The sequence below is a fragment of the Streptomyces sp. NBC_01257 genome, from assembly GCF_035917255.1.
Lineage (GTDB): Bacteria > Actinomycetota > Actinomycetes > Streptomycetales > Streptomycetaceae > Streptomyces.
In genome coordinates, this window is sequence record NZ_CP108472.1 from 3,250,033 (window position 1) to 3,307,703 (window position 57,671).

General features: G+C 71.8%; 44 protein-coding genes and 1 tRNA gene (2 of these 45 only partly in view). 19 read left to right on the forward strand and 26 right to left on the reverse strand.

Annotated features, from left to right (window positions below; translation table 11 throughout):
• Both OG408_RS13765 and OG408_RS13770 read right to left on the reverse strand, forming a co-directional pair.
• Positions 1 to 484, reverse strand: partial view of a GTPase gene (locus tag OG408_RS13765; RefSeq protein WP_326670080.1) — the beginning only. It extends 1,496 nt beyond the left edge of the window; the window shows 484 of its 1,980 coding nt (coding positions 1–484); it begins with the start codon at positions 482 to 484; its stop codon lies beyond the left edge, outside the window.
• Positions 481 to 2,133, reverse strand: coding sequence for a dynamin family protein (locus OG408_RS13770; RefSeq protein WP_285563792.1), 1,653 nt, complete (start codon positions 2,131 to 2,133; stop codon positions 481 to 483). The genes OG408_RS13765 and OG408_RS13770 overlap by 4 nt, the downstream gene beginning before the upstream one ends.
• 318 nt (positions 2,134 to 2,451) lie before the next feature.
• On the opposite strand from OG408_RS13770, the gene OG408_RS13775 reads away from it, so the two are divergent.
• The 3 genes from OG408_RS13775 (at position 2,452) to OG408_RS13785 (ending at position 5,727) form a co-directional block, all read left to right on the forward strand.
• Positions 2,452 to 2,524: transfer RNA gene (locus OG408_RS13775), tRNA-Arg, on the forward strand.
• Positions 2,525 to 3,001: 477 nt separating this feature from the next.
• Entirely contained in the window at positions 3,002 to 3,769 is a 768-nt protein-coding gene (locus tag OG408_RS13780) for an ABC transporter ATP-binding protein (RefSeq protein ID WP_266778900.1), read from the forward strand.
• Complete coding sequence (locus tag OG408_RS13785; RefSeq protein ID WP_326670082.1) at positions 3,769 to 5,727, forward strand: ABC transporter permease; 1,959 nt, start codon at positions 3,769 to 3,771, stop codon at positions 5,725 to 5,727. Before OG408_RS13780 ends, OG408_RS13785 begins: the two co-directional genes overlap by 1 nt.
• Positions 5,728 to 5,755: 28 nt before the next feature.
• On the opposite strand, the gene OG408_RS13790 is transcribed toward OG408_RS13785, so the two are convergent.
• Positions 5,756 to 7,711: an AfsR/SARP family transcriptional regulator gene (locus tag OG408_RS13790; RefSeq protein ID WP_326670084.1), complete on the reverse strand. Its 1,956-nt coding sequence runs from the start codon at positions 7,709 to 7,711 to the stop codon at positions 5,756 to 5,758.
• 325 nt (positions 7,712 to 8,036) lie between these two features.
• Between OG408_RS13790 and OG408_RS13795 the strand changes: the two genes are divergently transcribed.
• Entirely contained in the window at positions 8,037 to 11,027 is a 2,991-nt protein-coding gene (locus OG408_RS13795) for an AfsR/SARP family transcriptional regulator (RefSeq protein ID WP_326670086.1), read from the forward strand.
• 44 nt (positions 11,028 to 11,071) lie between these two features.
• On the opposite strand, the gene OG408_RS13800 is transcribed toward OG408_RS13795, so the two are convergent.
• The 4 genes from OG408_RS13800 to OG408_RS13815 form a co-directional block, all read right to left on the reverse strand.
• Positions 11,072 to 11,584, reverse strand: coding sequence for an anthrone oxygenase family protein (locus OG408_RS13800; protein ID WP_266778908.1), 513 nt, complete (start codon positions 11,582 to 11,584; stop codon positions 11,072 to 11,074).
• Between the two features lie 102 nt (positions 11,585 to 11,686).
• A complete protein-coding gene (locus OG408_RS13805; RefSeq protein WP_326670089.1) occupies positions 11,687 to 13,297 on the reverse strand; it encodes a vWA domain-containing protein in 1,611 nt (536 codons plus the stop codon).
• Between the two features lie 132 nt (positions 13,298 to 13,429).
• A complete protein-coding gene (locus OG408_RS13810) occupies positions 13,430 to 14,308 on the reverse strand; it encodes an ABC transporter permease (protein WP_266778912.1) in 879 nt (292 codons plus the stop codon).
• A complete protein-coding gene (locus tag OG408_RS13815) occupies positions 14,305 to 16,965 on the reverse strand; it encodes an alpha/beta fold hydrolase (RefSeq protein WP_326670091.1) in 2,661 nt (886 codons plus the stop codon). Before OG408_RS13815 ends, OG408_RS13810 begins: the two co-directional genes overlap by 4 nt.
• A 159-nt stretch (positions 16,966 to 17,124) precedes the next feature.
• On the opposite strand from OG408_RS13815, the gene OG408_RS13820 reads away from it, so the two are divergent.
• Complete coding sequence (locus tag OG408_RS13820) at positions 17,125 to 17,544, forward strand: GNAT family N-acetyltransferase (RefSeq protein WP_285563793.1); 420 nt, start codon at positions 17,125 to 17,127, stop codon at positions 17,542 to 17,544.
• Positions 17,545 to 17,554: 10 nt separating this feature from the next.
• On the opposite strand, the gene OG408_RS13825 is transcribed toward OG408_RS13820, so the two are convergent.
• From OG408_RS13825 to OG408_RS13835, 3 genes are all read right to left on the reverse strand, one after another.
• Positions 17,555 to 18,316 carry a hypothetical protein gene (locus OG408_RS13825; protein WP_285563642.1) on the reverse strand — a complete coding sequence of 254 codons (762 nt, stop codon included), beginning with the start codon at positions 18,314 to 18,316 and terminating at the stop codon, positions 17,555 to 17,557.
• Positions 18,317 to 18,482: 166 nt separating this feature from the next.
• The gene (locus OG408_RS13830; protein ID WP_326670093.1) at positions 18,483 to 20,054 is read right to left on the reverse strand and encodes an ABC transporter substrate-binding protein; all 1,572 of its coding nucleotides are present in this window, start codon (positions 20,052 to 20,054) and stop codon (positions 18,483 to 18,485) included.
• Positions 20,055 to 20,560: 506 nt separating this feature from the next.
• Entirely contained in the window at positions 20,561 to 21,157 is a 597-nt protein-coding gene (locus tag OG408_RS13835; RefSeq protein ID WP_285563643.1) for a DUF4291 domain-containing protein, read from the reverse strand.
• 240 nt (positions 21,158 to 21,397) lie between these two features.
• Between OG408_RS13835 and OG408_RS13840 the strand changes: the two genes are divergently transcribed.
• On the forward strand, positions 21,398 to 22,108 hold the full coding sequence (locus tag OG408_RS13840; RefSeq protein ID WP_326670095.1) for a VC0807 family protein: 711 nt from the start codon (positions 21,398 to 21,400) through the stop codon (positions 22,106 to 22,108).
• Between the two features lie 65 nt (positions 22,109 to 22,173).
• On the opposite strand, the gene OG408_RS13845 is transcribed toward OG408_RS13840, so the two are convergent.
• The 4 genes from OG408_RS13845 to iolC are packed head-to-tail and all read right to left on the reverse strand — an operon-like array spanning position 22,174 to position 27,493.
• Positions 22,174 to 23,673 (reverse strand): CoA-acylating methylmalonate-semialdehyde dehydrogenase, encoded by a 1,500-nt coding sequence (locus OG408_RS13845; RefSeq protein WP_266778922.1) that lies wholly within the window; start codon positions 23,671 to 23,673, stop codon positions 22,174 to 22,176.
• A gap of 12 nt (positions 23,674 to 23,685) precedes the next feature.
• Positions 23,686 to 25,575 (reverse strand): 3D-(3,5/4)-trihydroxycyclohexane-1,2-dione acylhydrolase (decyclizing), encoded by a 1,890-nt coding sequence (gene iolD, locus OG408_RS13850; protein ID WP_266778924.1) that lies wholly within the window; start codon positions 25,573 to 25,575, stop codon positions 23,686 to 23,688.
• The gene (gene iolB / locus OG408_RS13855) at positions 25,572 to 26,468 is read right to left on the reverse strand and encodes a 5-deoxy-glucuronate isomerase (protein ID WP_326670097.1); all 897 of its coding nucleotides are present in this window, start codon (positions 26,466 to 26,468) and stop codon (positions 25,572 to 25,574) included. Before iolB ends, iolD begins: the two co-directional genes overlap by 4 nt.
• The gene (iolC, locus tag OG408_RS13860; RefSeq protein WP_326670098.1) at positions 26,465 to 27,493 is read right to left on the reverse strand and encodes a 5-dehydro-2-deoxygluconokinase; all 1,029 of its coding nucleotides are present in this window, start codon (positions 27,491 to 27,493) and stop codon (positions 26,465 to 26,467) included. The genes iolB and iolC overlap by 4 nt, the downstream gene beginning before the upstream one ends.
• Positions 27,494 to 27,640: 147 nt before the next feature.
• On the opposite strand from iolC, the gene OG408_RS13865 reads away from it, so the two are divergent.
• The 5 genes from OG408_RS13865 to OG408_RS13885 all read left to right on the forward strand — a co-directional run bounded on the left by OG408_RS13865 (position 27,641) and on the right by OG408_RS13885 (position 32,455).
• Positions 27,641 to 28,570 carry a sugar phosphate isomerase/epimerase family protein gene (locus OG408_RS13865; protein ID WP_266778930.1) on the forward strand — a complete coding sequence of 310 codons (930 nt, stop codon included), beginning with the start codon at positions 27,641 to 27,643 and terminating at the stop codon, positions 28,568 to 28,570.
• A 42-nt stretch (positions 28,571 to 28,612) separates the two neighbouring features.
• Positions 28,613 to 29,059 (forward strand): peptidoglycan-binding domain-containing protein, encoded by a 447-nt coding sequence (locus OG408_RS13870; protein WP_285563648.1) that lies wholly within the window; start codon positions 28,613 to 28,615, stop codon positions 29,057 to 29,059.
• Positions 29,060 to 29,351: 292 nt separating this feature from the next.
• Positions 29,352 to 29,549, forward strand: a complete 198-nt coding sequence (locus OG408_RS13875; protein ID WP_266778934.1) for a helix-turn-helix transcriptional regulator — start codon at positions 29,352 to 29,354, stop codon at positions 29,547 to 29,549.
• A gap of 170 nt (positions 29,550 to 29,719) precedes the next feature.
• Positions 29,720 to 30,022: a heavy-metal-associated domain-containing protein gene (locus OG408_RS13880; protein ID WP_266778936.1), complete on the forward strand. Its 303-nt coding sequence runs from the start codon at positions 29,720 to 29,722 to the stop codon at positions 30,020 to 30,022.
• 105 nt (positions 30,023 to 30,127) lie between these two features.
• Complete coding sequence (locus tag OG408_RS13885; protein ID WP_326670101.1) at positions 30,128 to 32,455, forward strand: heavy metal translocating P-type ATPase; 2,328 nt, start codon at positions 30,128 to 30,130, stop codon at positions 32,453 to 32,455.
• A 602-nt stretch (positions 32,456 to 33,057) separates the two neighbouring features.
• On the opposite strand, the gene OG408_RS13890 is transcribed toward OG408_RS13885, so the two are convergent.
• Together OG408_RS13890 and recD2 are read right to left on the reverse strand one after the other, a co-directional pair.
• A complete protein-coding gene (locus OG408_RS13890) occupies positions 33,058 to 34,356 on the reverse strand; it encodes a citrate synthase (RefSeq protein ID WP_266778940.1) in 1,299 nt (432 codons plus the stop codon).
• Between the two features lie 129 nt (positions 34,357 to 34,485).
• Entirely contained in the window at positions 34,486 to 36,828 is a 2,343-nt protein-coding gene (gene recD2, locus OG408_RS13895) for an SF1B family DNA helicase RecD2 (RefSeq protein WP_326670102.1), read from the reverse strand.
• A gap of 102 nt (positions 36,829 to 36,930) precedes the next feature.
• Between recD2 and OG408_RS13900 the strand changes: the two genes are divergently transcribed.
• A complete protein-coding gene (locus tag OG408_RS13900; protein ID WP_266778944.1) occupies positions 36,931 to 37,209 on the forward strand; it encodes a type II toxin-antitoxin system Phd/YefM family antitoxin in 279 nt (92 codons plus the stop codon).
• Positions 37,206 to 37,463, forward strand: coding sequence for a Txe/YoeB family addiction module toxin (locus tag OG408_RS13905; RefSeq protein ID WP_266778946.1), 258 nt, complete (start codon positions 37,206 to 37,208; stop codon positions 37,461 to 37,463). The genes OG408_RS13900 and OG408_RS13905 overlap by 4 nt, the downstream gene beginning before the upstream one ends.
• 65 nt (positions 37,464 to 37,528) lie before the next feature.
• On the opposite strand, the gene OG408_RS13910 is transcribed toward OG408_RS13905, so the two are convergent.
• Entirely contained in the window at positions 37,529 to 38,179 is a 651-nt protein-coding gene (locus OG408_RS13910) for an NAD(P)-dependent oxidoreductase (protein WP_326670105.1), read from the reverse strand.
• Positions 38,180 to 38,304: 125 nt separating this feature from the next.
• Here OG408_RS13910 and OG408_RS13915 point away from each other — a divergent pair, with 125 nt between their 5' ends.
• Entirely contained in the window at positions 38,305 to 38,649 is a 345-nt protein-coding gene (locus tag OG408_RS13915) for a winged helix-turn-helix transcriptional regulator (protein WP_266786169.1), read from the forward strand.
• A 25-nt stretch (positions 38,650 to 38,674) separates the two neighbouring features.
• Here the strand turns inward: OG408_RS13915 and OG408_RS13920 are convergent, their stop codons facing one another.
• On the reverse strand, positions 38,675 to 40,567 hold the full coding sequence (locus tag OG408_RS13920) for a serine/threonine-protein kinase (RefSeq protein WP_326670109.1): 1,893 nt from the start codon (positions 40,565 to 40,567) through the stop codon (positions 38,675 to 38,677).
• A gap of 226 nt (positions 40,568 to 40,793) precedes the next feature.
• Between OG408_RS13920 and OG408_RS13925 the strand changes: the two genes are divergently transcribed.
• Complete coding sequence (locus tag OG408_RS13925) at positions 40,794 to 41,384, forward strand: TetR/AcrR family transcriptional regulator (protein WP_326670111.1); 591 nt, start codon at positions 40,794 to 40,796, stop codon at positions 41,382 to 41,384.
• A 208-nt stretch (positions 41,385 to 41,592) separates the two neighbouring features.
• Here OG408_RS13925 and OG408_RS13930 read toward each other — a convergent pair whose 3' ends face one another.
• The 3 genes from OG408_RS13930 to OG408_RS13940 form a co-directional block, all read right to left on the reverse strand.
• Positions 41,593 to 42,420, reverse strand: a complete 828-nt coding sequence (locus OG408_RS13930; protein WP_326670112.1) for a sugar phosphate isomerase/epimerase family protein — start codon at positions 42,418 to 42,420, stop codon at positions 41,593 to 41,595.
• A complete protein-coding gene (locus tag OG408_RS13935) occupies positions 42,417 to 43,562 on the reverse strand; it encodes a dihydrodipicolinate synthase family protein (RefSeq protein WP_266778956.1) in 1,146 nt (381 codons plus the stop codon). The genes OG408_RS13930 and OG408_RS13935 overlap by 4 nt, the downstream gene beginning before the upstream one ends.
• A 78-nt stretch (positions 43,563 to 43,640) precedes the next feature.
• On the reverse strand, positions 43,641 to 44,792 hold the full coding sequence (locus OG408_RS13940; protein ID WP_266778958.1) for a Gfo/Idh/MocA family protein: 1,152 nt from the start codon (positions 44,790 to 44,792) through the stop codon (positions 43,641 to 43,643).
• A gap of 192 nt (positions 44,793 to 44,984) precedes the next feature.
• Between OG408_RS13940 and OG408_RS13945 the strand changes: the two genes are divergently transcribed.
• A complete protein-coding gene (locus OG408_RS13945) occupies positions 44,985 to 46,049 on the forward strand; it encodes a LacI family DNA-binding transcriptional regulator (protein ID WP_326670115.1) in 1,065 nt (354 codons plus the stop codon).
• Between the two features lie 133 nt (positions 46,050 to 46,182).
• Entirely contained in the window at positions 46,183 to 46,971 is a 789-nt protein-coding gene (locus OG408_RS13950) for a sugar phosphate isomerase/epimerase family protein (protein WP_266778962.1), read from the forward strand.
• A gap of 20 nt (positions 46,972 to 46,991) precedes the next feature.
• On the opposite strand, the gene OG408_RS13955 is transcribed toward OG408_RS13950, so the two are convergent.
• Entirely contained in the window at positions 46,992 to 47,885 is an 894-nt protein-coding gene (locus tag OG408_RS13955; protein ID WP_285563657.1) for an EamA family transporter, read from the reverse strand.
• Positions 47,886 to 47,985: 100 nt separating this feature from the next.
• Here OG408_RS13955 and OG408_RS13960 point away from each other — a divergent pair, with 100 nt between their 5' ends.
• Together OG408_RS13960 and OG408_RS13965 are read left to right on the forward strand one after the other, a co-directional pair.
• On the forward strand, positions 47,986 to 48,894 hold the full coding sequence (locus OG408_RS13960; RefSeq protein WP_266778966.1) for a LysR family transcriptional regulator: 909 nt from the start codon (positions 47,986 to 47,988) through the stop codon (positions 48,892 to 48,894).
• A 134-nt stretch (positions 48,895 to 49,028) separates the two neighbouring features.
• Positions 49,029 to 50,879, forward strand: coding sequence for a glycoside hydrolase family 3 protein (locus OG408_RS13965; RefSeq protein WP_326670117.1), 1,851 nt, complete (start codon positions 49,029 to 49,031; stop codon positions 50,877 to 50,879).
• Positions 50,880 to 50,939: 60 nt separating this feature from the next.
• Here the strand turns inward: OG408_RS13965 and OG408_RS13970 are convergent, their stop codons facing one another.
• The 4 genes from OG408_RS13970 to OG408_RS13985 form a co-directional block, all read right to left on the reverse strand.
• Positions 50,940 to 52,415 carry a S28 family serine protease gene (locus OG408_RS13970; RefSeq protein WP_266778970.1) on the reverse strand — a complete coding sequence of 492 codons (1,476 nt, stop codon included), beginning with the start codon at positions 52,413 to 52,415 and terminating at the stop codon, positions 50,940 to 50,942.
• 97 nt (positions 52,416 to 52,512) lie between these two features.
• Positions 52,513 to 52,929 carry a hypothetical protein gene (locus OG408_RS13975; RefSeq protein ID WP_326670119.1) on the reverse strand — a complete coding sequence of 139 codons (417 nt, stop codon included), beginning with the start codon at positions 52,927 to 52,929 and terminating at the stop codon, positions 52,513 to 52,515.
• A 434-nt stretch (positions 52,930 to 53,363) separates the two neighbouring features.
• Positions 53,364 to 57,104 (reverse strand): ABC transporter ATP-binding protein, encoded by a 3,741-nt coding sequence (locus tag OG408_RS13980; RefSeq protein ID WP_326670120.1) that lies wholly within the window; start codon positions 57,102 to 57,104, stop codon positions 53,364 to 53,366.
• A gap of 206 nt (positions 57,105 to 57,310) precedes the next feature.
• On the reverse strand, positions 57,311 to 57,671 hold the end of the coding sequence (locus OG408_RS13985) for an MFS transporter (RefSeq protein ID WP_326670122.1). It continues 1,100 nt past the right edge of the window; only the last 361 of its 1,461 coding nucleotides appear in the window; its start codon lies off the right edge, out of view; its stop codon occupies positions 57,311 to 57,313.

A 57,671-nucleotide genomic window follows, 5' to 3' on the forward strand; every position in this document is an offset into this window, starting at 1 on the left:
GGGCGCCCGCGAGGGAGTTGAAGAGCGTCGACTTGCCGCTGCCGCTCGCCCCGGCGATGGCGACGACGGTGTGCCGGGAGGAGAGCCGCTGCCGGGCCGCCGCCTCGTCGAGGACCCGGCCCGCCTCGGCCAGGTCGGTCCTCTCCAGCCGGGCCCTGGACAGCCCGACGAGCTCGCGCAGGGCGTCCAGGCGGGGACTGAGCGGGCTGCCGGAGGGGACGTACGCCTCGACCTGAGGACGTACGTCGTCCTCCTGGTCCTCCGGGGGCGCCTCGTCCGGCGCGGCCGGTGCGGACTCCTCGGTGGCGGGGGTGGCGCGGCGGGCGATGAGCCCGTCGTCCCAGCCGCCGGGCGGCCGCTCCCGGTCGGTCCCGGGGCTCCCGGCGGAGGCGGAGGCCTCCGGGGCGGCTCCGGCCGCCGGTGCCTGGGCCCGGGGGGCCCGGCCCCCGCTCTGTCCCGGACCTTCGTCAGTGACGGCAGTCATCGCTGCCACCTCTCCTTCTGCAGTACGGACAGGGCGGCGATCAGTTCGGCCTGCGGCTCGGGGGCCACGTCGAGCGCGTCCAGCGGGGCGAGCCGGCGGTCGCGTTCGCCGCCGAGCACCTGGTCGAGGTAGGTGGTGAGCAGGGCCCCGCCCTTGTCACGGAGCCGCAGGGCGCCCTGGGCTCCGATGCGTTCGGCCAGTTGCTCCCCTGCGGTGCGGGCGCGGCGTCCGCCGAGGAGGGCCGCGGCGAGGAGGGTGGCGACGGTCTCGGTGTCGGGTGCGGTGTTGCGTTCCATGAGGCGCACCTCCTCCTCGGCCAGTTCCTCCAGGACCCGGCGCCAGCGGCGTACGGTCATGTCGATCCGGCCCCGGATGTCCTCGGCGGGCCCCCAGCCACCGGCCTCGCGGCCCGACGCCTCGAAGGCGAACGCGCCGGCGGCCGGCTCCCGCCGCCATGTCGTACGGATCTGTTCGTCGGCGGCGGCCACCGCGCACTCCAGGAGCGCGGCCAGGGACTCCACGAGCGCTTCGAGCACTTCCTCGGACGTGCTGTACAGCGGGTAGCCGCGCCACCGGGTCCGGGCGTCGCCGGCCAGCGCGCCGCCGTTCTGGAGCCGCCGCCGGACGCGTGCGCCTTCCGTCCGGTACGCCTCCTCGACCACACCGGTCAGCCGTACGGCGGCCGCGTACTGGGCCGCCACGGCTCCGGCGAGCGCCGGCATCCGGACGTCGAGGGAGTCGATGACGCCGGCCGCCGTCCGGCCGACCGCCTGCTGGCGGGCCGCCGGGTCCTGCGCGCGGTGGGTGAGCCAGGCGCGGAGCGGGGCTACGGCGGTGGTGGGCAGCAGCCCGCTGCCGCCGCCCGCCGACTCCGGCAGTTCGGGGATGGTGAAGCGGGGCACCTCGCCGAGCCCGGCCTTGGTGAGCAGCGCGCCGTACTGCCGCGACACCTCGGCGATGACCTGGTGCGGCACCCGGTCGAGGACGGTGACGAGGGAGGCGTCGTACTCCTTGGCGGTGCGCAGCAGGTGCCAGGGCACGGCGTCGGCGTAGCGGGAGGCGGTGGTCACCATGACCCAGATGTCCGCCGCGCAGATGAGTTCGGCGGCCAGCACACGGTTGCGTACGACGAGGGAGTCGATGTCGGGGGCGTCCAGCAGGGCGAGTCCGCGCGGAAGTCCGGGGGCGGTCTCGACGCGCAGCGCGGTCCCTTCCTCGGCCGCGCTCCCGTCGAGGCCGTCGAGGTCGTCGCACTGGCCGGGGTCGGCCGACTCCTCGGGCGGCAGCCAGACCCGGGTGAGCTGGGGCAGCACCCGGATCCCGGCGAACCAGTGCTGGTCGTCCGGGTGGCAGACGAGCACCGGTGTCCGCGTGGTCGGCCGCAGTACGCCGGCCTCGCTGACCCGGCGTCCGACGAGGGAGTTCACGAGCGTGGACTTGCCCGCGCCGGTGGATCCGCCGATGACCGCGAGGAGGGGTGCCTCGGGGTCCTTGAGCCTGGGCAGCAGGTAGTCGTCGAGCTGGGCGAGCAGTTCGATCCTGGTCTGCCGGGCGCGTGGAGCTCCTGGGAGCGGGAGTGGAAGACGCACGGCAGCGACACGGTCGCGCAGGGCGGAAAGTGCGTCGATGAGCTGAGGCCGTACGTCCAAGGTCACCACATGCGAAGAATGCCCAATTTTGGCGCCTTTTTGAAGCGTATAGCCACCTCTGCGCGCCGGTTCCCCCGTCCGGACAGACGGGACGAGTGGGGCGCAGGCATAACGAGTGCACAACACCCGGGGCGTGAGGCGCCAAAACCGGTGCAGGAATCGCACCTACCTGCGATTATCGTCTCGCTTCACCGAACCTCCACATCGTGCCACGCAGGTGAAGCAACCGGGACGAGTCAATCGGAGCCCTATCCTTGTCCCGGCAAGGTCACGGACCGCCCGGGTCCCAGGGGCTCCAGGCCACCGAGGCCACCACCGGCCCCCGTAGCTCAGTGGATAGAGCAGGCGCCTTCTAAGCGCTTGGCCGCAGGTTCGAGTCCTGCCGGGGGCGCACCGCCCGTACGTCGTCAGGCCCTCCTTCGGGAGGGCCTTTTTTGCAGGTCACAGCACGGTAGCGAGGTGCGTGTAGCGAGCGCGTAAGCGGCGGGCCGCGCCGCTGCCCGGCCCCGGCACGCGGATGTAGGGGCGTCATAGAAGGGCGGGGGAATCTGGCGGTACTGCCCGGGCAACCGCCTCAAGGGAGATTCGATGAAGTGCCCGCTCCGTCCCACGACCACGGTCAAGAACACGCCACTCGACACGGCCGCCACTCCGCCCGGCACAGACGGACGAGCTGCGCCCCCTCGGGGATGACAGCGAGGACTCCCCGCATTCCCCGGACACCCCGGACACCCCGCCGGGACGGCTGGATCCGTTCCCCGAAGCGGCCGGGCAGGATCTGCCGGACCGATGGGGCGGCTACTGAACCGGCTCCACGGGCACGGCGAGTTCATCGGACCAGCACGACATCACTTGAAGGCGTTGACGCATGACAGACATTCAGGCGGTCCGGCTCGAACAGGTCAGCAGGTGCTACGGGGCCGGCACCTCCGCGGCGGTGCGTGCCCTCGACGAGATCTCCGTGGGCTTCGAACGCACCACCTTCACCGCGATCATGGGGCCGTCCGGATCGGGGAAGAGCACGCTGCTGCAGTGTGCGGCCGGACTCGACCGGCCCGACTCGGGCCGGGTGGTCGTCGACGACGTCGATCTCGGAACGCTCGGCGAGAAGGCCCTGACCGAACTGCGCAGGGACCGGATCGGTTTCATCTTCCAGGCGTTCAACCTGCTCGGCGCGCTGAGCGCCGAGCAGAACGTGGGGCTCCCCCTGCGGCTCGCGGGCCGCAGGCCCGATTCCGCGGAGGTCCGGGCCGCCCTGGCCCAGGTGGGACTCGGCGAGCGCGCCAAGCGGCTGCCCTCGCAACTGTCCGGCGGCCAGCAGCAGCGGGTGGCCATCGCCCGCGCGCTGATCACGGCGCCCGCGGTCCTGTTCGCCGACGAGCCCACCGGTGCCCTGGACAGCAGCAGCAGCCGGACCGTGCTGAAGCTGCTGCGGTCCCTGGTGGACGACCAGGGGCAGACCACGATCATGGTGACGCACGACCCGGTCGCCGCCTCGTACGCGGACCGGGTGGTCTTCCTCGTCGACGGACGCATCACCGGTGAGATGCGGGAGCCGACCGCGCAGGGTGTCGCCGAGCACATGGCCCTGCTGGAAGCGGACACGGCGCCCGCACGTGTGGGCGGTGGCGAGTGATGGGGAAGTCCTCCCTCCTGGTTCCCGTCGCGGTGGCCACGCTGCGCAAACGGTGGACCGGCTTCGCCGGCTCGTTCGTCGCGCTCACCCTGGGCGTGGCGCTCATCGCCGCGTCGGGCCTGCTCGTCAGCACGTCGGCGGGGCTGGAGAACAACGACCCGACAGCGCCGTCCCTGAAGAAGCTCCTCACGTTCATGGCCGGGATGTCCGGCTTCGTGTCGCTGTTCGTCGTGGCGTCGACGTTCGCCTTCGCCGTCGCGGGCCGGCGCCGCGAGACGGCTCTGCTGCGGGCCGTCGGCGCCACCCCGCGGCAGATCAGGCTGCTGGTGATCGGCGAGTCGGTGGCGGTCTCGCTCGTCGCCGCGGTCGCCGGTTCGCTCCTGGGCCCGGTGCTCGCACCGCTCTTCGCCCGGTGGCTGGTCGCCCGCGGCGCCGCCCCGGAGGGCTTCACCGTGGAGTTCTCGGCCGGGCCGCTGCTGATCGCCTCGGCGGTCGAGGTGGGCGTGGCGGTGCTCGGCGCCTACGCGGCGGCCCGCCGCGCCGGCCGGGTACGCCCGGTCGAGGCGCTGAACGCGGCCGCGGTGGACGGCAGGGTGATGACGGCCGGCCGCTGGGTGTGGGCCGTCGCCTACCTGGCGCTCTTCGGCACGGTGGTGGCCCTGTTCGCCACCATGCCGCCCGGCATACAGCAGGACCCGCAGCTGCGTGACCCGCAGAACCTGCCGGTCTGGGCGCTGTTGATCGACGTCATGGCCATCATGGGGCTCGCGCTGTTCGCCCCGGTGCTCGTCCCGCCACTGGTCCGGCTGCTGACCCTGCCGGTGCCGCTGGCGGCGGGCGCGGTCGGGATGCTGGCGCGGCAGAACGCGCTGGCCGCGGTGCGCCGGACGGTCTCCACCGCGACCCCGGTCTTCCTGGTGATCGGCCTGACCGGCACGGTGGTGGGCTCCACGCTCGCCTTCGGCGAGGCCAGGGCCCAGCAGTCACGTGCGGCGCTCAGCGCGCAGTACGTGGTCGAACCGGAGGACGGGTCCAGGCTCTCCGCCGCCGCGGTGCGGCATCTGCGGGACCTGCCCGACGGCCGGACCACCACCGTCCGCCCCACGCTCGTCTCCGACCTGGGCGGCGGCATGACCGGCGGGACCGTCGCGGCCACCGCCATCGACGGCGACGCGGCCGCGGCCTGGAAGCTGAAGACGGAAGCGGGTTCGCTCGACGCGCTGAAGGGCGCGTCCGTCGCGGTCTCCAGCGACCTCGCCGCATCCCACGACTGGCGGGTCGGCGACCGCCTGGACGCCGCGCTCGCCGACGGCACCCCCCTCACCGTGAAGGTGGTCGCCCTCGTCGAGACGCCGCTCAGCCTCTCCGAAGTGCTGCTCCCGTACGCCTCGGTGGCGGCGCACCTGACGGGTGACAAGCAGCCCACCGCCGCGTTCGTCTCCACCGGCTCCGGCGCCGCACCGGCACTGGCCGCCGCCGACGGGGCGAAGGTCACTCCCGCCGCGGAGTGGGGCAGCGGCGACGACGACCCGCGGGCCCGCAGCGACTGGATCACCATGATCGCCATCCTGGGGCCGGCCCTGCTCTACGCGCTGATCGCCATCATCAACACGATGATGATGTCCACCGGCGACCGGCTGCGGGACTTCGCCACGCTCCGGCTGACCGGGGGCAACGACCGGCAGGTCCTGTCCATGGTCGGGGTGGAGGCGGTCCTGACCGCCGCGACCGCGACCGTGCTCGCCGTACTCGTCACCACCGGCACCCAGGCCGCGAGCCTGATGCTCATCAACCGCCGTGTCCTGGACGCCGGTTCGGCGCTCTCGCTGAGCCTGCCGTGGACGGCCATCGGTGCCAGCGCGCTGGCGGCGCTCGCCCTCGCGCTCGTCTCCAGCGTCCTCCCGGCCCGGCTGGCGCTACGCGCCCGCGCCCTGGACCTGGCCGGCGTCCGGCAGTAGCACCCGCCGCAGAGGTCCGCCGGCGGCGTCAGCTCGCCAGCGCGGCGGGGAAGGGCCGGTGCACGACGGGTGCCTGCGCGCACAGCAGGACGAGCCGGTGGAAGCGGTACTGCAGCGGGCCGGCGCCCGTGGCGTCGGTTCCTCTCGGCGGGCGGGCGGGCTCGATGAGGGAGCTGTCGGCCAGTTCCTCCAGCAGGTCCTCGGCACGCTGGTCCTGGAGGCCGAGGACGGTGGCCGCCGCGGCTGCGGAGAACGGTCGCTCGCCGAGGACGGACAGCTTCGACAGGACCGTGCGGCCGGCGCCGTCCGTGCGTCGGAGCCAGTCCCGCAGGGTCCGGTCGACGTCGAGGCCCCCGAAGCTCAGCTCGCTCAGCCGGGCCCCGGGGTCGGCGAGGCGCCGGGCGAGCCGGGCCGGCGACCAGTGCGGCCGGGAGACGAGCTTTGCCCCCGCGATCCGCAGGGCGAGTGGCAGCCCGGCGCAGTGGCCGACGAGCTGGGCGGCGGCCTCGGGGTCGGCGGCCACCCGTGCGGCACCGGCCAGGGCCGAGAGCAGCTCCAGCGCCGCGTCGTCGTCCATCGGCCCGACCGCGAGGGTGACAGGTCCGGTGGACACGACGAGGTGGCTGTTTCCGGTGACCAGGGTGGCGGAGTGGGCACTGGCGGGCAGCAGCGGGTCGAGCTGGTCGCTGTCCACCGCGCCGTCGAGGATGACCAGCAGCCGGCGGCCGGCCGTGCGGGTGCGGTAGATCCGGACGAGTTCGTCGAGGTCGTGGGAGACCCGCTCGGACACCTCGTGCCCGAGCGCCCGCAGCAGCCCGGCGAGAACCCGGCGCGGGTCCTCGGGTCTCCCGTCACGGCCGACGAGTTCGGCGTGGAGCTGCCCGTCGGGGAAGTGTTCCTGGGCCGCGTGGGCGGCGCGCACGGCGAGGGCGGTCTTGCCGACCCCGGCCATCCCGGTGATCAGGCAGCGCCGCGCCTGCGGAGCGTCCTGCGCGTCGCCCGGGGCGAGCAGGGCCCGCAGGACGGCCAGTTCGCGTTCCCGGCCGGTGAACGGGGCGATGTCCGGCGGCAGCATGGCGGGCGGACGGTCATCGGAGCCGGAGCGGACGACCGCGAGCCCGGCCGGAGCCGCGCCGAGCACGTGCCCAGCCGGAGCCGAGGCGAGCGCGCGTACGGCCCGTGCGACACCGACATCGGCACCGGTACCGACACCGGCACCGACACCGACGGCCGTCCCGGGCTCGGGCGCCCAGGCCAAGTTGCCGCACAGAATCCCCTGATGGGCCTCCCGCAGATCGTGGCCGGGGCCGACACCGAGTTCGTCAGCGAGCAACTCCCGGCCCTCGTCGAACACCTGGAACGCCTCGGACTGCCGGCCGCACCGGTACAGGGCCGTCATCAGCTGGGCCCGCATGCGCTCGCGCAACGGGAATTCGACGACCAGGCGGATGAGTTCGGCGGTGATCCGCTGGTGTCCGCCGAGTGCGAGATCGGCTTCCAGCCGGTTTTCCAGCGTGGCCGCGTACTCCTCCTGCCAGTGCGGAGCCTCTTCCTCCTCAAGGAATTCGGTGACATCCGCGAGGGCGGGGCCGCGCCAGAGTTCCAGCGCATTGCGCAGCAGGGTGCCGGCCGCGTCGTAACGCCCGTCCTGGAGCGCCTGCCGGCCGGACCGGTCCAGCCGTTCGTACTCCACCACGTCGAGCAGGCAGCCGGTCGTGACGATCACGTACCCCGGCGCCCGGCGCTCCAGGGACACCTCGGGTTCCAGGAGCTTGCGCAGCCGCGAGACGTACGTGTGGATCTGGGCGCTCATCGTGGCCGGTGGGTTCGCACCCCACAGCAGCGCGCTGAGCCGGGAATCCGGCACCACCCGGCCCCTGGCCAGCAGAAGCGCTGCCAGCACCGTGCGCATCTTCGTTCCCGGGACGGCGATACGCAGACCCTCACGTCTGGCCTCGACCGGCCCGAGCAAGTGGAATTCCATGGCTCCCCGTTCGGCGATGGTCGTGATCCGGCTGTGCCGGTCACCCTGCCGAACGGCTGTGTTGTCCCGATTTTGATGTGATTTCGATGCCGTGCTTGAGATATCAGTGCCCACAGACTTCGCGCAGGTCCTATGCCGGAGCCACGGCCGCTCTATACGGCACGCTCTTTCGTGCGTCGAAACCCGTTGCGCAGCCGGGACACTCGATGGCCGGATACCGTCGTCGTACGGCTATGTGAGAGGTGGCCCCGCGGCAGACGTCCGATGACAATGCAGGGAAAGGGAAGGTGCACCGGGGGGTGCAAGGTGAGCCAGGGGGCCGTAGATGCAGCAGATCGCCTTCCGGCTTCTGGGACCGTTGGACGTACGGTTCGGCGGCAGTTCACTCGCTCTCGGGGGGCCGAGGCAACGCACCGTCCTGACGATGCTTCTGCTCGCGCCGGGCCGGGTCGTCTCGGTGGACAGCCTCATCGACACCGTGTGGCCGAACGGCGCACCGGCCACCGCGCGCAACCAGATCGCCATCTGTGTGGCCGCGCTGCGCAAGGTCCTCAGAGCGGCGCCCGGCGGCAGCGACCTGATCGTGACCGCTCACCCCGGCTACACGCTCATCGCCCGCGCCCACCGCATCGACGTTGTCGACTTCGAGGAGCGGGTGGGCCGCGCCCGCGAGGCGGCCCGCGGCGGGCAGACCGCCGAGGCCTGCGACATCTTCGCGGAGGCGCTGTCCCTCTGGCGCGGCCGGGCGCTGGACGGTGTCACCGGTGTCCGGGTCGAGCAGGAGGCCGGCAGGCTGGAGGGGCTGCGACTGGACGTGCACGAGGAGTACGCCGGGCTGCGGCTCCAGCTGGGCCACCACCACGCCCTGGTTCCCGAGCTCTCCGCACTCGTCGCTGAGCACCCGCTGCGCGAACAGGCGAGGGCCCATCTGATCCTGGCCCAGTACCGTTCCGGGCGGCGGGCCGAGGCACTGGCCGCCTTCCGGGAGGGCCGGCGGTTCCTGGTGGAGGAGATGGGCATCGAGCCCGGACCGGTCCTCCAGGGGCTGCACGATCTCGTCCTGCGGGACTCGCCGGAGCTCACCCAGCCCCCGGCCGGCCCGGCTCCCGCGCCCGCGCCCGGCGTACCGTGCCAACTCCCTGTCGAGTCCGCCTCGTTCACCGGCCGGTCCCGGGAACTGGGCGCGCTGGAGCGGATGCTGGACGAACGGCTCGGCCGGTCGCCCCTGGCCATGGCGGCCATCAGCGGCATCAGTGGCGTCGGGAAGACCGCACTCGCCGTCCACTGGGCCAACCGGATCGCCGCGCGCTTCCCCGACGGGCAGCTCTTCACCGATCTGCGCGGGTACGACGAGCTGGACGATCCCGTCTCCCCCGCCACCACGCTCGACCGGTTCCTGCGCGCGCTGGGCGTGCCCGCGCCGCAGATCCCCGCCGACCCCGGCGAACGCGCCGCGCTCTACCGCAGCGTGCTGGGCGGCAAGCGGGTGCTGATCGTGCTCGACAACGCCCGTTCGCTCCAGCAGATCCGGCCGCTACTGCCGGGCAACGGCCGCTGCTGCGTGCTGATCACGGGCCGCGACCCGATGGACGAGCTGCTCGGTGACTACGCCGTGCTGCAGATCGGGCTCAACGCGATGGCCGCGGACGAGGCGACCGCGCTGCTCGCCGGGATCGCCGGCGGCAACCGGATCGGCGTCGACCCGGCCGCCACCGCACGTCTCGGCGAACTCTGCGACCGGCTGCCGCTGGCCCTGCGGATCGCCGGCGCCCGGCTGGCCGCCAAGCCGCACTGGTCGGTACGGACGCTGGTCAGCCGGCTGGAGGACCAGCGGCGGCGGCTGGACGAGCTGAGCCCCGGAGAAGGGGGCGTGCGCGCCGGGTTCCGGCTGAGCTACCGCGATCTGCCGCCCGCCGCGCGGAAGCTGTACCGGCGGCTCGGGCTGCTGACCGTGCCCGACTTCGCGGCCTGGGTCGGCGCGGCCCTCCTCGACACCGATCCGGTGGAGGCGGAGAACCTCATCGAGCAGTTCGTGGACGCGCAGCTTCTTGAGGTGGCGCACTCCTCCGGTCCCGGCATCCGCTACCGGTTCCAGGACCTGCTGCGGCTGTTCGCCTGGGAGCGCGCGCAGGACGAGGAGAGCGAGGAGGAACGTGGGGCCGCGCTGGAGCGGGCGTACGGCGGCTGGCTGACGCTCGCCGACTCGGCCCGCCAACGCGCCTACGGCGGCGGCCACTCGGTGGTTTACGGACCGGTGCGAAGACTTCCCCTGCCGACGGATCTGGTGGACGAGCTGCTGGACGATCCGATGATGTGGTTCGAGTCGGAGCGGACCGCGCTCGCACATGTCATCGGCCAGGCCTCCGGCACCGACCGCTCGGCGTACGCCTGGGGCCTGACCGTCAACAGCACGACGCTCTTCGAGGCGAAGAACTACCTGGAGGACTGGCGTTCCTGTGCCGAGAACGCGCTGGCCGCCGCGGAACGCACCGGGGACCGCCTCGGGGAGGCGACGATGCTGCGCTCACTGGGGACGCTGGCGATCTACCAGCGCCGGTACGAGGAGGCGAGGTCCTGGCTGCTGCGCTCCCTGACGCTCTTCGACGCGTGCGGCGAGGTCCACGGACGGGCGGTGACACTCCGCAACCTCGCGCTGTGCGCCCGCTTCTCCGGTGAGCTGGACGAGGCCGCGCGCGGCGCGCGGGAGTCCTTGGAGGGGTTCCGTCAGGCGGGCGACACCGCGGGTGAATCCCATGTCCTGGGGCTGCTGGCCCAGCTCGAACTGGAGCGCGGAAACGTCCGTGCGGGCATGGCGCTGTGCACGGAGGCGATCGCCAAGAGCCGGGAGGCCAGCTCCGTACGGGGCGAGACGCAGAACACCTACCGGATGGCGGAGGCCCTGCTGCGGCAGGGTGATCCGGCCCGTGCGCAGGAGTTCTGCTACAAGGTGCTGGAGCTCACCCGCGAGGACGGCGACCGGCTCGGCGAGGCCCACGCCCTGCGCGGCATCGGCGAGGCGAGCTGGCGGCAGGGCCGGACGGAGGCCGCGCAGACCGTGCTGCGGGAGGCCCTCGAAGCGGCCGAGGAGGTCGAGGACCGCTTCCTTCAGGCCCGGATCGAGGCGGACGTCGGCTTCGCCCTGGCCGTGCACGGCGCCTCCGACCCGGCGAGCCGGCTGCTCGCGGCCCGCGAGGTGTTCGACGCGCTGGGCGCGCGCATCTGGCGGGACCGGATGGACCGTGCGGTCGCCCTGGTCGGCGCGCCGGACTCCGGGCCGGTCGCGGCCGAGGAGCTGGCCCTGATCCTGGAGAGCTGAGCCGCCGCGGCTGCCACCCGCTCGTCCCCCCGCCGGGCGTCTCGTCAGCCCGCGAAGGCCAGCAGGACGAAGGCGGCCAGCGAGAGCGCGGTACGGAAGCGGTGCAGGGCATTCCAGCGGGCCTCGAAGGCGGTACGGGCGGCACTGTCGCCGCCGCCGTCCCCTGGCTCGGCGGCACTGTCGCCGCCACCGCCCCCTGGCTCACCGCCTCCTCCGGGCTCCCTCTCCGACTGCGCCAGGGCCTGGTTCAGCGGGATGTTCCCGGCGATCGTGACGAGGTGCGAGACCACGGCGCAGACCAGCGCCACGGCCACCAGCGGCCAGCCGTCCTCGCCGTACTCGGTGAAGGCCGCGACCGCCGGGAAGGCGATCACGCCGAGGAAGAGGACCAGGAAGGCGGGCCCGGGGACCTTCTCGTTGAAGCGGCGCATCGCCGCGGCGAAGGCCTCGTCGGGCAGGGCGGCAAGACCGGGCATGATCGCGACGAGGAACGTCAGCATGAAGCCGGCGTAGAGGCCGGTCGTGATCACGGCGAGAGTCAGGAACAGGGAGTCCATGGGCCCATCATGGCGTGGCGGGACCGGTCGCACCGCCCGAATCCGCAGGACTGTACGACCGGTTTCCGGTACCTGACGTGCGGTGGTGCGGCGCGGCGGCGCTCAGTCCATCTCGCCCTCTCCCGTGCCGCTTCCGGTGTCGGAGCGGCCGCCCTTGAGGCGGTCCGCCCGGCCGATCGCCGCGGCCAGCTTCGCCACCGAGTCGTCCTCCGTCGTCCGGGCCAGCTCACGTGCCCTGGTGGCGAGTTCGCCGAGTCCGGGCGCGCCCGGCAGCGCGCCGCCGCGCAGGCTGTCGGCGAAGTAGGCCGCCACCGCGGTCACTTGGAGCCGGGTACTGCGGCCGCCCCACAACTCGCCGTCGATCGCGTCCGTCCCGACCGAGCCCGTCCGCTCGTGCGGGGCCCGGGTGGCGGGGTCGAGCCAGCGCGCGGTCGCGGTCGCCACATGGCCCGAGGCCCCATCCCGCAGCCGCACGGCGTAGAGCGCCGTCACCGTGTGTCCGGGGCCGATCTCGCCGCCGTCCACGCTGTCGTCGCGGAAGTCGTCGTCGGCGACCTTGCGGTCCTCGTACCCGATCAGCTTGAACTTCTCCACGGTCTTCGGGTCGAAGGCGACCTGTGCCTTGGCGTCGCGCGCCGTCAGTTCGAGGTGCGCGGGCAGCTGGTCGACGAAGACCTTGCGGGCCTGTTCCTCGTCGGCGATGTACGTGGTGTGGCCGTCGCCCTTGTTGGTGAGCTGTTCCATGAAGGCGTCGCCGTAGTCGCTGCCGACACCGACGCCGAACAGGGTGATGCCGTACTCGCGGCGGGCGGAGTCGATCCGCTCCAGGATGGCCTCGGCGTCGGTCTCGCCGGTGTTGGCCAGGGCGTCGGAGAGCAGGACGACACGGTTGTTGGCGCCCTTGCGGTGGCCGTCGACCGCCTCGTCGTAGCCGCGCCGGACACCCGCCGCCACATTGGTGGAGTCGGTGGGTTCCATGGAGTCGACGGCGTCGTGGATCTTTCCGCGGTGGTCCCGCAGCCGGGTCATCGGCAGCAGGGTCTTCGCCTCGTCGCTGAAGGTGACCAGGGAGACGGAGTCGTCGTCACGCAGTTCGTCGGTGAGGATGCCGAGCGAGGTCTTCACCAGTCCGAGGCGGTCGGGCGAGGCCATCGAGCCGGAGATGTCGACGACGAAGGTGAGGGCGGCGGGAGGCCGTTCGGCGCTGGTCGGCGCGGCCTTGGTGGCCAGGCCGACCCGCACCAGGGACCAGCCACCGCCCTCGTCCTGGCCTCCGCCGGGCCGTGCGCCGTCGACGGAGACGGTGAAGCCGTTGCCGGCCGGGCGCCGGTAGCCCTGGCGGAAGCTGTTGACGAACTCCTCGGGCCGTACGGTCTCCGGGGCCGGCAGCCTGCCGTCGTCGAGGGTGCGGCGCGCGTAGCCGTACGAGGCGGTGTCGACGTCCAGCGCGAAGGTGGAGAGGTAGTCGGGCGGGGCGGACTCTCTCAGCCGGTCGGACTTCTCCGCTCCGGACGCGTCCTTCGCCCCGTCCTCGGCCGCCCCGCCGGCCGCGGACCCGCCGGTGGCGGCCGGTGCGGGCGCGGGCGCCCGTTTGCCGCGTTCGGCGGCGCTCGTGTCGTGGGACGTCCCGCCCCCCGAGCAGCCCGTGAGCAGCACGCCCCCGGCGAGGAACAGCCCCACCGCTCCCCGGTACAGCCGTGTCCGGCGTTCCATCCCCTACCCCCAGTGTCGTCGTGTCACCACTTGTGAATGTGACGTGCGAGCGGGGGCGCCGGACTCGGCGAAGACGTTGCGGAAGGATCTCGATGCGGCAACGGAAGGCGGAGGTCCGGCGGAATGTCAAGGTCAGGACACGATGTCCTTACGGCTGAACCCACGGAAGGCGAAGGCGAACAGGATCAGGGCATACGTCACCGAGATGGCCGCGCCCTTCGCCATGCCGCCCCACTCCAGGTCGGGCTGGAGCGCGTCCGCCCACGCGAACTGCCAGTGGGCGGGCAGGAAGTCGCGCCAGGAGCCCAGCGCGGTGACGGCGTCCAGCACATTGCCGACGATGGTCAGCCCGACCGCGCCGCCCACCGCGCCCAGCGGGGCGTCCGTCTTGGTCGACAGCCAGAACGCCAGTCCCGCGGTGACGAGTTGCGACACGAAGATGAAGGCGACGACGAGCGCGATCCGGGGCACGGTGTCCCCGGTGGCGAGTGCTCCGCCGGTCGGCAGTTCGAGCGGGCCCCAGCCGTACGCGGCCGCTCCCGCCGCCAGTGCGACGAGCGGCAGCAGCACCATCGCGGCGAGGCTGAAGCCGAGCGCCACGACGAGCTTGCTCCACAGCAGTCTGGCCCGGGGCACGGGCGCCGCCAGCAGATAGCGCAGCGAGGACCAGCTCGCCTCGGAGGCCACGGTGTCGCCGCAGAACAGCGCCACCGGGACCACCAGCAGGAACCCGGCCGAGACGAACAGGCAGGTCGCCGCGAAGTTCGCCGCGGACGCCGTCGCGGTGTCCATCAGGGTGAGCCGCTCACCGCCCCCCGGCCCGCCGTCCGGGGTGCCGCCGATCGCGAACGCGATGATCAGGATGAACGGCAGCGCGGCCAGCACCCCGCCCATCAGCAGGGTGCGCCGCCTGCGCAGCTGGCGTACCGCCTCCACGCGCAGCGGGAGGGTGCGCCGGGCGCGGTATCCGGGCGCCTCGGGGGCCTCGGCGACTTCGGCTGCGGTACTCATGCGGAGCCTCCGGAGATCAGGGTGAGGAACGCGTCCTCCAGGCGGCGGTGCGGTCCGACACCGGTCAGCGGCACGTCCAGGCGCACCAGTTCGGTGACGAGCTGCGGCGAGGTGGCGCCGTCGAGCCGGACGAGCAGTCCGTGCGCGTCGTCGGTGCGGACGGCGGAGCCGATCCCGGCGAGCGCGGCGATCTTCTCGACGAGCGGTTCGGTGATCTCCTCGGCGGAGGTGACCAGCACCATGTCCCCGGATCCGGTGATCTCGGCGACGGGTCCGGCCTGGACGAGCCGGCCCCGGTCCATGACCACCAGGTGGGTGCAGGACTGCTCGACCTCGGAGAGCAGGTGGCTGGAGACGATGACCGTACGGCCGCCGGCCGCGTACCGGATCATCACGTCCCGCATCTCGCGGATCTGGGGCGGGTCGAGTCCGTTGGTCGGCTCGTCCAGGATGAGGAGGTCCGGCATGCCGAGCATGGCCTGGGCGATGGCGAGGCGCTGCCGCATGCCCTGCGAGTACGTACGGACGGCACGGGCCAGGGCGTCGCCCAGCCCGGCGATCTCCAGGGCCTCCTCGATGTGGGAGTCCCCGGCGGGCCGCCCGGTGGCCTGCCAGTAGAGCTCCAGGTTGGCGCGGCCGGACAGGTGCGGCAGGAATCCGGCGCCCTCGACGAAGGAACCGACCCGGGACAGCACGGGGGCGCCGGGCCGGATGGCCCGCCCGAAGACGCGGATCTCGCCGTCGTCGGGCGTGATGAGCCCCATCAGCATGCGCAGGGTGGTGGTCTTTCCGGCGCCGTTGGGGCCGAGGAGCCCGAGCACCTGTCCCTTCTCCACCCGGAAGGACAGCTCGCGCACCGCGTACCGGTCGGCGGACTTGGCGTACTTCTTCGACAGCCCGGTGATCTGCAGCGGTACGTCGGTGAGTGCGGGGTCGGGCGCGGGGGTGGCGGTCCGGCGCCGGGCGGTGAGCAGCAGGGCGGCGGCGATCACGACGGCGGCGGCCGGCAGCCCCCAGGTCCACCAGGGCAGGGCGGCCGACGCGGTCTTCAGGCCGGGGGCGGTGGGGATGGTCAGTGGCCCGTCGAGGGAGACGGTGTACGTGGTCGGCGCGGCCGGGGAGGCGTAGCCGAGGTCGGTGGCGGCGAGCACGAGACGCAGGCGGTGGCCGGAGTCGAGTTCGTGGTCGACGGCGGGCAGCGTCAGTTCGAGCGGCTTGCCCTGCTGCTCGGGGGTGATCCGGTAGGGGGCGACGAGCTGGGACGGGAGCACCTGCTGCTTCCCGTCCGGCGAGACGTCGTACACCTTGCCGAACAGCACCGCGTCGCCCTGCCCCGCCTTCACGTCGACCCGCACGGTGGGCGAGCCGGTGATGCGGCGGGAGGTGGTGAGAGGGGCGGAGTCGAAGGAGGCGTGCTGGCCCGGGAAGTCGATGGAGAGGCCGACACCGAGCGTGGAGAGCTGGGCGAGACCGCCGCCGACGCCGGGAACGGCGGAGATGGCGGGCGGACTGGCCCCGGCAGGGTTGCTGAACTTCTGTGTGCCGCCGCGCAGTTCGACGGTCTCCCCGCCGCTGGTCAGCCCGGGGTAGGTGGCGCTGCTCGCGCCGCGGGTGAGGGCTGCTCCGTCGGTGGAGTCGATGCCGCCGGTCCGGGTGACGCGGAAGGCGGGTCCGGTGTCGGCGCCCTTGTCGTCCTTCAGATAGCGGTCGAACCAGGACCCGACCCGCTTCTGCACCCGGCCGGTCTCCATGTCGCCGCCGTCGTGCCCGCCGGCGATCCAGTCGACGGCGACGGGTGCGCCGTTGGCCCTGATGGCCTCGGCCATGGCGTCGGCCTGGCCGAGCGGGAAGAGGGAGTCGGTCTGTCCCTGCACGATCAGCGTGGGGACCTTGATGCGGTCGGCGACGGCGCTCGGGGAGCGTTCGGTGAGCAGCGCCCGCGCGGCGGCGTCCGGCTTCCCGCTGACGGCGACCCGTTCGTACATGTCGCAGAGCTGCTTCTCGAAGTTCGCGCAGCCGCCGCCGGAGGTGACGAAGATGCCGGCCCAGAGCTTCTTGAACACCCCGTCGGGGAAGAGTGCCCCGGCGAGGTTCCAGTAGGTGATCTCCGGGGCGATGGCGTCGACGCGCTTGTCGTACCCGGCGGCCAGGAGCGAGACGGCGCCGCCGTAGGAGGCCCCGGTCACGCCGACGCGGGGGTCGCCCTTGCGGTCGAGCTGGACCTCGGGCCGGCCGGCCAGCCAGTCGATCAGCCGGGAGACGTCCCTGACCTCGCGGTCGGGTCCGTTGAGCGAGATCTTGCCGCCGGACTTCCCGAACCCGCGGGCGGACCAGGTCATGACGGCGTACCCGTCGGCGGCCAGCTTCTCGGCCTGGGCCCGGGTCTCGGCCTTGCTGCCGCCGAAGCCGTGGCCGATGAGCACGGCGGGCCTGCGCCGCGTGCCGCCGGTGGTGAAGTACGAGGTGTCGAGGGACACCCCGTCGACGCGCATCATCCGGTCCTGCCGGTGCACGGCCGGTGCGCTGTCGTCGGCCACGGCGGTCCAGGTGCCCGCCCCGGCCAGCACGACGAGCGCGGCGATGCCCGCCGCCCACCGGCCTCGGCTGCGGGGCAGCAGGCGCCGCCACCGGGACGTACGCGCAATAGGGGTCTCCATGTGTCGACCCTAAGCGGCCCGCCGCCCCGCCTACGCTGCCGTCAGGCGGAAGTGCCCGGCCTCCTCAAGGCGTACGGCACGTCCTGCGCGTACTCCGCTCGCGGTATGCCCGCCGCGCGGCCCGGCCCGACCTCCGAAAGGCCCTCCATGGACAACCCGGTGGAAATCCGGCGCGCCACGACCGTCGCCGAACTCGAAGCCGCCCAGCACCTCTACGACGGCCCGGCGCGCCCGGAGTGGGCGGCCCGCTTCCTCGCCGCGGACGGCCATCTGATGGTGATCGCCTACGTGGCCGGCGTCCCGGCCGGCTTCGTGTCCGGCATCGAGATGCTGCACCCGGACAAGGGGACGGAGATGTGCCTGTACGAGCTCTCCGTCGACGCGGCCTACCGCCGCCGGGGCATCGGCCGGGCGCTGACGCGGGCGCTGGCCGCGGTGGCCGAGGAGCGGGGCTGCTACGACATGTGGGTGGGCGTGGAGACGGACAACGAGGCGGCCCTGGCGACGTACCGCTCGGCGGGCGCGGCGGACGACGGGCGTTTCGCCATGCTGACGTGGGGGTTCGAGGCCGCGGAGTGACCGTGCGGTCTCAGCCCTTGAGGCCGGCCATGAGGTCGTGCATGTCGCTGATCATGGCCGGCTGGTAGGGCGCGAGGTCCGGCACCTCCTCGTCTCCGCCGCTCATCGGCGGGCCGTTGCCGTCGTCGTTGTACGAGGCGTAGGCGGCCAGCCGCAGGGAGAGGACGGCCCCGCCCTCCAGTACCCGCAGTTCGCAGGCGTCGTCCTCCATGGACAGCAGGTAGGCCCTGTCGCCGAGGTCCGGGACCTCCTCCACCTCGGTCTGCGGGTCGACGCCCAGTTCGGTCTCGTTCCGCCCGGCCTCGAACTCGGCGCGCGGGTCGGTCTCCTTGTGCAGGGCGATCGTGATCGCGACCGAGTAGTGGAGGGACCACCCCTCGTCCTCCTGTGCCTCTCCGCCCTCCGGCCGCAGGGAGATGAGGCAGTGGGTGCGGTCGAGTGCGGCATGGCGCAGCATTCGCGAGCCGATCGGGTCCTCCGGCTCCCTCGGCGCGATCGCCGCACCGATCGACTTCAGCCGTATGTCCGGGCAGGGGTCCCGGTCCAGCCGGTAGCCGTGCAGGTCGGGCGTCCGGTCAGCCGGTGCGTACACGACGAACGCCGTCGCCCACAGGGCCGAGGCCACCACGGCTCCGCCGAGCGCCCACAGCCCCTTCGCCCACCGCCGGGGAGTGCGCGGCGCCCGGTCCGCCGGCGTCGGGGCCGCGAGGTCCAGCACCTCCCGGTCATCCGGCGCGTCGAACCCGCCCGTCATCTCCGGCTCGGAAATCATGCTGCTCCCCCTCGGCCGCCGCCCCACGCACCCCGTGCCTCAGCACGATGATCCCACCGCCGTCCACCGGGCCGGCCGCCTTCCGGCCCGGCCCGTTCGACGTTCGCCGCGTCTTCGTGCCCACACGCTGGTCAGCGCAGAGGCTGATCCACTTCTGCGGCACGCCTCAGTAGGCGGTGCTGAGTTCCCAGAACCGGAAGACGGTCGAGCTGTCCAGGCAGTTCTGCAGGCCTCGGACGTTCTCGTGGGCGACCGCGTACTGCTTGCCCTGCCAGAGCGGCAGAATCGGCAGCTGTTGCGCCACGATGCCCTGCAGTTTCATGTACTCCTGCCGAGTGCTCGCGCGATCCGTCATGGACGAGGTCCGCGGGATGATCCGGTCGACGATCTCCTCGTTGTCGTAGTTGTTCGACAGGACGTTGCCCTCGCCGAAGAACGGCTGGGTGAAGTTGTCCGGATCGGGGTAGTCCGGCACCCAGCCCTTGACGTAGACGCCGTACTTGCCATCGGCGATCCCCTTCTCGTACTCGTCGAAGGCGACGGACTTCATCCGGGCGTCGAAGAGTCCGCTCCGGTTCAGCTGATCGGCGATGGTCTGCAATTCGTCGTCGGTGGCGGGTCCGTACCGGCTCGGGGTGGACCAGAGGGTGAGTTTCACCTTGTCCGCTATGCCCGCGTCCCTCAGCTCCGCCTTCGCCTGATTCGGCTTCGGGCTGTCCCCGTAGGTGTCGAAGAAGGAGGTGCCGTGGCCGGTGATGCCGACCGGGATGACCGAGTAGAGCGGTTCCGCCGTGGACTGGTAGACCTCGCTGACCAGGGAGTAGCGGTCGACGAGGTGGGCGATGGCCTTCCGGACGGCGAGTTTGCCGACAACCGGGTCGTCGACGTTGAAGACCATGTGCTGGACTTCGGCGCTGTTGCCCTGGATTACCTCGATGCCCCCCTCCTCCGCGGTGGACGAGGTGTCCAGAGCGGCTATCGCCTTGGCGCTGAGGCCGCGGTAGGCGATGTCGACGTCGCCCTTCTCCAGAGCCGACCGGAGGGCCTGCTGGTCACCCCGGAAGAGCTTGAGGGTCACGCCCGAGTTCTTCACCTCGGCGGTTCCGTGATAGCCCGGGTAGACCGAGAAGACGGCTTTCCCCTTGTCGATGGAGTTCAGCCTGTAGGGACCCGAGCCAACCGCCTTGCCGCCCTGCAGCAGGCGGTCCTCGGGGTAGACCCGGCGGTCCACTATGGACCCGCCCCCCGAGGCGATCTTGCTGGGGAACGTCGCGTCGGGCACCTTGAGGCGGAAGACGACGGTCTTGTCGTCCGGGGTGCGGATCGACGAGATCGTGGAGAGCAGCGGCGCCGGGCCCGCAGGGTCGTTGATCCTGATCGTCCGGTCGAAGGAGTACTTGACGTCCGCCGACGTGAGGCGGTTGCCGTTGCTGAACTTCAGTCCGTCACGCAAGGTGCAGGTGTACGTTCTGCTGCCGTCGGAGAACTCGCACTCCTTGGCTGCCTCCGGCACGGGAGTGGACGCTCCGGGCGGAAAACTCAGCAGGGACTGGAAGACGTTGTTGAACAGCAGCCAGGACCCCGGGTCGTATCCCGAGGCCGGATCCGTGGCGAGGATGTCGTCGGACATCCCCACGACCATCCTGCTCTCGGAGCCCTGGGAGCTGCAGGCCGTTAATAAAACCGCTGCCAGTCCCCCGGCGATCAGGGTGCTCGGCCGCCTCGTACGAACCTTCACAGAATGTTCCTCATGCTCTCGGCCGGCCGCGTGGGGGGTGTCCCCGGACAACCGGATCAGGTCGGAAGCGACAGCGAACACCGCGACCGTCCAGCTCTGCCGGCCCGACTCGTTCAGGACCGACGGACTGCCCGGACTCGGTGTTCGCCAGGAATTCTTCACATGATGACTGACCACCAAATGCCAGTCGGTGGACGGCAGTTGGCAAGCAGATATCAATCTCGTGGTGATGTCGGCAATCTACTTGCACCCCGTGATGCGCGCTGTCACATCGCGCGAAGAAATCTTCGTCCAACAGCCCGCGAACGCACTGGACCCGGCCCTACGACCTGAGCTGTCCGGATACCTCAGCGATTCACCCATTCAAGCCGGACGCTTCATACCTCTGTACAACCTGTCGGTGTATACGAACAGATTGAGGATCCCCGGGTGAACGCCGGACGAGCGGATATCGCAATCGAGTTGTCCGAGGGTTCCGGGTGGGAATCCCGCAACAGGCGCTCGGTTCACTCCGTCCCCGGGCATCCCGCCGGTGCCGGGTAGGGCCGCTCGTCCGGCAGCAGCCGGGTTGCCTCATCCGCCTTGCCCGCCCTCGCCAGTTCGTGGATCTCCCGGGCGAGCGGGGTGACATCGCGGATCGCCACCGTCCACTCGTCCGCGTACCGCCGCGCCGCCTCCCCCGCGAGACCGAGCTGGAGGGAGCGGTACGCGAGCCGGTTCAGGTGCAGGTCGCGCTCGGGGTCCCACTGGACGCGGGCCGGAGCGTGGCGGAGGCTGCGCTTCCAGGTGGCGAGGTCCGGGTGCACGCCCCGTTCGTAGTGCGACAGTTCGGCGTTGGCGAGCGCCCAGTCGAAGCCCTCGCGGGTGATCTCGACGGCCAGGACCGTCTCCTGGCCCTCCTTCGCCGCCCAGCCGCAGCGGTACATCATCCACAGGAAGCTCGGCTTGATCCACGTCATCCGGTCACGTTTCCAGGCGGGCGGGAAGCGGCCGTCGCGGGCGGCGGGGAGGCCGAGGGCCGGGGAGTACGCCTGGTAGACGGTGACGGTCGTGCCGGTGTGGAGCGCGCGGATCTCGTGCTGCGGCGGGGTGGGTGCGGTCATGGGGACATCCCAGCACCGGCGGGCCCACCTGGGCGAACGGGTTTCCGAAGTCGCGCCGCGGTGGGCATTCCTGACGGTCCGGCAGGCGAGGGCGGGCGAACCCTGTCACCCGCCGGCACTGACATTAGTCACACGGAGATCAGTACACGCGGCTCTGCCGGGGACCGGGGTCCGGCGGCCAGTCTGTACGTATCGAGAGCGGGAGCCGAAGGGGCGCCGCCGACACGGGAGGAACCCGACATGAGCAGCCCGGCCGCCGCAGTCACCGCACCTGTCGCAGACGTCACGGCCGGCACGGTTCCGTTCGCCCCGCGCAAGGCGCTTCTGGACAGCCTGACGCCGCTGCTCGTGGACGTGGGCGTGCCGCTCGTCTCCTACTACCTGCTGAAGTCGACGGGCATGGGCACGTTCGGCGCGCTGGCCTGGAGCAGTGTGCTGCCGGCGGTGCGGACGGCGTGGGGCGTGGTGCGCGACCGGCGGCTCAACGGGCTCGCGGCGCTGATGGTGACGGTCAACGCGGTGGGGCTGCTGCTGAGCCTGGTGGCCGGTGACCCGCGGCTGATGCTCCTGAAGGACAGCGGGGTCAGCAGCACGATCGGTCTGGTGGTCCTGGTGACGGCGCTGCGGGGGCGGCCGATGATGTCGGCGGGGCTGCGCCCGTGGCTGACGCGGGGCGAGGCGGCCAAGTCGGCTGCCTGGCAGCGGCTTTCGACGGAGTCGGACGCGTTCCGGCGGGCCGAGATACGGTTCTCGGCGGTGTGGGGTGCGGCGCTGCTGACCGAGTGCGCGGTGCGGGCCGTGGGCGCGTACACCGTGCCGGTCGAGACGATGGTGTGGGCGGGCTCGGTGGTCCTGGGTGCCGCGATGGTGCTGGCGTTCCTCGTCTCGGGCCGGGTGGCCGTCGTCCCGATGGAGCGGATGATCGAGGAGGCGGCCGGTACCGGCCGCTGACCTCCGGCAATCGCCGCAGGGCCGCTCCGGGGGAGCGGCCCTGCGGTCATGTCGCGTGTCCCTGGTCAGTGGTTACGGGGGAACCCCAGGTCCACGCCGGCGGGGGCGTCGGCCGGGTCCGGCCAGCGGGTGGTGGTGACCTTGCCGCGGGTGTAGAAGTGCACGCCGTCGTTGCCGTAGATGTGGTGGTCGCCGAAGAGCGAGTCCTTCCAGCCACCGAAGGAGTGGTAGCCGACCGGCACCGGGATCGGGACGTTGATGCCGACCATGCCGGCCTCGATCTCCAGCTGGAAGCGGCGGGCGGCGCCGCCGTCGCGGGTGAAGATCGCGGTGCCGTTGCCGTACGGCGAGGCGTTCATCAGCGCCACGCCCTCCTCGTACGTGCCGACGCGCAGCACGCACAGGACCGGGCCGAAGATCTCGTCCTTGTAGGCGTCCGATTCGGTGGAGACGTGGTCGAGGAGGGAGAGGCCGATCCAGTGGCCGTCCTCGAAGCCCTCGACCGTGTGGCCGGTGCCGTCGAGGACGACGTCGGCGCCCTGGGCGGCCGCGCCGGTGACGTAGGAGGCGACCTTGTCGCGGTGGGCGGCGGTGATCAGCGGGCCCATCTCGGACGCCGGGTCGTTGCCGGGGCCGATCTTGATCTTCTCGGCGCGGTCCTTGATCCGGGCGACCAGGTCGTCGGCGACGGCGCCGACCGCGACGACCGCGGAGATCGCCATGCAGCGCTCACCGGCGGAGCCGTACGCGGCGGAGACGGCGGCGTCGGCGGCGGCGTCGAGGTCCGCGTCGGGCAGGACCAGCATGTGGTTCTTCGCGCCGCCGAGCGCCTGGACCCGCTTGCCGTTGGCGGACGCGGTGGCGTGGATGTAGCGGGCGATCGGGGTCGAGCCGACGAAGGAGACGACGGAGACGTCCGGGTGGTTGAGCAGCCCGTCGACGGCGACCTTGTCGCCGTGCAGGACGTTCAGGACGCCGTCCGGCAGACCCGCCTCGGAGGCCAGTTCCGCCAGCAGGTTGGCGGCCGACGGGTCCTTCTCGCTCGGCTTGAGGACGAAGGTGTTGCCGCAGGCGATGGCAAGCGGGAACATCCACATCGGCACCATGGCCGGGAAGTTGAACGGCGTGATGCCGGCGACGACACCGATCGACTGGCGGATCGAGGAGACGTCGACCTTGGTGGAGACCTGGGTGGACAGCTCGCCCTTGAGCTGGGTGGTGATGCCGCAGGCCAGCTCGACGATCTCCAGACCGCGGGCCACCTCGCCGAGCGCGTCGGAGTGCACCTTGCCGTGCTCGGCGGTGATCAGCGCGGCGATGTCGTCGCGGTGGGCGTCCAGCAGGGCCCGGTAGCGGAAGAGGATCGCGGTGCGGGCGGACAGCGAGGACGTGCCCCATGTCGCGTACGCGTCCTTCGCGGCGGCCACCGCGGCGTCGACCTCGTCCGGGGATGCCAGCGCGACCTGGGTGGTGACGGCACCGGTGGCCGGGTCGGTGACCGGGCCGTAGTTGCCCGACGCGCCCTCGACGGTCTTGCCACCGATCCAGTGGTTGACGGTCTTCATGCTGTGACTCCTTCAGAGGTGGCGGCGTCGGTCGGTGACGTGACGTTCGTACTCTTCCCGGGCTTTTACCGCCGACGGGCGAGTGGCCGTTTCGGCTACGGCAACATCCCACCACGCCTGTGCCGGAGGGGGGCCCGACACTGTGTCTGGCGTTTCGGTCTCGACGTAGACACAAGTGGGACGGTCGGCCGACCGGGCCTCGGCCAGGGCTTCGCGCAGTTCGCGTACGGTCCCGGCGCGCAGCACCCGCATGCCGAGGGAGGCCGCGTTGGCCGCGAGGTCGACGGGGAGCGGCGGTCCGGTGAAGCCGCCGTCCGGTGACCGGTGGCGGTAGGCCGTACCGAAGCCTTCGGCGCCGACGGACGCGGAGAGACCGCCGATCGACGCGTAGCCGTGGTTCTGCAGGATGACGAGTTTGACCGGGAGGTTCTCCTGGACGGCGGTGACGATCTCGGTGGGGTTCATCAGGTACGTGCCGTCACCGACGAGCGCCCAGACCGGGCGGCCGGGGGCGGCCAGCTGCACGCCGATGGCGGCGGGGATCTCGTATCCCATGCAGGAGTAGCCGTACTCGACGTGGTACTGGAGCGGGGACCGGGTCCGCCAGAGTTTGTGCAGGTCACCGGGGAGCGAGCCGGCGGCGTTGATCAGGATGTCGTCGCCGGTGACGAGTTCGTCGAGGAGGCCGAGGACCTGGGTCTGGGTGGGGCGGGCGTCGGGGTCCTCGGTGGCGTAGGCCGCGTCGACGCGTCCTTCCCAGCGGGTCTTGGCGTCGGTGTACTCGCTCTCGTACGCGGCCTCCGTGCGGTAGTGGTGCCCGGCCAGGGCGGCGGTGAGGTCCTCCAGTGCGGTGCGGGCGTCGGCGACGAGCGGAAGCGCGCCGAGCTTGTGGGCGTCGAAGCCGGTCAGGTTGATGTTGAGGAAGCGGACGTCCGGGCCGGCGAAGAGGGTGGCGGACGCGGTGGTGAAGTCGGAGTAGCGGGTGCCGATCCCGATGACGAGGTCGGCGGTGCGGGCCAGGTCGTCGGCGGTCGCGGTGCCCGTGTGGCCGATGCCGCCGACGTCGGCGGGGTGGTCGTGGCGCAGGGCCCCCTTGCCGGCCTGGGTGGAGGCGACGGGGATGCGGGTGGCGGCGGCGAACGCGGCCAGGGTCTCCTCCGCCGCGCTGTGCCGGACCCCGCCGCCGGCGACGATCAGCGGCCGGCGGGCGGCGCGCACCGCCCGGACCGCCCGGTCGAGCTCGTACGGGTCGGGGGCGGGCCTGCGTACGTGCCAGACGCGCGGGGCGAAGAACTCCGGCGGCCAGTCGTACGCCTCGGTCTGGACGTCCTGCGGCAGCGCGAGCGTGACCGCGCCGGTCTCCGCCGGGTCGGCGAGGACCCGCATGGCCTGCAGAGCGGCCGGGATCAGCGCTTCGGGGCGGGTGATCCGGTCGAAGTAGCGGGAGACGGGCCGCAGGCAGTCGTTGACGGACACGTCGCCCGCGGACGGCACTTCGAGCTGCTGGAGCACGGGGTCGGCGGGCCGGGTCGCGAAGGTGTCGCCGGGGAGCAGCAGGACCGGGAGGTGGTTGACGGTGGCGAGGGCGGCGCCGGTGACGAGGTTGGTGGCGCCGGGGCCGATGGAGGTGGTGACGGCGTGCGCGGACAGCCGGCCCGACTGGCGGGCGTAGCCGACGGCCGCGTGCACCATGGCCTGCTCGTTGCGGCCCTGGAGGTAGGGCATCGCGCCCCCGGTCTCCAGGAGCGCCTGGCCGACGCCCGCGACGTTGCCGTGGCCGAAGATCCCCCAGGTGGCGCCGATCAGCCGGTGCCGGCGCCCGTCGCGCTCGGTGTACTGCCGGGCGAGGAAGGCGATCAGGGCCTGGGCGGTGGTGAGGCGGCGGGTGCCGGTCCCGGTCATCCGTGGGCCTCCGTCCCGTACAGCGGGAGCCGGGGGTCCACCGGCTCCCCGGGCCAGGTGTCGCGGATCCAGGTGTGGTCGGGGTGGTCGCGGATCAGCCACTCCCGCTGCTCCCCCGGGCCCGCCATGACGTTGAGGTAGTACAGGGTGCGGCCGGGCGGCGCGATGGACGGGCCGTGCCAGCCGTCGGGGATCAGGACGGCGTCCCCGCTGCGGACCTCGGCGAGGACGTCCGTGCCGCCGGGGCGGGACGGGGAGACCCGGTGGTAGCCGAGTCCGCCGTCCGCCACCTCGAAGTAGTAGATCTCCTCCAGGACGGACTCCTCGCCGGGGTGGTGCTCGTCGTGCTTGTGCGGCGGGTAGGAGGACCAGTTGCCGCCCGGGGTGAGGACCTCGACGGCGATCAGCCGGTCGCAGTCGAAGGTGTCGGCCGCGGCGAAGTTGTTGACCTGGCGCGAGCAGGTGCCCGAGCCGCGCAGCTCGACGGGTACCTCCGGCGCGGGGCCGTAGCGAGCGGGGAGTCGTCGCTCGCACTTCGCTCCTGCCAGGGCGAAGCGGCCGCCTGCGCCGGAGGCGATCTGTGCATGGGCGTCACGCGGTACGTACGCGAAGTCGGATACCCCGCTGAACACGCTCTTCCGGCCCAGCAGTTCAAAGATCTCATCTGAGATGTGCACCGTACAGCCACCGGTCAACGGCAGTACGATCCACTCGCTCTCCCCGGTGACAAGTGTGTGAACACCTCCCGGCTCCAGCTCCAGCACCCGCAGGCCCGACCGCTCCCAGCCGGCCCGTTCCGGACCGATGTCCAGGGTGTACGGACCGCTTGCCGCGCTGCCCGCGGGCACATGGTGCCCCGGCTCTCCGTGCCTCGTCGTCCCCGGCAACGTCATGCCCCTTCCCTGCCCGTCATGTCCGGTTCGAGAGCCGCGCGGCGGTCGGCGGTGACGGCACCCGCGGCGAGGGCCGCCTCGACCTCGTGCGGGAACGGCATCGCGGAGGAGCAGGCGAGCCTCGATGCGACGATGGCGCCCGCCGCGTTGGCGTACCGCATCACGCGGGCGGTGTCCCAGCCGGCGAGGAGCCCGTGACAGAGCGCGCCGCCGAACGCGTCGCCCGCGCCGAGGCCGTTGACCACCTCGACGGGGAGCGGCGGTACGTCGGACACCGTGCCGTCGCGGTGGACCGCGAGGACGCCTGCGGGGCCCTGCTTGACGACGGCCAGTTCGACCCCGGCGGCGAGGAGGGCGCGGGCGGCGGCATACGGTTCGCGTTCGCCGGTCGCGATCTCGCACTCGTCGAGGTTGCCGACGGCGACGGTGGCGTGGGCGAGCGCCTCGCGGTAGTGCGCGCAGGCGGTGGAGCCGCTCCCGTCGCCCGTCCCTGCGTCGTCCCAGAACATCGGGCGCCAGTCGAGGTCGAAGACCGTGATGCCGCGGCGACCACGTGCCCGGAGCGCGGCGAGCGTCGCCGAGCGGCTGGGTTCGGCGCACAGTCCGGTGCCGGTCATCCAGAACACCCGGGCGGCGGCGACCGCTTCCAGGTCGAGCTCGGATGCGTACATCTCCAGGTCCGGGGCCTTGGGCCGGCGGTAGAAGTAGAGCGGGAAGTCATCGGGCGGGAAGATCTCGCAGAAGGTGACCGGGGTGGGGTACGCCCCGACGGCCGTCACCCACCGGTCGTCCACCCCGAACTCCCGCAGCTGCCGGCGGAGGTACTCCCCGAAGGCGTCCCGCCCCGTGCGGGTCAGCACCGCGGTGCGGTGGCCGAGGCGGGCCGCCGCGACGGCGACGTTGGTCGGTGAACCACCGAGGAACTTCCCGAACGTGTCGACCCGGGCGAGCGGCACCCCCGTCTGCAGGGGATAGAGGTCGACCCCGATCCGTCCCATGGTGATCACGTCGTACGGTTCAGACATCCGCGTCCCTTCGACGGCCGGTGCGGCGGCCGGCCGGCACCGGACCGGCCCCCGGTCGACTCCTCCCCCGGAACGCCGCGAATGATGTGTCCGGACATTCGGACCATTGCTTGACACTCCTCGTCCGGGGCCGTGAGGCTTGACCGCATGACCTCCTCCGCTTCCGCCCCGGCCCGCATCCGCATCGGTTCAGCGCCCGACTCCTGGGGGGTGTGGTTCCCCGACGATCCGCGGCAGGTGCCCTGGCAGCGGTTCCTCGACGAGGTCTCCACCGCGGGTTACGAGTGGATCGAGCTCGGTCCGTACGGCTACCTCCCGACCGACCCGGCCCGCCTCGCCGACGAGACCCGCAGCCGCGGGCTCACCGTCTCGGCGGGCACCGTTTTCACCGGATTGCACCACGGTCCGGACGTCTGGGACCAGACCTGGGCGCATGTCGCGGACATCGCGGCACTCACCCGGGCGATGGGCGCCGGCCACCTCGTGGTCATCCCGTCGTTCTGGCGCGACGACAAGACGGGCGAGGTCCTGGAGGACCGCACCCTCACCGCGGAGCAGTGGCGTCATCTGACCACCCAGACGGAACGGCTGGGGCGCGAGGTGCAGGACCGCTACGGCCTGCGCATCGTCGTCCACCCGCACGCCGACACCCATATCGACAGCGAGGAGAACGTCAGCCGCTTCCTCGACGCCACCGATCCCGAGCTGGTCTCGCTCTGCCTGGACACCGGTCACTACGCCTACTGCGGCGGCGACAGCGTCAAGCTGATCGAGACCTACGGGGAGCGGATCGGCTATCTGCACCTCAAGCAGGTCGATCCGGAGATCCTGGCGCAGGTGGTGGCGGACGAGGTGCCGTTCGGCCCCGCCGTGGCGCGCGGTGTGATGTGCGAACCGCCGGGCGGGGTCCCCGATCTGGAACCCGTACTGGCCGCCGCCCGCCGCCTCGACGTGGACCTGTTCGCGATCGTCGAGCAGGACATGTACCCGTGCCCGCCGGACCGGCCGTTCCCGATCGCCCGCCGCACCCGGGAGTTCCTGCGCTCCTGCGGCGGACCGCCGGCCCGGACCGTCTGACACGCCGGGGCTCCGGCGGACGTGACGTGGGAGCGGGCGGCGGTGTTGTCCTCACGAGAGGACGGGGTGCCCGCCACCGCCGTCACCGCACCGCACGAGGAGCAGCTCACCGTGATCCGCACCATCGCACCCTTCCGCCGCGCGGCCGGGGCCCCGGCCCTGGCCGGGCTCGTCCTGGCCGCCGCACTGGCCGTGTGCTCCGGCGCCCCGGCCGCGGCCGACGGCGACAACGCACCGCCGCCCGGCTCCAGTCCCGTCTGCGCGTTCTACGACGGGGACGGCACGACCGTCTTCGGCGAACAGGGCGAGCGCGTCTCCCAGGTGCAGTGCATGCTGGCCAACCGGCGCTACCTGCCGTGGGAGGCCGTCGACGGCGTGTTCGGCACCCGGACCCTCGCCGCCGTCCAGCGCTTCCAGGCCGACCACCCGCCGCTCGTCCCGGACGGCCTCGTGGGCCCGCGCACCTGGTCGGCGCTCTGGCACGCGTAGACAACAGGGGGGTGGGCCGTCGGGCTCACCCCCCTGCCGCCGCACCGACCCGCCACGGCCCGCTCCGTCCCGCCCGCATCTTTGGCCCCATGCGTTCCTTCTGTCACAGAGATGACCCCCTCGTCACACATATCTCCGTTACGCGGGTTTTCCGTCACAGGCGCACGACAGCCCCACCCCACCTCCCGCCACCCTCGTTCACCGGACACAAGGCTGAGTGATCGTCAGCGTCCGTGCCGCAGCTCCCCCGACGGCCCCCAGGCCGCCGCTGCGGTGCAGAGAGGTGGCTCTTATGACGGACAGAACGCTCTGGTCCTACAAGGACATCGCCGCGCACATCCGGGTACAGCCGGACACCGTCCGCTCCTACCGCAAACACGGTCTGCTCCCGGCACCGGACCACGTGGAGAGCGGCAAGCCGTACTGGTACGCGGACACCGTCCGCGCCTGGGTCGCCGCCCGCCCGGGCAACCGGGGCCGCCGGGACTGACCGCACCCCCACCCCTGCGCTCACCCGAATGGCGGGCTGCGGCCGGAGCCGCTCGCATTCATACCCCCTAGGGGTATAGAGTGATGAGTGTGGGGACGCACCGGCCCTCCCTCAGTCCCCCTGGGCCCCTGCCGCCACATCCATTTGTGCTCGTCGAAGAGGAGAACACGATGACCGCCGAGACCCAGCTCCCCCAGGCGACCGGCTCCTGCTGCTCGCCCAGCGGCTCCTGCCACGACGGCGCGGACGCCGGGCAGGGCGGCGTGACCGCCGTCTACCAGGTGACCGGCATGACCTGCGGCCACTGCGAGGGCGCGGTCTCCGAGGAGATCTCCGGTATCGAGGGTGTCACCTCGGTGAAGGCCGTGGCGTCCACCGGCCAGGTGACGGTCGTCTCCCGCGCCGCCCTGGACGAGGAGGCCGTGCGCGCCGCGGTCGACGAGGCGGGATACGAGCTCGCCGGCCGGGCCTGACCACCTCGGGATCCACGGCACCCGCATCACCCCTTTGCCACCGGGCCGGACCGACCAGCAGATACTGGTGGGGCACGGCCCGGTCGGCGTTTCAGGAGTTCGGACATGCACAGCGCAACAGACGTCCAGGTCCCGGCAGCGGAGGACTCGGAGGCCGAGTTCACGATCGGCGGGATGACCTGCGCGTCCTGCGCGGCCCGCGTCGAGAAGAAGCTGAATCGGATGGACGGGGTCACCGCCACCGTGAACTACGCGACCGAGAAGGCCCGGGTCGCCTTCGGTCCGGGAACCGGTATCGCGGATCTGATCGCCACGGTCGAGAGGACCGGCTACACGGCGCAGCCGGTGGAGCGCCCCGCACCGGCATCCCCGTCACCGGCGGCGGAGGTCCCGCCCACCCCGGGCGCGGACCTCGGCACCGGGCCGGACCCGGAACCGGACGCACAGCCCGGCCCCGCCCCCGACACCGCTCTCGACTCGCTGCGTCAGCGGCTCATCGTCTCGGCCGTCCTCTCCGCCCCCGTCGTGTTGCTCGCGATGATCCCGGCCCTCCAGTTCGACAACTGGCAGTGGCTCTCCCTCACGCTCGCCGCCCCCGTCGTCGTCTGGGGCGGGCTGCCCTTCCACCGCGCCACCTGGACCAACCTCCGGCACGGCGCGGCCACCATGGACACCCTGGTCTCGGTCGGGACCCTCGCCGCCTTCGGCTGGTCGCTCTGGGCGCTGTTCCTCGGGGACGCCGGGATGCCCGGGATGCGGCACGGCTTCGACCTCACGGTCTCCCGTGCCGAGGGCTCGTCCACGATCTATCTGGAGGTCGCGGCGGGGGTCGTCACCTTCATCCTGCTGGGCCGCTATCTGGAGGCGAGGTCCAAGCGGAAGGCGGGTGCCGCCCTCCGGGCGCTGATGCACCTGGGCGCCAAGGACGTGGCGGTCCTGCGGGGCGGTACGGAGGTACGCGTCCCCGTCGGCCGGCTCGTCGTGGGCGACCGCTTCGTCGTCCGCCCCGGCGAGAAGGTCGCCACCGACGGCACGGTCGTCGAGGGCGCGTCGGCCGTGGACGCGTCGATGCTCACCGGCGAGTCCGTGCCCGTCGACGTGCGGGCCGGGGACTCCGTCACCGGCGCCACGGTGAACGTCTCCGGCCGGCTCGTCGTCGAGGCCACCCGGGTCGGCACCGACACCCAGCTGGCCCGGATGGCGAAGCTGGTCGAGGACGCGCAGAACGGCAAGGCGGAGGTGCAGCGGCTGGCCGACCGGATCTCGGCGGTGTTCGTCCCCGTCGTCCTGGTGATCGCCCTGGTCACCCTGGTGTCCTGGCTGCTGGTCACGGACGACGTCACGGCCTCGTTCACGGCCGTCGCCGTCCTGATCATCGCCTGCCCGTGCGCCCTCGGCCTCGCCACCCCGACCGCCCTCATGGTCGGCACGGGCCGCGGCGCCCAGCTCGGCATCCTGATCAAGGGGCCCGAGGTCCTGGAGACCACCCGCCGTATCGACACGATCGTCCTGGACAAGACCGGCACCGTCACCACCGGCCGGATGACACTCGTCGACGTCCACACCGCCGACGGCACCACCGAGGCGGACGTCCTGCGCCTCGCCGGCGCACTGGAGCACGCATCCGAGCACCCCATCGCCCAGGCCGTCGCCACCGGAGCCACCGAGCGGACCGGCACCCCGCTCCCCTCCCCCGAGGACTTCACCAACATCCCCGGGCTCGGCGTCCAGGGCGTCGTCGAGGGCCACACCGTCCTCGTCGGCCGCGAACAGCTGCTCGCCGACGCCGGAATCGAGATCTCCGGAGTGCTTTCCGCCACAGTGACGGAGGCGGCGGCCCAGGGTCGCACCGCGGTCGCGGTCGCCTGGGACGGTGAGGCGCGCGGCGTCCTGGAGGTGGCCGACGCGGTCAAGGAGTCCAGCGCGGCGGCCGTTGCCGATCTCCGCGCACTGGGCCTGACACCGGTCCTGCTGACCGGTGACAACCGGGCCGTGGCGGAATCCGTGGCCCGCGCGGTCGGCATCGACGAGGTCCGCGCCGAGGTGCTGCCCGAGGAGAAGGCGCACGTCATCGCGCGGTTGCAGGCTCAGGGACACGCGGTGGCCATGGTCGGAGACGGGGTCAACGACGCGGCCGCGCTGGCCACCGCCGACCTCGGCCTGGCCATGGGCACGGGCACCGACGCGGCGATCGAGGCGAGCGATCTGACGCTCGTTCGTGGAGATCTCAAGGTGGCCGCCGATGCCATCCGGCTCTCCAGGCGCACCCTGGCCACGATCAAGGGCAACCTTTTCTGGGCATTCGGCTATAACGTTGCCGCTCTACCCCTTGCGGCATTTGGCCTGCTCAACCCTATGATTGCGGGAGCGGCGATGGCCTTCTCCTCGGTCTTCGTCGTGACGAACAGCCTGCGCCTGCGGTCCTTCACGTAATTTCCACAAAGAGATCTAGATCACACCGGTTTCAGGGTAACCATTCGGTGGGTTCGCGAGTCTAAGAGTGCGATGCCAAGGATGTCTTGGGGGACGTCCGTCGGAGGGTCTTGGGGGACGCTCCGGGCAAGCGTTGGCCGGGGCACGTGCACCGGGGAGCTTTGAGCGGCCCTCCCGTACGTACGTACCCCGGCAGACCGCAGGCGGTAGGCAGGCGGTACGGGGAGAAGAGCACGACCAGCAGTACCGAGGAAACCCAGGAGCTTCGGCTCCCACAGAACGCCCGGCCGGATCCCGTGGGGGGAATCCGCTCCGGGATATGGGAAGCGCCTCGTTGTCGGCCCGTGGGGGGATCGACGGCGAGGCGCTTCTCGCTTTCCCGCGGGAGCGCTCCCGCAAGCGGACCCGACGCGTCCGGCACAACCGGCCGCCCGACGGGCTGCGGGCGGCCAAATGGCGGCGGCCGTCGCAGCCTACGACCCCGGCGCGGCAGCCCCCGGGCAAGCAAATCGCCCCGGACACCGCGCTCTGTGCGAAAGCGCGGCAGTCGGGGCGAAGGCAACCGGCTGTCAGGGCCGGGGTGGTGCGGGGGTGACCGGAGCTCAGCGGCCCTCGACCGGGACGAAGTCGCGCAGGACCTCGCCGGTGTAGATCTGGCGCGGGCGGCCGATGCGGGAACCCGGCTCCTTGATCATCTCGTGCCACTGGGCGATCCAGCCCGGCAGACGGCCGATCGCGAAGAGCACGGTGAACATCTCGCTCGGGAAGCCCATGGCCCGGTAGATCAGACCGGTGTAGAAGTCCACGTTGGGGTAGAGGTTGCGCGAGACGAAGTACTCGTCGGAGAGCGCGTGCTCCTCCAGCTTGAGCGCGATGTCGAGCAGCTCGTCGGACTTGCCGAGCGAGGACAGCACATCGTGGGCCGCGGCCTTGATGATCTTGGCGCGCGGGTCGAAGGACTTGTACACCCGGTGGCCGAAGCCCATCAGGCGGACGCCGTCCTCCTTGTTCTTCACCTTCTGGATGAAGGAGTCGACGTCGCCGCCGTTGGCCTGGATGCTCTCCAGCATCTCCAGCACCGACTGGTTGGCGCCACCGTGCAGGGGGCCCCACAGCGCCGAGATGCCGGCGGAGATCGAGGCGAACATGTTCGCCTGCGAGGAGCCGACCAGACGCACGGTGGAGGTCGAACAGTTCTGCTCGTGGTCCGCGTGCAGGATGAGCAGCTTCTCCAGCGCCGAGACGACGACCGGGTCCGGCACGTACTCCTGGGCGGGGACCGAGAAGGTCATCCGCAGGAAGTTCTCGACGTAGCCGAGGTCGTTGCGCGGGTAGACGAACGGGTGACCGATCGACTTCTTGTACGCGTACGCCGCGATGGTCGGCAGCTTGGCCAGCAGCCGGATCGTCGAGAGGTGACGCTGCTCCTCGTCGAACGGGTTGTGGCTGTCCTGGTAGAACGTGGACAGCGCGCTGACGACCGAGGACAGCATGGCCATCGGGTGGGCGTCGCGCGGGAAGCCGTCGAAGAACCGCTTGACGTCCTCGTGCAGCAGCGTGTGCTGGGTGATCTCGTTCTTGAAGGCCGACAGCTCGTCGACCTTCGGAAGCTCACCGTTGATGAGCGTGTACGCGACCTCAAGGAACGTCGACTGCTCGGCGAGCTGCTCGATGGGGTAGCCGCGGTACCGCAGGATGCCCTGCTCGCCATCGAGGTAGGTGATGGCCGATTTATAGGCAGCGGTGTTGCCGTATCCGCTGTCCAGCGTCACCAGGCCGGTGTTCGCCCGGAGCTTCCCGATGTCGAAGCCCTTGTCGCCGACGGTGCTGTCGATCACCGGGTAGGTGTACTCGTCATCGCCGTACCGCAGTACTACAGCGTTGTTGGTGTGCTCGCTCACGTCATCCCTCACCGACGTAGTGCCTCTTCTTCGAGGTTCCCTGACTGTCTCCACCCTCCCCCATTTGGCTCAGGAGAGTGCACTCGGGGTCGTCCATTGGACCTACTCGCGGCACTGAGTGCCGCGAACTTATTCATCCTGCCCCCTTGACTGCGGTTGCGGAAGACCTCCGTGATGTTTCCCACCGATTTGATCGATCATTTTTTCCGAGGATCCTCCTTCCGCGCCTCCTCGCAGCCGGTAATCCAGCGCCGTACAGCGTCTGCCTGCGGAAACCGTACGGACCGCCTGGCCGATCGCCTGCCGGGAGCCGACCAGTACGACGAGTTTCTTGGCCCTCGTCACGGCGGTGTACAGGAGGTTCCGCTGGAGCATCATCCAGGCGCTCTTCGTCACGGGGATGACGACGGCCGGGTACTCGCTGCCCTGGGAGCGATGGATCGTCATGGCGTACGCGTGGGACAGCTCGTCGAGCTCGTCGAAGTCGTAGGAGATCTCCTCGTCCTCGTCCGTCAGCACGCTCAGCTTCTGTTCGTCCAGGTCAAGGGCGGTGACGACACCGACGGTCCCGTTGAAGACGCCGTTCTCGCCCTTGTCGTAGTTGTTGCGGATCTGGGTGACCTTGTCGCCGACGCGGAACACCCGGCCGCCGAACCGCTTCTCCGGCAGACCGGGGCGGGCCGGGGTGATGGCCTGCTGGAGCAGCCCGTTGAGATGGCCGGCCCCGGCGGGGCCGCGGTGCATCGGGGCGAGCACCTGTACGTCCCGGCGCGGGTTCAGCCCGAACTTGGCCGGAATACGGCGGGCCGCGACGTCCACCGCGAGCACGCCCGCGTCCTCCGTCTCGTCCTCCACGAAGAGGAAGAAGTCGCTGAGCCCCTGGGTGAGGGGCGGCACGCCGGAGTTGATCCGGTGGGCGTTGGTGACGACGCCGGACTGCTGGGCCTGGCGGAAGATGGTGGTCAGCCGGACCGCGGGGACGGGGCCGCCGTCGGCGAGCAGGTCCCGCAGCACCTCGCCCGCGCCGACCGAGGGCAGCTGGTCCACATCGCCCACGAGCAGCAGGTGTGCACCGGGTGCCACGGCCTTGACCAGCTTGTTGGCGAGCAGCAGATCGAGCATGGACGCCTCGTCGACGACGACGAGATCGGCGTCGAGCGGGCGGTCCCGGTCGTACGCGGCGTCCCCGCCCGGCTTGAGCTCCAGCAGCCGGTGCACGGTGGAGGCCTCGGCCCCGGTGAGCTCGGAGAGCCGTTTCGCGGCCCGCCCGGTGGGGGCGGCCAGCACCACCTTCGCCTTCTTGGCACGGGCCAGCTCCACGATGGACCGGACGGTGAACGACTTCCCGCAGCCGGGCCCACCGGTCAGCACGGCCACCTTCCGGCTGAGCGCGAGCCGCACGGCGGCCTCCTGCTCGGGCGCCAGCTTCGCGCCCGTCCGCCCCGCGAGCCACTTCAGCGCGGCGTCCCAGTCCACGTCCCCGAAGGCCGGCATCCGCTCCTCCGGCGTCCGCAGCAGCCGCCGGACCTGGGCGGCCAGGGCGATCTCCGCCCGGTGGAAGGGCACCAGATAGACGGCCGTGACCGGCTCACCGCCCTCGGGCGAGGGCACCTTCTCCCGTACGACGCCCTCCGGCTCCGCGGCGAGCTCGGCCAGGCACTCGATGACGAGCCCGGTGTCGACCTGGAGCAGCTTCACCGCGTCCGCGATCAGCCGCTCCTCGGGCAGGAAGCAGTGCCCCTGGTCGCTGGACTGCGACAGCGCGTACTGCAGCCCGGCCTTGACCCGCTCGGGGCTGTCGTGCGGAATGCCGACGGCCTGGGCGATCCGGTCCGCGGTGAGGAAGCCGATGCCCCAGACGTCGGCGGCCAGCCGGTAGGGCTGGTTCTTCACGACGGAGATGGAGGCGTCCTCGTACTTCTTGTAGATACGGACGGCGATGGAGGTCGAGACGCCGACGCTCTGGAGGAAGATCATGACCTCCTTGATCGCCTTCTGTTCCTCCCAGGCGGCGGCGATCATCTTCGTCCGCTTCGGCCCGAGCCCCGGCACCTCGACGAGGCGCTTCGGCTCGCGCTCGATGATGTCCAGGGTGTCCACGCCGAAGTGGGTGGTGATCCGGTCGGCCATGACCGGCCCGATGCCCTTGATCAGCCCGGAGCCGAGGTAGCGGCGGATGCCCTGGATGGTGGCGGGGAGGATCGTCGTGTAGTTCTCGACGGTGAACTGCTTGCCGTACTGGGAGTGCGAGCCCCAACGCCCCTCCATCCGCAGCGACTCCCCCGGCTGCGCACCGAGCAGCGACCCCACGACGGTGAGCAGGTCATTGCTCCCGCGGCCGGTGTCGACGCGCGCGACCGTGTACCCGTTCTCCTCGTTGGCGTACGTGATGCGCTCGAGTACGCCTTCCAGGACGGCCATGTTCGGCGTGGACGATGTCGCGGAGGACGTCGTGGAGGACCTGGTGGACATGGGTGCGACGGTACCGGGCGACACCGACAGGGCGTGGGTCACCATGAAGACTCACTGGTACCATGAGTGGTACCAGTGAGTCACGGCAGGAAGAGGTTCGTCATGTCGATAACGGCCAGCGAAGCCCGGAAGCACCTCTTTCCGCTGATCGAGAAGGTCAACGAGGATCACGCCCCCGTACACATCACTTCCCGCAAGGGGAACGCGGTCCTCATGTCGGAGGAGGACTTCGCCTCCTGGCAGGAGACGATCTACCTGATGCGCTCGCCGGCCAACGCCCGCCGGCTCCTGGAGTCCATCGCAGAGGTCGAAGCCGGCCGGACGGAGCACCACGAGCTGGTGGACCTCCCGGATGGCGAGGACGCCGAGGGCGCCGAATGAAGCTCACGTTCAGCTTGCGTGGGTGGGCCGACTACACCTTCTGGTCGGAGAGCGGCCGCCGCATGACACGTCGCATCAACCGGCTCATCACCGACACCCTGCGCGACCCCTTCGACGGCATCGGAAAACCCGAGCCCCTGCGAGGCGACCTCAGCGGCTACTGGTCGAGGCGCATCGATGACGAACACCGCCTGGTGTACAGAGCCACCGAGTCCGAACTCGTCATCGTGCAGGCCCGATACCACTACAGCTGACCCTGGGCCTTCGATTGGGCCGGGCCGTCCCGGCTCCCCGGTCGCTGTCCCGGCGACCCCTGCGGTCAGCCCGCCACCGCGGTGAGGGAGCGGTGGTGTTTCGGGGTCTCGATCTCGTCGACCAGCGCGACCGCCAGGTCCGCGTAGGAGAAGGTCGGGGCACCGTCGGCCATCACCTGCGCGCCGCCCGTGCGGTAGTGACCGGTCCGCGGGGCCTCGTCGTCCAGCATCACGGGCGGCGGGGCGATGACGAGCCAGTCGATGTCCGTCACGCCGGCGCGGAGCACGTCGAGTTCGGCGGAGTGCCCGAGCGAGAAGGCCCGCGCCTCCGCCGGGAAGCCGGGAGCGTCGTGGACGGCCACGCCGGGCGCGGTCTCCAGTACGGACCCGATCCCGATCAGCACCAGCCGGCCGACGCCCGCCCGGGCCAGACCGTCGAGCAGGGCATGCGCCGCGCCCACGTAGAAGTCCCGCGACGGCACGTCCATCCGGCCCGCCGCACTGATCGCGGCGTCGTGCCCGGCGGCGGCCTCCGCGACACTGTCCGCCCGGGTGACGTCACCGGCGACGACGCTGACCCCGTCACCGGCCGGCCCCTTGTACGCCGCCACGTCCCGCACCACGGCCGTGACCTCGTGCCCCCGCGCGACGGCCTCCGCGACCGCCCGCCGCCCGGCCCGTCCGTTGGCTCCGAAGACGATGATCCTGCTGCTCATGGGGTTCCCCTCGCCAAGGCCCGCGGACCGCCGGCCGATGCAGCGGACGCTAGCGGCGCACCCCATGGTTTCCGCAACGATAGTTACGTACGCTCGGCAGGGTGAGCCAACCACTTGATCCCGAAATGTTCACGGGCTGCTCCCACGTCACCTCGCCGTTCCGGATCGGCGGCAAATGGACCCCGAAGATCATCAGGTGCCTGGAGACCGGCCCCCGGCGCTTCTCCGAACTGGAGGTCCCGCTGAGCGGCATCACCCCGAAGGTGCTGACCGAGACCCTCCGCTCGATGGAACGGGACGGCCTGATCACCCGCACCGTCGGCGACGGCATCCCGCCCCGGGTCGACTACGAACTGAGCGCGCTCGGAAGGACGTTGCTCGGCCCGATGGCCGCGTGCTGTGCGTGGGCGGCGACGCATCTGCCGGAACTGGAGGGTGCGCGGGAGGCGTACGAGGGGTCGGCGTCGTGAGGGACTGGTGCGGGGCCACGCGTTCTCACCCCCGTTTGTAGTAGTAGCCGTCCCCGGCGGCGGGGCCGACGTTGTGCTGGATTCCGCTGCCGTTCAGGGTGAAGTAGGACGCGTCCAGGCTCGGGTGGCAGTAGCCGGCGTTGGCGCCCGTGAGTTTCGCCGCGCTGACGTTGATCCGGCTGCCGCCGTCGGCCTTGGAGACCACCTGGGCCACGTACGGGCAGGTGGCGTACGGGCGGTCGGACAGGCGCACCGTGCCCGTCGAGGAGATCGTGATCGTGCCCGGCTCACCGACGTTGTACGGCTCGCCGTACTTCCAGGTGCCGACGAACGAGGACGGCACCTGGCTCCCACCGGAGGAGCCGCCCGAGCCGCCCGACCCGCTCGTGGAACCTGAGGTTCCGGTGGAGCCCCCGCCTCCCGAAGCGGTCGTGGAACCCGAGGTGCCGGTTGAGCCCCCGGTGCTCGTGCCGCCGTCGGTCGACCCTCCGCCCGTCGTGCCGGCTCCCCCGGCGGACGTGCCTCCGTCGCCCGGGGAGCCTCCCGTGGCCGCCGCGTCCCTGCCGTTCGAGCCGTCCTTGCCGTCCTTGCCGTCGTCGGCCCCTTCTCCGCCCGGGTCACCCGCCTCCTGGGGGCTCTTGTCGCCGTTGGGGGACGGGCTGCCCGCCGCTGACGGCGGGAGTGTCGTGGGGTGGGCCGTCGCGGAGGCGGACGGCGGGGACGCGTGGGCGCCGCCGTCGCTGTCGCCGCCGAACGGTTGCAGCACCATCACCGTGCCGCCGCCCCCGGCCAGGACGAAGACCAGCGGGACGGACACGAGCAGACGGCGGCGGCGGCGCGCCTCCCGCTGTCCCTTCGGTGGTGTCACCTCGCCGGCGGGGACGATCGCCGGCGGCTGCGCCGCCGCCGGGCGCAGGGGGACCGTGCCCCGGTCGGCGGGCTCCTGGCGTACCGGGGCCGCCTCCGCGTCCAGCAGCCGTGCCGACTGCCGCGCCAGGTGGCTCACGACTCCGGCCGGCAGCCACGACGCGCCCGCCGGAGCCGAGTCCCGCTCGGCCAGCAGGTTGTCCACGGAAGGGCGTTCGGCGGCCGACTTCGTCAGGAGGCGGGTGATCAGGGCGCGCAGGCCCTCGTGACGGATGCCCTCCAGATCGGGTTCGGCCTCGACGATGTGGTACATCACCGCGTGCTGATTGCTCACCCCGTTGCCGAACGGGAGCCGGCCGGTGGCCGCGTACGTCAGGACGCAGCCGAGGGTGAACACGTCGCTCTTCGGGACCGCGCTCTCGCCGCGTATCTGCTCCGGGGCCATGAAACCCGGGGAGCCGATGACCATGCCCGTGCTGGTGAGGGCCTCGACCGAGGTCTCGGCCGCGCGGGCGATACCGAAGTCGATGACCTTGAGGCCCTCGACCGTGACCATGACGTTCGACGGCTTGAGGTCGCGGTGGACGATGCCCGCCGAGTGGATGTCCCTGAGCGCGCGCAACAGCCCGTCGGCGAGGGCGAGCACGGACTCGGCGGGGAGCGCACCGTGGCCGCGGACGATCTGTTCGAGGGACAGGCCGGGCACGTAACCCGTGGCCACCCAGGGGAACTCCTCCTCCGGGGCGGCGTCCAGCACGGGCGCGGTGTAGCGCTCCCCCACCCGCCGCGCCGCGTCGACCTCGCGCCGGAAGCGGGCCCTGAACTGCGGGTCCGCCACGTGCTCCGCGTGCACCACCTTCACCGCGACCGTGCGGCCGCCCTCGGAACGGGCGAGGTAGACCCGGCCCATGCCGCCCGCCCCGAGCCTGCCGAGCAGGAGGTAGGGGCCGATGCGGGCCGGGTCGGTCGCGGCCAGCGGTTTGATGCCGCCGTCGAGGTAGTCCTCGTTCTCCCCGTCGTCGCCGTGGTCGCCGTCGTGCACGCTGGTCATGGTCGAGCGCTCCCCGTGTGTCCCGCCCCCGCGGTCGCCCGGAGAGCATGTGGTCGCCCGAACTGAGCTCGTTGGCGGGCGACTTGATGCAACGGGTGTTCAGTGTGAGGCACTGGCCACACATATTGGAACTGCTTCTGGAAAAAGTTACGGAAGTCTCTTCTACGCTGGTCCCTGCGGAGCCGACGCAGAATGATCAACCGGATCCGGGAGCGAGGACGACATCATGAGCCCCAAGCAGCAACGCGGTGAGGCCACCGCCGCCCAGGTGCTCGACTGCGCGCTCGCCATCTACGCGGCCGAGGGCGAAGCCGGCCTCACGCTGGGGGCGATCACCTCGGCCAGCGGGGTCAGCACGGGCAGCATCTACCACCACTTCGGCAGCCTCCAGGGTGTGGTGGTCGCTCTCGGGCAGTCCTGTCTCGGGCGGCTTCTCGACGAGTTGGGGGCCGCGTTGCGGGAGGCGGGCGACGCCCGGGGCGGTGTGCTCGCCGTCGCGCGGGCCTATCTGCGCTTCGTACAGGCCAATCCCGACGCCTCACGGCTCATGCATTCCGCCACCGTGGACCGTGAGGTCACCAAGCACGTCCATCAGATCCGCCACGCCCAGGAGGCCCGCCTCGCCCCGCTCGCGGCCTGGCTGCACCACCACCAGGCAGCGGGCCGGCTCGCCGAACTGCCGCTGCCCGTGCTGGAATCCCTGATCCTCGGCCCGGTGACGGGCATCGCACGCCGCTGGCTCACCGTCGGCGACATCGACATCGAGGAGGCCGCGCGGACCGTCCCGGAGCGTGTCTGGCGCTCCGTCAGTCCGTGAGGTGGCGGTCGGTGAAAGCGAAACGGGGCCCGGTCTCCCGACCGGACCCCTCTCGCTCTCCCCCTCTGTCAGGGCTCCCCATCCCCCCGGATACCCCCCGGAAGCTCCCGACTACAGATACGACCCGGCAGAGCCCCGAAGGGTTGCGCTCCCGGGCAGACTTTTTTGCCCCGGAGGCCACATCGGTGGATACCGCCCGGTCACGGCGTCAGCAGGCGTGCTCCGCGTACCGGGCGGCGACCTCCGCCAGGACCTCCGCGCCGCCTCGGGCCCACAGCTCCTCGTTGAAGATCTCGACCTCGATCGGACCGTCGAAGCCGGTGGCCTCGACCGCCGTGCGGAAGGCGCGGAAGTCCACGCTGCCGTCGCCGAGTTGGCCGCGTCCCAGCAGCACGCCCGCCGGGAGCGGGGTGATCCAGTCGGCGAGCTGGAAGGAGTGGATGCGGCCGGCCGCGCCCGCCCGGGCGATCTGCGCGGGTGCCTGGTCGTCCCACCAGAGGTGGTACGTGTCGACGACCACGCCGACCCGCTCGGCCGGGAAGCGTTCCGCGATGTCCAGGGCCTGGGACAGGGTGGAGACCACGCAGCGGTCCGAGGCGAACATCGGGTGCAGGGGCTCGATGGCCAGGCGTACGTCGCGTTCGGCCGCGTAGGGAACCAGTTCGGCCAGCGCGTCCGCGATGCGTTCGCGGGCACCGTACAGGTCCTTGCTGCCCTCCGGCAGGCCGCCCGAGACCAGGACCAGCGTGTCCGTGGACAGGCCCGCCGCCTCGTCGAGTGCCGCACGGTTGTCGTCCAGGGCGCGGGCCCGCTCGGCCGGGTCGAGGGCCGTGAAGAAGCCGCCCCGGCACAGGCTGGTGACGGACAGGCCCGCGTCGGAGAGGAGGCGGGCCGTCGCCGCCACGCCGTACTCCTGGACCGGGGCCCGCCACAGGCCGACCTTGTCGATGCCCGCCTTCGCGCAGCCCTCGGCGAGCTCGGGCAGCGACCACTGCTTGATGGTCTCCTGGTTGACGGAGAGCCGGCCGTCACTCATCGGGTGCCTCCGTTGACCGTGAGAAGCGCGCGCATCCGTGATTCGGCCAGTTCCGGGTCGGGGAACAGGCCCAGGCGGTCCGCCAGTTCGTACGCCTTCGCCAGGTGCGGCAGCGAGCGGGCCGACTGCAGGCCGCCCACCATCGTGAAGTGCTCCTGGTGGCCGGCCAGCCAGGCGAGGAACACCACGCCCGTCTTGTAGTAGCGCGTCGGCGCCTGGAAGAGGTGGCGGGACAACTCGACCGTCGGGTCGAGGAGTTCGCGGAAACCCTTCGTGTCGCCCGTGTCCAGCACCCGTACCGCGTGCGCGGCCAGCGGGCCGAGCGGGTCGAAGATGCCGAGCAGGGCGTGGCTGAAGCCGCGGTCGTCGCCGGCGATCAGTTCGGGGTAGTTGAAGTCGTCGCCGGTGTAGCAGCGCACCCCGCTCGGCAGACGGCGGCGGACGTCGATCTCGCGCTCCGCGTCGAGGAGGGACATCTTGATGCCGTCGACCTTGTCGGGGTGTTCCGCGATGACCTGGAGGAAGGTGTCGGTCGCCGCGTCCAGGTCACTGGAGCCCCAGTAGCCCTCCAGCGCGGGGTCGAACATCGGGCCCAGCCAGTGCAGGACGACCGGTTCGGTGGCCTGGCGCAGCAGGTGGGCGTACGTCTCCAGGTAGTCCTGCGGGCCCTTCGCCGCGGCGGCGAGCGCGCGCGAGGCCATCAGGATGGCCTGGGCGCCGCTCTCCTCGACGAGGGCGAGCTGCTCCTCGTAGGCCGAGCGGACCTCGGCGAGCGTCGCCGGGCCGGCGGGGAGCTGGTCGGTGCCGACGCCGCAGGCGATCCGGCCGCCGACCGACTTCGCCTCGGCGGCCGAGCGGCGGATCAGCTCGGCGGCACCGGCCCAGTCCAGGCCCATGCCGCGCTGGGCGGTGTCCATCGCCTCGGCGACGCCCAGGCCGTGCGACCACAGGTGGCGGCGGAAGGCGAGGGTGGCGTCCCAGTCGACGGCGGCCGGGGAGTCCGGGCTGATGTCGGCGTACGGGTCCGCGACGACGTGCGCGGCGGAGAAGACCGTACGGGAGGCCAGGGGCGCCCGGCCGGGTGCGAGGTCGAGCGGGGTGCTGCGGGGCTCGTACGGGCCCTGCGGGAGGTGGATGGTCATGTGGTCAACTCCGGTGTGCCCTGCGGGAGGTGCTTCGTCATGGGGTCCGCTCCGGTGCGGCCGGGGCGGGAAGCCGCGTCACAGGGTCAGCTCCGGGACGTCGAAGCGGCGGCCCTCGGCCGAGGACCTGAGGCCGAGTTCGGCGAGCTGGACGCCGCGCGCGCCGGCCATCAGGTCCCAGGTGTACGGCTCGTCGAGCACGATGTGGCGCAGGAACAGCTCCCACTGGGCCTTGAAGCCGTTGTCGAAGTCCGTGTTGTCGGGGACCTCCTGCCACTGGTCGCGGAACGACTCGGTGACCGGGAGGTCCGGGTTCCAGACCGGCTTGGGGGTCGCCGAGCGGTGCTGGACGCGGCAGTTGCGCAGACCCGCGACGGCGGAGCCGTGGGTGCCGTCGACCTGGAACTCGACGAGCTCGTCGCGGTTGACCCGGACCGTCCAGGAGGAGTTGATCTGGGCGACCGCGCCGCCCTCCAGCTGGAAGATGCCGTACGCGGCGTCGTCCGCGGTCGCGGCGTACGGCTTGCCGTGCTCGTCCCAGCGCTCGGGAATGTGCGTCTGGACGTGCGCCTGGACGGTGGAGACCCGGCCGAACAGCTCGTGGAGCACGTACTCCCAGTGCGGGAACATGTCGACGACGATGCCGCCGCCGTCCTCGGCCCGGTAGTTCCACGAGGGGCGCTGGGCCTCCTGCCAGTCGCCCTCGAAGACCCAGTAGCCGAACTCGCCGCGCACGGAGAGGATCTCGCCGAAGAAGCCGCCGTCGATGAGGCGCTTCAGCTTCAGCAGGCCCGGCAGGAAGATCTTGTCCTGGACGACGCCGTGCTTGATGCCCGCGTCGCGGGCGAGGCGGGCCAGGTCCAGGGCGCCCTCGACGTCCGTGGCGGTGGGCTTCTCGGTGTAGATGTGCTTGCCGGCCGCGATCGCCTTCTTGATCGCCTCGACGCGGGCCGAGGTGACCTGGGCGTCGAAGTAGATGTCGATGGTGTCGTCGGCGAGGACCGCGTCGAGGTCGGTCGACCACTCCGTCAGGCCGTGCCGCTCGGCGAGCTCCTCCAGCGCGTGGGCGCGGCGGCCGACCAGGACCGGCTCGGGCCACAGCACGTCGCCGTTGCCCAGGTCGAGGCCGCCCTGCTCGCGGATCGCGAGGACCGAGCGCACCAGGTGCTGCCGGTATCCCATGCGACCCGTGACGCCGTTCATGGCGATGCGCACTGTCCTGCGTGTCACGAAAGTTCCTCCATACAGCCGTAGCAAGCGCTTTCTATGCGGTATGACGCTAGCCTGCCGACAGCGGCCTGGACAAGAGGGGGCGCGCTGATTGGTTTGGTCCACTCACGGGTCCGCTCGCGGGTCCGCCCCCGGACCACTCCCCCGGCCCGTCCCTCGGGCCACTTCCCTCATCACTTCTCGGAGGATGCGATGACAGTCACCCTGGCGGACGTGGCGGCTCGCGCCCGGGTGTCCCCGGCCACCGTTTCCCGTGTGCTGAACGGCAACTACCCGGTGGCGGCGTCCACCCGGGAGCGGGTCCTGCGTGCGGTGGACGACCTGGACTACGTGCTCAACGGGCCCGCGAGTTCGCTCGCCGCTGCCACGTCCGACCTGATCGGGATCCTGGTCAACGACATCGCCGACCCGTTCTTCGGAATCATGGCGGGGGCGGCCCAGACGGAGATCGGCGGTCCGGGCGACGGCTCGGGCCGGGCGGGCGGCGAGAAACTCGCGATCGTCTGCAACACCGGCGGCACCCCGGAGCGCGAGCTCACCTATCTGACCCTGCTCCAGCGCCAGCGCGCCGCCGCGGTCGTCCTCACCGGCGGCGCGGTCGAGGACCCGGCCCACCAGGCCGCGGTGTCCGCGAAACTGGCCAAACTCGCGGACGCGGGCACCCGGGTCGTCCTGTGCGGGCGCCCTCCGCTGCCCGACAACGCCTCCGTGGTCGCCGCGCTGGCCTTCGACAACCGGGGCGGCGGCCGGCGGCTCACCGAGCACCTGCTCTCGCTGGGCCACCGCGGCATCGGCTATGTCGCGGGCCCGGTCGAACGCACCACGACCCGCCACCGACTGGAGGGCCACCGCGACGCGATGAAGGCCGTGGGGATCGTGGGCGACGAGGAGCGGCTGACCGTGCACGGCTCCTACGACCGGCGGTCCGGCTACGACGCCACGGTCGAACTCCTGCGCCGGGAACCGGAGATCACGGCCGTCGTCGCCGCGAACGACACGGTCGCGCTGGGCGCCGCCGCGGCGATCCGCGACCGCGGGCTGCGCATCCCCGAGGACATCTCGGTGGCGGGCTTCGACGATCTGCCGTTCTCGGTGGACGTGGTCCCCGCGCTGACGACCGTACGGCTGCCGCTCGTCGAGGCGGGGGCCCGGGCGGGCCGGCTGGCCACGGGCAAGGAGGCCCCGCCGCCCGGCGGCATCGCGACGATCGCGGCCGAGCTGATGGTGCGGGGGTCGACGGCGGCGCCGCGGGGGTGACGGCCCGCCCCCGGACGTGCCGCGGCGGTCCGTGCGTCGGGGCGCGAGGACCGGGTACGCGCCGGACGTGCCGCGGGCCGGTCACGCACCGGTCCTCGTATGCTGCGGCACGTACCGACGGAAGGACACGCACGTGAAGCTCGCTTTCTCCACCCTCGGGGTGCCGGGCCTGCCGATAACCGAGGTCGTCCGGCTGGCCGCCGAGCACGGCTACCAGGGGGTGGAGCTGCGCGCCCACCCCGAGGAGCCGGTGCACCCCGGCATCTCCCAGGCCGAACGGGCCGCCGTGGTCGATGAGTTCAAGCGCGGCGGGGTCGAGGTCCTGACCGTGGCCGGCTATGTCCGGGCCGCGGCCGAGGGCGACGACGAGCCCGTGCTGGAGGAGCTCGCCGGGCTGGTGAAGCTGGCCCACGACGTGGGGGCGCGCAACGTCCGGGTCTTTCCCGGCGGTGGCGACCAGGACCCCGCGAAGGCCGACGCGACCGCCGCCCGCCGGCTGGCCGCCGCCGCCCCGTACGCCGCCGACATGGGGGTGCGCATCCTGCTGGAGACCCATGACTCGCACCGCGCGGGAGCGGCCGTCGCCCGGGTGGTCGGCACGGTGGGGCACGGCAGCATCGGCGCGCTGTGGGACATCATGCACACCTGGCTGTCCGGCGAGGAGCCGGTGGCCAGCCATGCGGTGCTGGCCCCGCACCTCGGATACGTACAGGTGAAGGACATCGCCTCCACCGAGGACATCACGCCGGTGGCCCTGGGCGCGGGTGTGCTGCCGCTGCGGGAGTGCCTGGACACGCTGGACGCGGACAGCTGGGTCTGCTGGGAGTACGAGAAGCGCTGGCACCCGCAGGCGGCGGAGCTGCCGGAGCTGCTGGGCGCGGGGCGCGCACACCTGCTGCGGCTGGGTGCGCCCAAGCAGTAGAGCGGCCCGGGGGCCGGCCCTCAGGCGGGGGCCGGCTCCGGGGCGGGCACGCGGGTGCGCCGCGTCCCCGCGAGCGAGGTCAGCGCGACCCCGCCGACCAGCAGCGCCGCCGCGCACCACCGGAGCGGGCTCACCGGCTCATCCAGCAGCAGGGCCGCCGACGACATCCCGAAGACCGGGACGAGCAGGGTGAAGGGCGCCACGGACGACGCCGGGTAGCGGCTGAGCAGGAAACCCCAGGCCCCGAAGCCGAAGACCGTGACGGCCCACGCCACGTAGACGATGATTCCGACGCCGCTCCAGTCGAGCGCGGCGAGCGCCGCCCGGTCCCGGTCCCAGCCCTCGAAGAGGAGGGAGAGGCCGAGCAGGGGCAGGACGGGCACGGTCGAGACCCACACCATGAAGTTGAGGGCGTCGGGCGGGGCGGCCCGGCGGGTCAGGACGTTGGACACGCCCCAGCAGGCGGCCGCCGCGATCACCAGGACGAAGGCGAGCACCGGCCCGCTGGCACCCTCGTCGACGGCGGCCACCCCGATCCCGGCGAGCGCCACCGCCATCCCCGCCACCTTCACCCGCCCCGGGCGTTCGCCCAGCACGAGTGCGGCGAACAGTGCGGTGAAGACCGCCTGCACCTGGAGGACGAGCGACGAGAGACCGGCCCCCATCCCCCGGTCCATCCCGATGAACAGCAGCCCGAACTTCGCCACTCCCAGCGCCAGTCCCACCCCCGCGATCCACTTCCACGCGACCTTGGGCCGGCCGACGAAGAAGACCGCGGGCAGCGCCGCGACGAGGAAGCGCAGGGCCGAGAAGAGCAGCGGCGGGAAGTGGTCGAGGCCGACCTCGATGACGACGAAGTTGACACCCCAGAGGGCGGCGACCAGCGCGGCCAGGGCGATGTGGAGGGGACGCATGCACCGAGGATCGCGTGCGCGGACCATGTAGCACCAGCGCGGATTTCTTCATGGTGGAATTGAGCGACGCTAATGATTCCCAAGGCTCCCGGAGGCTCCGGTGCTCGATCTCGCCCGGCTGCGCGCCCTGCACGCCATCTCGGTCCACGGCTCGGTCGCGGGTGCCGCGGCCGCGCTCGGCTACACCCCGTCGGCGGTCTCGCAGCAGATCACCAAGCTGGAGCGGGAGACCCGCACGACGCTGCTGGAGCGCCGCGGGCGTGGGGTCGCGCTGACCGAGGAGGCCGTCCATCTGGCCACCGCGGCCCAGCAGTTGCTGGCGATCGTGGAGCACGCCGAGACCGCGCTGGAGGAGCGCAGGGGGCTGCCGACGGGGCGGCTGTCGATCGGCGCGTTCGCCTCGGCGGCGCGCGGGCTGCTGCCCGGGGTACTGGCGGAGCTGGACCGTGAACACCCGGACCTGGAGGTGCGGATGACGGAGGTCGACCCGCACCTCTCGGTCGATCTGGTCGCCAAGGGCGTGATCGACCTGGCCGTCGCCCACGACTGGGACATCGCCCCGCTGCCCGCCCCGGACGGTGTGGCGCAGGCGGTGATCGGGGAGGACCGGTGCGATCTGCTGGTGCCCGCGGACCACCGGCTGGCGGGCCGGGACGGGGTGCGGCGCGAGGAGCTGGCGAGGGAGCGGTGGATCTGCCAGCCGCCGGGGACGGTCTGCCACGACTGGCTCGTACGGACGCTGCGGACGGCGGGGTACGAGCCGGACATCCGCCACCAGGCCGAGGAGAACCACACCCAGCTCGCCCTGCTCGCCGCCGGTCTCGGGGTCGCGATGATGCCCCGGCTGGGCCGCGGACCGCTGCCGGAGGGGGTGGTGGCGGTGCGGATCGATCCCGTGCCGGTGCGGCGGCTGTACGCGCTGTGGCGGACGGAGGCGGCCCGCCGGCCGGCGATCACGGCGGCGGTCTCGGCGCTCCAGGCCCACGGGGCGGGTGCGGGGTTGCGCTAAGGGCTGTCCGCCGGTGCCGGGACGCGCGCAAAATGGTCCGCACCCTTGACCGGAAGTTATTTTCTGGATATCCGTGCTCCTTGGAAGTTTCTTTCACCACCCCCTCGTCACCGAGTACGGCCGAAGGAGCTCACGTGCACGACCGCACCTCCAGACGCACCCTCCTCACTGCCACCGCGGCCACCGCCGTCGCGGCGGCCGCGGGCATGGCAGCCGCCCCCGGCGCAGTCGCCGCCCAGAAGTCCGCACACAGCGGACACACCTCCGCCGCCACCACCAAACGGCTGAAGCGGCTCATCTCCCGGATGAGCCTGGAGGAGAAGGTCGGCCAGCTCTTCGTCATGCGGGTCTACGGGCACTCCGCCACCGAGCCCGACCAGGCGGACATCGACGCCAACCTCGCCGAGATCGGGGTGCGCACCGCCGCCGAGATGATCGCCAAGTACCACGTGGGCGGCATCATCTACTTCGCGTGGGCGCACAACACCCGTGACCCGCACCAGATCGCCGATCTCTCCAACGGCATCCAGCGGGCCGGCCTCGCGGGCCCCAGCTCCCTGCCGCTCCTGATCTCCACCGACCAGGAGCACGGCATCGTCTGCCGGGTGGGCGAGCCCGCCACGCTGATGCCGGGCGCGATGGCGCTGGGCGCGGGCGGTTCGCGTTCCGACGCCCGCCGGGCCGGGCAGATCGCGGGCGCCGAGCTGGCCGCGATCGGCATCTGCCAGAACTACGCCCCGGACGCGGACGTCAACGTCAACCCGGCCAACCCGGTGATCGGCGTGCGGTCCTTCGGCTCCGACCCGCAGTCCGTCGCCGGGATGGTCGCCGCGCAGGTCAAGGGGTACCAGAGCGCGGGGATCGCCTCCACGGCCAAGCACTTCCCGGGCCACGGCGACACCAGCACCGACAGCCACACCGGGCTGCCGGTGATCACCCACACCCGCGAGCAGTGGGCCGAGCTGGACGAGCCGCCGTTCCGGGCGGCGATCGCCGCGGGCATCGACTCGATCATGACGGCGCACATCGTGGTGCCCGCGCTCGACCCGGCCGAGGACCCGGCGACCCTGTCCAGGCCCATCCTCACCGGCATCCTGCGCGAGGAGCTCGGCTACGACGGCGTCGTGGTCACCGACTCGCTCGGCATGGAGGGGGTGCGGACGAAGTACGGCGACGAGCGGGTGCCGGTCCTGGCCCTGCAGGCGGGCGTCGACCAGCTGCTCAACCCGCCCAGCCTGGAGGTGTCCTGGAACGCCCTGCTGGCGGCCGTGAAGAACGGTGAGGTCAGTGAGGACCGGCTCGACGAATCGATCCTGCGCATCCTGCGGCTGAAGACGAAGCTGGGGCTGTTCGACGACCCGTTCGTCAGCCACCGGGGCGTGGACCGGACCGTCGGCACCCGCTCGCACCTCGCCGAGGCCGACCGGATCGCGGAGCACACCACCACCCTGCTGGCCAACACCGGTGCGCTGCTGCCGCTGTCGCGCCGCTCGCACCGGAACCTGCTGGTGGTGGGGGCCGACCCGGCCTCCCCCTCGGGCACGACGGGGCCGCCGACCACCACACTGGCCGGGGCGTTCAACGAGCTGGGGTACGCGGCCACGGCCCTGTCCACCGGCACCACCCCGACCAAGGCGAACATCGACGCGGCGGTGGCGGCCGCGCAGGGCAAGGACGCGGTGGTCGTGGGGACGTACAACGTCACGGCGACCAGTTCGCAGCGGACCCTGGTGAGCGCGCTGGCCGCGACCGGTGTCCCGGTGATCACGGTCGCGATCCGCAATCCGTACGACATCGCCCAGCTGGCCGGGACCGGCCACGCGGCGAGCCTGGCCACGTACTCCTGGACCGATGTAGAACTGCGGGCGGCCGCCCGGGTGATCGCGGGCCGGGCCGAGCCGGAGGGCACGCTGCCGGTGCCGGTGCAGCGCGCGGACGATCCCGCGCAGGTGCTGCACCCGGTGGGCTACGGGCTGACGTACTAGAGGAGGAAGGTCCGCACCGGCGGCCGGCCCGTGGGGGCGGCCGCCGGCGCGGGACTGCCGTTACGGGCGCCTGGTGCCGAGGCGGTGCTCGGTCGTCAGGTCCTTCTTGTCGAGCCGCGCGTCGAACTTCGCGAGCGGCTTCGCCTTCGCCGGGTCCGCCTGGACGGCGGCCGGGGCGACGCCCGCCCAGCGCAGGATGGCCGCGGTGGCGGTGGCGTTCTCGGCCGGGGCCAGTCCGGCGACGTTCGAGCCGTGGTTGCCGCCCGGCACCGTGAAGACGTAGCTGTCACGGGCGCCCGCGCCGAGCCGGAAGCGCTCCGCGCCCCACGGGTCGTTCTGCCCGTAGACGTACAGCATGTGGCTGGCGTGGTGCTTCACCCAGGTGTCGACGTCACGCATCACCGAGGGCTGGAACCTCATCGGGATGGAGCGCGGCACGAAGTTGCGCGGCGGCTGGTAGCCGTACCGGCTCAGCTTGCCGAGCCAGGGCTGCTTGATGTCGGGCGAGCCGAGCTGGGTGCCCGCCTGGTAGTAGTACGGCGTGTAGTTCGCCAGGCCCTGGTCCGCGTAGGCGGAGAAGCCGGAGATCGAGTCGATCGAGTCCCAGATCGCCTGGTCGGGGGCGTTCTTGGCGTCGGCGGGGATGGAGTCGCAGTCGGCGAGCAGGCTGTACTGCCAGTACGCCCAGACGTAGTCCATGACGACGGCCTCGTAGGCCTTGTCGAGGGTGCCGACGGTGCTGAAGGTGTAGCCGTTGTCGGCGGCGTACTGCGCGTACTTCTTCTCCAGCGGCTCCCGGCGCACCAGCGCCTCGCGCTGCACGCCGTTCAGCCTGTCGCGGCATTCCTTCGTGCCGACGTTGGCGAAGAAGCGGTCGTACGCCGAATCCTCCTTGTTGACCACGTCGTTGGGCGCGACGTAGGCGACGACGCCGTCCATGTCCTTCGGGTAGAAGCGCTCGAAGTAGGTGGCCGTCATGCCGCCCTTGGAACCGCCGGTGGTCAGCCAGTTCTTGGAGTAGATCCTCTTCAGCGCGGTGAAGACCCGGTGCTGGTCACTGGCGGCCTGCCAGATGTCGAGCTTGGACCAGTCGGCGGGCGAGGGACGCGACGGGGTGAAGAACCGGTACTCCAGCGAGACCTGGTTGCCGTCGACGATCCGGGTCGGCTCCGAGCGGCTGGGGCTGGTGGAGACGTTGTAGCCGCCGGTGTAGAAGACCGTGGGGCGGGAGGTGTCCTTGTGCAGCAGGGTGATGCGCTGCTGGAACGTTCCCTTGGACGGGTGCCGGTGGTCGATCGGCTGGGTGTAGTTGAGGACGAAGTAGCGGTATCCCGCGTAGGGCTTCTCCTCGATGAGACTCATTCCCGGGATGGCCAGGATGCGGTCCTTGATGTCCGTGCTCGTACCGCTGTCGCTGACGGCGGGACGGATCGTGGCCGGCTCCGCGGCGGTGGCCGCACCGGCCGAAGCGCCCGTCGCACTCACTGTGCCGATGAGCACCGCGAGCGACAGGAACCCTCTGAGCGCCTTACGCATGCACCCTCCCCTTGATTCACAACAGACCTCGTGAACCTAGCGGGGCAACACCAGGACCACCAGACCCCGTTGCGGGGCGGGCGGGTACGTCACCCGGTCAGCACAGGATCCAGCCCGTGCTCACCGTCCTTCCCGCGATGGTGCCCGAGACCCGGACGCACCGGTTCAGCGCGTGGACGGTCACCGGTCCCGCCTGCCGGGTGAAGCTGCCGCTGTCCGCCACGGGGCGGCCGCCGCGCGGCTGGATCTGTACGGACATCCGGCGGCGCGAGCCGGGCTTGGCGGCGACGGCGGTGGCGCAGGCGTAGGAGCGGGTGCGGTAGACGCGCAGCTCCCCCGTCGCGAACTTCACCGTCTTCGCGGGCCGCCCCGCGCAGACCGACGCGGCATCGGCGCGGCCCGCCTCCACCCCGCCGACGACGAGCCCGAGGGCGGTCGTCAGCGCCAGGGCGAGCAGACGGTACGGGGCTCCGCGTCCCGTACGCCCACCGTGTCTCTCGGTCCCTCTGGTCACCGGCAACTCCATCGCCTTGTCGAACACGCGCACACCTACCCGACACATGAGCGCATACGCGCATGTGTGCCTATGACGCGGGGGCGGCCTTTGGCGGTTGCGGTTGCCCCGGACCGGGCGGGGGTTCCGTCCTCAATCGCCGGACGGGCTCGGTGTGGGTGCGGGTTCCCCGTGGGACGCGGCGGGTGCGGGGTGGGGCGGTGCCCCTCCGGGGCGTCTCCTCAGAAAATGGCGTGGCGACCGGGCACGTTGCGGGGGCCGGGTAGTACGCCATTTCCCTGCGGGGACTCCCCTGCACGGCCCCACCCGACGCAGCCGAGCGTCTGCAGGCCGGTGGCACCACCGGTGAGAACGCGTGGGTGCGGGCGCACGACGGGCAGGGGCACCCCGCGCGTGGCGCGGCGCCCGCAGCCCCGCTCCACCGGGGTGACCCGTCATACCCCCGCGGGCTCGTCCTCTCCGATGAAGGTGCGCCACAGCGAGGCGTACTGCCCGTCCAGGGCGAGGAGTTCGTCGTGTGTGCCGTCCTCGACGACCCGGCCGTGGTCCATCACCACGACCCGGTCGGCGCGAGCGGCGGTGGTGAGCCGGTGGGCGACGACGAGGGTGGTGCGCCGGCCCGCGAGGCGGTCGGTCGCCTGGTTGACCAGGGCCTCGCTGGCGAGGTCCAGGGACGCGGTGGCCTCGTCGAGCAGCAGGATGTCCGGGTCGACGAGTTCGGCGCGGGCGAGCGCGATCAGCTGGCGCTGTCCGGCCGAGAGGTTGCGGCCCCGTTCGGCGACCTCGTGGAGGTAGCCGCCGTCCAGGGTGGCGATCATGTCGTGCGCGCCGACCGCCCGGGCCGCCCCCTCCACCTCGGCGTCGGTGGCCGCCGGCCGCCCGTAGGCGATGGCGTCGCGGACCGTGCCCGCGAAGAGGTACGCCTCCTGCGGTACGACTCCGAGCCGGTGCCGGTACGCGGTGAGGCCGAGGCTGCGCAGATCGGTGCCGTCCGCGGTGACCCGGCCGCCGGTCGGGTCGTAGAAGCGGGCGACGAGCTTGACCAGGGTGGACTTGCCCGCGCCGGTCTCGCCGACGAACGCGACCGTCTGTCCGGCCGGGATGTGCAGGTCGACGCCGGTGAGCGCGGCCTCCTCGCCGTTGTACGCGAAGGACACGTCCTCGAACGCGATCTCGCCGCGCAGCGACAGCACGTCGAGCGGCTCGTGCCGGTCGGCGGTCGACGTCGGCTCCTGGAGGAGTTCCTGGATGCGGCCGAGGGAGACGGTGGCCTGCTGGTAGCCGTCGAAGACCTGGGAGAGCTGCTGCACGGGTGCGAAGAACAGGTCGATGTAGAGCAGGTAGGCGACCAGCGCACCGGTGGTGAGGGTGCCGTTGTCGACCCGGCCCGCGCCGACGATCAGTACGGCGGCCGCGGCCACCGACGACAGCAGCTGGACGAACGGGAAGTACACCGAGATCAGCCACTGGCCGCGGACCCGGGCCTCGCGGTAGTGGTCGCTGCGTGCGGCGAACCGCTCGGCGCCGGACCGCTCGCGGCGGAAGGCCTGCACGATCCGGAGGCCGGAGACGGACTCCTGGAGGTCGGCGTTGACGACGCTGATGCGCTCACGGGCCAGTTCGTACGCCTTGACGCTCTTGCGGCGGAAGAAGAACGTGCCGATGACGAGCACCGGCAGGGTCGCGAAGACGACCAGGGCCAGTTCCACGTCGAGGACGAGGAGCGCGACCAGGATGCCGAAGAAGGTGACGACGGAGACGAAGGCCGTGACCAGGCCGGTCTGCAGGAACGTGGACAGCGCGTCCACGTCCGTCGTCATCCGGGTCATGATCCGGCCGGTGAGCTCGCGCTCGTAGTAGTCCAGGCCGAGACGCTGGAGCTGCGCGAAGATCTTCAGCCGCAGCGAGTAGAGCACCCGCTCGCCGGTGCGGCCGGTCATCCGGGTCTCGCCGATCTGGGCCGCCCACTGCACCAGGACGACGACGAGGCCGAAGGCGGAGGCCGTCCAGACCGCGCCCAGCGCGAGCTGGGTGACACCTTCGTCGATGCCGTTCCTGATCAGGACCGGCAGCAGGAGTCCCGCTCCGGCGTCCACGGCGACCAGCGCCAGGCTGACCAGCAGCGGGAGTCCGAAGCCGCGCAGCAGCCGGCGCAGCCCGTAGGACTCCTCGGCGTGCACCGCGCGGGCCTCGTCGATGTCCGGGGTGTCGGTCGCCGGGGGCAGCGCCTCGACCTGGGCGAGGAGCTCGGGGGTGGCGGGGGTGCCGGCCGCGTCGGTCTCGCGCGCCTCCTCCTTGCGGACCCACAGCTCGGGGGTGATGCCGCGCTCGGCGTCGAACTCGGCGTCGATCTCCTCCTGGAGCGCGCGGTCCTCGGCGGGGTCGGTGGTGACGGCGGCCGGTACGTGTCCCGGTGAGGTGCCGCCCAGCTCGTCCGGGTCGGTGAGCAGCCGGCGGTAGAGGGCGGAGCGGCGCTCCAGCTCCTCGTGGGTGCCGATGTCGGCGAGCCGGCCGTTCTCCAGGACGGCGATCCGGTCGGCGAGGTTGAGCGTGGAGCGGCGGTGGGCGATCAGGAGGGTCGTACGGCCGGCCATGACCTGGCGCAGCGCCTCGTGGATCTCGTGCTCGACGCGGGCGTCGACGGCGGAGGTGGCGTCGTCGAGGAGGAGGAGCCGGGGGTCGGTGAGGATGGCGCGGGCGAGCGCGACGCGCTGGCGCTGGCCGCCGGAGAGGGTGAGTCCGTGCTCACCGACCTCGGTGTCGTATCCGTCGGGCAGCTCGGCGATGAACCGGTCGGCCTGGGCGGAACGGGCGGCCCGCCGGATCTGTTCGTCGGTGGCGTCCGGGGAGCCGTAGGCGATGTTGGCGCGGATGGTGTCGGAGAACAGGAAGCTGTCCTCCGGTACGAGGCCGATGGCGGCCCGCAGCGAGTCGAGGGTCAGTTCACGGACGTCGTGTCCGCCGACCAGGACGGCGCCGTGCGTCACGTCGTAGAACCGCGGCAGGAGCAGCGAGACGGTGGACTTGCCGCTGCCGGACGCGCCGACGACGGCGACGGTCTCGCCGGGCTCGATGGTCAGCGAGAAGCCGTCGAGGACGGGGCGGTCGTCGGCGTAGCCGAAGCGGACGTCGTCGAACTCGACGCCGGCCGGGATGCCGGCGGGGAGCTCCTTGGTGCCGTCCTGCATGGTCGGCTCGGTGTCGATGAGTTCCAGTACGCGTTCCACACCGGCGCGGGCCTGCTGGCCGACGGTGAGGACCATGGCGAGCATCCGGACCGGGCCGACGAGCTGGGCGAGGTAGGTGGAGAAGGCGACGAAGGTGCCCAGCGTGATCTCGCCGCGGGTGGCGAGCCAGCCGCCGAGGGCGAGCATCGCGACCTGGCCGAGGGCGGGGACGGCCTGGAGGGCGGGGGTGTAGCGGGAGTTCAGCCGGATGGTGCGCAGCCGGCCGGCGAAGAGCCGGCGGCCGACCTCGCGCAGCTTGCCGGTCTCCTGCTCCTCCTGGCCGAAGCCCTTGACGACGCGGACGCCGGAGACGGCCCCGTCGACGACTCCGGCGACGGCGGCGGCCTGCGCCTGGGCGTACCAGGTGGCGGGGAAGAGCCGGGTGCGGGAGCGCCGGGCGATGAACCAGAGGGCGGGGGCGACGGCGACGGCGACGAGCGTGAGCAGCGGCGAGAGCCACGCCATGATCACCAGGGAGATGAGGAAGAGCAGCACGTTCCCGATGGTCATCGGGAGCATGAACAGCAGGCCCTGGATCAGCTGGAGGTCGCTGGTGGCGCGTCCGACGACCTGTCCGGTGGAGAGTTCGTCCTGGCGCCTGCCGTCGAGCCGGGTGATCGTCCCGTACATCTCGGTCCGCAGGTCGTGCTGGACGTCGAGGGCGAGCCGGCCGCCGTAGTAGCGGCGGATGTAGGTGGAGACGTAGACGAGGACGGCGGCGACGATCAGCAGGCCGGTCCACACGGCCAGGGACCGGGAGTGGCCGACGACGACGTCGTCGATGATCACCTTGGTGACCAGGGGGACGAGCGCCATCACCGCCATTCCGGCGAGCGAGGAGCCGAGCGCGAGCAGCACGTTGCGCCGGTAGCGCCATGCGTAACCGCTCAGTCTCCGCGCCCAGCCGCGTGGCTGCCGCCCGCTCTCCTGCGCCCCTGCGTCCGACACCCGGTGCCTCCCGTTCGACCTGCTCTACCGGAAGGCACCAACGCGATGGGCTGCGGATTTCATCCCGCCGCAACAAATACGGGACCTCGGACGTAGGACTGCCGGCCCTGGGACTAGGGCCTCTCGTTCGGATCATGCCGGGCTCGCGGGCCCGGCACGCGCATCGGACCCCGCTCCCTGATCCAGCCTGATCCAAACGAAAGACCCTAGTGGGGTTCCTCGGCGACGCGGGAGTTGGTGAGGCTGAGTGCGCCGCCTGCCGCGATCAGGCCGACGACGACGGCCAGCACCGCGTAGGTGATCCGCTCGCCGTGGAAGAACGAGGCCACCAGGGCGTCGCTCCAGGTGCCCGTGGGCAGCTGGGTGGTGACCAGCGCGGCGATCAGCGTGCCGACCACGGCGGTGCCGATGCTGCTCCCGACCTCCTGGGCGGTGTCGTTGAGCGCCGTGCCGATCGAGGTGCGGTTGGCCGGCATCGCGTCGACGAGCGCGATGGCGCAGATCGTCATGACGGTGCGCAGTCCGATGGTCATCACGACCATGCAGAGCGCGATGACGCCGTACCCG

Excerpts from the sequence above, each read along its gene's own strand:
- OG408_RS13780 (WP_266778900.1), top strand. The coding sequence starts at position 3,002 with ATGACAGACATTCAGGCGGTCCGGCTCGAACAGGTCAGCAGGTGCTAC.
- OG408_RS13935 (WP_266778956.1), bottom strand. The coding sequence starts at position 43,562 with ATGACCATCCACCTCCCGCAGGGCCCGTACGAGCCCCGCAGCACCCCG.
- OG408_RS13865 (WP_266778930.1), top strand. The coding sequence starts at position 27,641 with ATGACCTCCTCCGCTTCCGCCCCGGCCCGCATCCGCATCGGTTCAGCG.
- OG408_RS13800 (WP_266778908.1), bottom strand. The coding sequence starts at position 11,584 with ATGGACTCCCTGTTCCTGACTCTCGCCGTGATCACGACCGGCCTCTAC.
- OG408_RS13875 (WP_266778934.1), top strand. The coding sequence starts at position 29,352 with ATGACGGACAGAACGCTCTGGTCCTACAAGGACATCGCCGCGCACATC.
- OG408_RS13915 (WP_266786169.1), top strand. The coding sequence starts at position 38,305 with ATGTTCACGGGCTGCTCCCACGTCACCTCGCCGTTCCGGATCGGCGGC.
- OG408_RS13905 (WP_266778946.1), top strand. The coding sequence starts at position 37,206 with ATGAAGCTCACGTTCAGCTTGCGTGGGTGGGCCGACTACACCTTCTGG.
- OG408_RS13815 (WP_326670091.1), bottom strand. The coding sequence starts at position 16,965 with ATGGAGACCCCTATTGCGCGTACGTCCCGGTGGCGGCGCCTGCTGCCC.
- OG408_RS13880 (WP_266778936.1), top strand. The coding sequence starts at position 29,720 with ATGACCGCCGAGACCCAGCTCCCCCAGGCGACCGGCTCCTGCTGCTCG.
- OG408_RS13810 (WP_266778912.1), bottom strand. The coding sequence starts at position 14,308 with ATGAGTACCGCAGCCGAAGTCGCCGAGGCCCCCGAGGCGCCCGGATAC.
- OG408_RS13805 (WP_326670089.1), bottom strand. The coding sequence starts at position 13,297 with ATGGAACGCCGGACACGGCTGTACCGGGGAGCGGTGGGGCTGTTCCTC.
- recD2 (WP_326670102.1), bottom strand. The coding sequence starts at position 36,828 with ATGTCCACCAGGTCCTCCACGACGTCCTCCGCGACATCGTCCACGCCG.
- OG408_RS13945 (WP_326670115.1), top strand. The coding sequence starts at position 44,985 with ATGACAGTCACCCTGGCGGACGTGGCGGCTCGCGCCCGGGTGTCCCCG.
- OG408_RS13900 (WP_266778944.1), top strand. The coding sequence starts at position 36,931 with ATGTCGATAACGGCCAGCGAAGCCCGGAAGCACCTCTTTCCGCTGATC.
- OG408_RS13920 (WP_326670109.1), bottom strand. The coding sequence starts at position 40,567 with ATGACCAGCGTGCACGACGGCGACCACGGCGACGACGGGGAGAACGAG.
- OG408_RS13925 (WP_326670111.1), top strand. The coding sequence starts at position 40,794 with ATGAGCCCCAAGCAGCAACGCGGTGAGGCCACCGCCGCCCAGGTGCTC.
- OG408_RS13790 (WP_326670084.1), bottom strand. The coding sequence starts at position 7,711 with ATGGAATTCCACTTGCTCGGGCCGGTCGAGGCCAGACGTGAGGGTCTG.
- iolC (WP_326670098.1), bottom strand. The coding sequence starts at position 27,493 with ATGTCTGAACCGTACGACGTGATCACCATGGGACGGATCGGGGTCGAC.
- OG408_RS13885 (WP_326670101.1), top strand. The coding sequence starts at position 30,128 with ATGCACAGCGCAACAGACGTCCAGGTCCCGGCAGCGGAGGACTCGGAG.
- OG408_RS13785 (WP_326670082.1), top strand. The coding sequence starts at position 3,769 with ATGGGGAAGTCCTCCCTCCTGGTTCCCGTCGCGGTGGCCACGCTGCGC.
- OG408_RS13825 (WP_285563642.1), bottom strand. The coding sequence starts at position 18,316 with ATGATTTCCGAGCCGGAGATGACGGGCGGGTTCGACGCGCCGGATGAC.
- OG408_RS13970 (WP_266778970.1), bottom strand. The coding sequence starts at position 52,415 with ATGCGTAAGGCGCTCAGAGGGTTCCTGTCGCTCGCGGTGCTCATCGGC.
- OG408_RS13795 (WP_326670086.1), top strand. The coding sequence starts at position 8,037 with ATGCAGCAGATCGCCTTCCGGCTTCTGGGACCGTTGGACGTACGGTTC.
- OG408_RS13955 (WP_285563657.1), bottom strand. The coding sequence starts at position 47,885 with ATGCGTCCCCTCCACATCGCCCTGGCCGCGCTGGTCGCCGCCCTCTGG.
- OG408_RS13930 (WP_326670112.1), bottom strand. The coding sequence starts at position 42,420 with ATGAGTGACGGCCGGCTCTCCGTCAACCAGGAGACCATCAAGCAGTGG.
- iolD (WP_266778924.1), bottom strand. The coding sequence starts at position 25,575 with ATGACCGGGACCGGCACCCGCCGCCTCACCACCGCCCAGGCCCTGATC.
- OG408_RS13835 (WP_285563643.1), bottom strand. The coding sequence starts at position 21,157 with ATGACCGCACCCACCCCGCCGCAGCACGAGATCCGCGCGCTCCACACC.
- OG408_RS13845 (WP_266778922.1), bottom strand. The coding sequence starts at position 23,673 with ATGAAGACCGTCAACCACTGGATCGGTGGCAAGACCGTCGAGGGCGCG.
- OG408_RS13910 (WP_326670105.1), bottom strand. The coding sequence starts at position 38,179 with ATGAGCAGCAGGATCATCGTCTTCGGAGCCAACGGACGGGCCGGGCGG.
- iolB (WP_326670097.1), bottom strand. The coding sequence starts at position 26,468 with ATGACGTTGCCGGGGACGACGAGGCACGGAGAGCCGGGGCACCATGTG.
- OG408_RS13840 (WP_326670095.1), top strand. The coding sequence starts at position 21,398 with ATGAGCAGCCCGGCCGCCGCAGTCACCGCACCTGTCGCAGACGTCACG.